Source organism: Bradyrhizobium sp. A11, assembly GCF_042077125.1.
Taxonomy (GTDB): domain Bacteria; phylum Pseudomonadota; class Alphaproteobacteria; order Rhizobiales; family Xanthobacteraceae; genus Bradyrhizobium; species Bradyrhizobium japonicum_B.
In genome coordinates this window covers 4,087,479-4,145,149 of the sequence record NZ_CP149509.1, presented here as the reverse complement: position 1 = coordinate 4,145,149, position 57,671 = coordinate 4,087,479, and the positions used below count along the sequence as shown (strand labels likewise).

At 60.9% G+C, this 57,671-nt stretch carries 47 protein-coding genes and 1 pseudogene (1 of these 48 only partly in view); 37 read left to right on the top strand and 11 right to left on the bottom strand.

Features of this window, described 5'->3' with window-relative positions:
* Positions 1-105: 105 nt before the first annotated feature.
* Both WI560_RS19395 and WI560_RS19390 read left to right on the top strand, forming a co-directional pair.
* A complete protein-coding gene (locus tag WI560_RS19395) occupies positions 106-324 on the top strand; it encodes a hypothetical protein (protein ID WP_375304445.1) in 219 nt (72 codons plus the stop codon).
* Positions 321-737, top strand: coding sequence for a hypothetical protein (locus tag WI560_RS19390; protein WP_375304444.1), 417 nt, complete (start codon positions 321-323; stop codon positions 735-737). The genes WI560_RS19395 and WI560_RS19390 overlap by 4 nt, the downstream gene beginning before the upstream one ends.
* Positions 738-825: 88 nt before the next feature.
* Here the strand turns inward: WI560_RS19390 and WI560_RS19385 are convergent, their stop codons facing one another.
* Complete coding sequence (locus tag WI560_RS19385; protein WP_375304443.1) at positions 826-1,263, bottom strand: hypothetical protein; 438 nt, start codon at positions 1,261-1,263, stop codon at positions 826-828.
* A 55-nt stretch (positions 1,264-1,318) separates the two neighbouring features.
* On the opposite strand from WI560_RS19385, the gene WI560_RS19380 reads away from it, so the two are divergent.
* From WI560_RS19380 to rlxS, 14 genes are all read left to right on the top strand, one after another.
* Complete coding sequence (locus WI560_RS19380) at positions 1,319-2,143, top strand: ribonuclease HII (RefSeq protein ID WP_375304442.1); 825 nt, start codon at positions 1,319-1,321, stop codon at positions 2,141-2,143.
* Between the two features lie 317 nt (positions 2,144-2,460).
* Entirely contained in the window at positions 2,461-3,501 is a 1,041-nt protein-coding gene (locus tag WI560_RS19375) for an IS110 family transposase (protein WP_375304441.1), read from the top strand.
* A 722-nt stretch (positions 3,502-4,223) separates the two neighbouring features.
* Positions 4,224-5,171: an ArdC family protein gene (locus WI560_RS19370; RefSeq protein ID WP_375304440.1), complete on the top strand. Its 948-nt coding sequence runs from the start codon at positions 4,224-4,226 to the stop codon at positions 5,169-5,171.
* 107 nt (positions 5,172-5,278) lie between these two features.
* Positions 5,279-7,393 (top strand): ParB/RepB/Spo0J family partition protein, encoded by a 2,115-nt coding sequence (locus tag WI560_RS19365; RefSeq protein ID WP_375304439.1) that lies wholly within the window; start codon positions 5,279-5,281, stop codon positions 7,391-7,393.
* 185 nt (positions 7,394-7,578) lie between these two features.
* Positions 7,579-11,901: a strawberry notch-like NTP hydrolase domain-containing protein gene (locus tag WI560_RS19360; protein ID WP_375304438.1), complete on the top strand. Its 4,323-nt coding sequence runs from the start codon at positions 7,579-7,581 to the stop codon at positions 11,899-11,901.
* Positions 11,901-12,977, top strand: a complete 1,077-nt coding sequence (locus WI560_RS19355; protein WP_375304437.1) for a toprim domain-containing protein — start codon at positions 11,901-11,903, stop codon at positions 12,975-12,977. Before WI560_RS19360 ends, WI560_RS19355 begins: the two co-directional genes overlap by 1 nt.
* 317 nt (positions 12,978-13,294) lie before the next feature.
* Entirely contained in the window at positions 13,295-14,218 is a 924-nt protein-coding gene (locus tag WI560_RS19350) for a DUF2493 domain-containing protein (RefSeq protein ID WP_375308869.1), read from the top strand.
* Positions 14,219-14,361: 143 nt separating this feature from the next.
* The gene (locus WI560_RS19345) at positions 14,362-14,844 is read left to right on the top strand and encodes a hypothetical protein (RefSeq protein WP_375304436.1); all 483 of its coding nucleotides are present in this window, start codon (positions 14,362-14,364) and stop codon (positions 14,842-14,844) included.
* Between the two features lie 553 nt (positions 14,845-15,397).
* On the top strand, positions 15,398-15,718 hold the full coding sequence (locus WI560_RS19340) for a DUF736 domain-containing protein (RefSeq protein WP_375304435.1): 321 nt from the start codon (positions 15,398-15,400) through the stop codon (positions 15,716-15,718).
* Between the two features lie 1,084 nt (positions 15,719-16,802).
* A complete protein-coding gene (locus tag WI560_RS19335; RefSeq protein WP_375304434.1) occupies positions 16,803-17,030 on the top strand; it encodes a hypothetical protein in 228 nt (75 codons plus the stop codon).
* A gap of 348 nt (positions 17,031-17,378) precedes the next feature.
* The gene (locus tag WI560_RS19330) at positions 17,379-18,245 is read left to right on the top strand and encodes a DNA -binding domain-containing protein (RefSeq protein WP_375304433.1); all 867 of its coding nucleotides are present in this window, start codon (positions 17,379-17,381) and stop codon (positions 18,243-18,245) included.
* A gap of 151 nt (positions 18,246-18,396) precedes the next feature.
* Positions 18,397-18,615, top strand: coding sequence for a helix-turn-helix domain-containing protein (locus tag WI560_RS19325; protein ID WP_246919381.1), 219 nt, complete (start codon positions 18,397-18,399; stop codon positions 18,613-18,615).
* Entirely contained in the window at positions 18,605-19,144 is a 540-nt protein-coding gene (locus WI560_RS19320; RefSeq protein ID WP_246919384.1) for a S26 family signal peptidase, read from the top strand. The genes WI560_RS19325 and WI560_RS19320 overlap by 11 nt, the downstream gene beginning before the upstream one ends.
* A gap of 863 nt (positions 19,145-20,007) precedes the next feature.
* The gene (rlxS, locus tag WI560_RS19315) at positions 20,008-21,978 is read left to right on the top strand and encodes a relaxase/mobilization nuclease RlxS (RefSeq protein WP_375304432.1); all 1,971 of its coding nucleotides are present in this window, start codon (positions 20,008-20,010) and stop codon (positions 21,976-21,978) included.
* A 7-nt stretch (positions 21,979-21,985) separates the two neighbouring features.
* On the opposite strand, the gene WI560_RS19310 is transcribed toward rlxS, so the two are convergent.
* Positions 21,986-23,332 carry a GSU2403 family nucleotidyltransferase fold protein gene (locus WI560_RS19310; RefSeq protein WP_375304431.1) on the bottom strand — a complete coding sequence of 449 codons (1,347 nt, stop codon included), beginning with the start codon at positions 23,330-23,332 and terminating at the stop codon, positions 21,986-21,988.
* A gap of 416 nt (positions 23,333-23,748) precedes the next feature.
* Between WI560_RS19310 and WI560_RS19305 the strand changes: the two genes are divergently transcribed.
* The 16 genes and pseudogenes from WI560_RS19305 to WI560_RS19230 all read left to right on the top strand — a co-directional run bounded on the left by WI560_RS19305 (position 23,749) and on the right by WI560_RS19230 (position 39,554).
* Positions 23,749-25,776 carry a conjugal transfer protein TraG gene (locus WI560_RS19305; RefSeq protein ID WP_375304430.1) on the top strand — a complete coding sequence of 676 codons (2,028 nt, stop codon included), beginning with the start codon at positions 23,749-23,751 and terminating at the stop codon, positions 25,774-25,776.
* A 12-nt stretch (positions 25,777-25,788) separates the two neighbouring features.
* Positions 25,789-26,340, top strand: coding sequence for a CopG family transcriptional regulator (locus WI560_RS19300; RefSeq protein WP_375304429.1), 552 nt, complete (start codon positions 25,789-25,791; stop codon positions 26,338-26,340).
* The gene (gene trbB, locus WI560_RS19295) at positions 26,333-27,316 is read left to right on the top strand and encodes a P-type conjugative transfer ATPase TrbB (protein WP_375304428.1); all 984 of its coding nucleotides are present in this window, start codon (positions 26,333-26,335) and stop codon (positions 27,314-27,316) included. Before WI560_RS19300 ends, trbB begins: the two co-directional genes overlap by 8 nt.
* A gap of 117 nt (positions 27,317-27,433) precedes the next feature.
* Positions 27,434-27,703: a TrbC/VirB2 family protein gene (locus tag WI560_RS19290; RefSeq protein WP_130229227.1), complete on the top strand. Its 270-nt coding sequence runs from the start codon at positions 27,434-27,436 to the stop codon at positions 27,701-27,703.
* Positions 27,703-27,960, top strand: coding sequence for a VirB3 family type IV secretion system protein (locus WI560_RS19285; RefSeq protein WP_375304427.1), 258 nt, complete (start codon positions 27,703-27,705; stop codon positions 27,958-27,960). The genes WI560_RS19290 and WI560_RS19285 overlap by 1 nt, the downstream gene beginning before the upstream one ends.
* Positions 27,954-30,524 (top strand): conjugal transfer protein TrbE, encoded by a 2,571-nt coding sequence (trbE, locus tag WI560_RS19280; RefSeq protein ID WP_375304426.1) that lies wholly within the window; start codon positions 27,954-27,956, stop codon positions 30,522-30,524. The genes WI560_RS19285 and trbE overlap by 7 nt, the downstream gene beginning before the upstream one ends.
* A gap of 27 nt (positions 30,525-30,551) precedes the next feature.
* Positions 30,552-31,304, top strand: a complete 753-nt coding sequence (trbJ, locus tag WI560_RS19275) for a P-type conjugative transfer protein TrbJ (RefSeq protein ID WP_375304425.1) — start codon at positions 30,552-30,554, stop codon at positions 31,302-31,304.
* 11 nt (positions 31,305-31,315) lie between these two features.
* Positions 31,316-32,479, top strand: a complete 1,164-nt coding sequence (gene trbL, locus WI560_RS19270; RefSeq protein ID WP_375304424.1) for a P-type conjugative transfer protein TrbL — start codon at positions 31,316-31,318, stop codon at positions 32,477-32,479.
* Positions 32,480-32,482: 3 nt separating this feature from the next.
* Positions 32,483-33,184: a conjugal transfer protein TrbF gene (gene trbF / locus WI560_RS19265; protein ID WP_375304423.1), complete on the top strand. Its 702-nt coding sequence runs from the start codon at positions 32,483-32,485 to the stop codon at positions 33,182-33,184.
* The gene (gene trbG / locus WI560_RS19260) at positions 33,181-34,206 is read left to right on the top strand and encodes a P-type conjugative transfer protein TrbG (protein WP_375304422.1); all 1,026 of its coding nucleotides are present in this window, start codon (positions 33,181-33,183) and stop codon (positions 34,204-34,206) included. The genes trbF and trbG overlap by 4 nt, the downstream gene beginning before the upstream one ends.
* 83 nt (positions 34,207-34,289) lie before the next feature.
* Positions 34,290-35,480: a TrbI/VirB10 family protein gene (locus WI560_RS19255; protein ID WP_375304421.1), complete on the top strand. Its 1,191-nt coding sequence runs from the start codon at positions 34,290-34,292 to the stop codon at positions 35,478-35,480.
* A gap of 3 nt (positions 35,481-35,483) precedes the next feature.
* Positions 35,484-35,768 (top strand): DUF2274 domain-containing protein, encoded by a 285-nt coding sequence (locus WI560_RS19250; protein WP_375304420.1) that lies wholly within the window; start codon positions 35,484-35,486, stop codon positions 35,766-35,768.
* Between the two features lie 347 nt (positions 35,769-36,115).
* Positions 36,116-36,463: an HGGxSTG domain-containing protein gene (locus WI560_RS19245; RefSeq protein ID WP_375304419.1), complete on the top strand. Its 348-nt coding sequence runs from the start codon at positions 36,116-36,118 to the stop codon at positions 36,461-36,463.
* A 365-nt stretch (positions 36,464-36,828) separates the two neighbouring features.
* A pseudogene (locus tag WI560_RS19240) lies at positions 36,829-37,635 on the top strand (alpha/beta hydrolase); the annotation flags it as partial.
* A gap of 222 nt (positions 37,636-37,857) precedes the next feature.
* Entirely contained in the window at positions 37,858-38,613 is a 756-nt protein-coding gene (locus tag WI560_RS19235; RefSeq protein ID WP_375308868.1) for an alpha/beta hydrolase, read from the top strand.
* 200 nt (positions 38,614-38,813) lie between these two features.
* A complete protein-coding gene (locus tag WI560_RS19230) occupies positions 38,814-39,554 on the top strand; it encodes a hypothetical protein (protein ID WP_375304418.1) in 741 nt (246 codons plus the stop codon).
* Positions 39,555-39,944: 390 nt separating this feature from the next.
* Here WI560_RS19230 and WI560_RS19225 read toward each other — a convergent pair whose 3' ends face one another.
* The 3 genes from WI560_RS19225 to WI560_RS19215 all read right to left on the bottom strand — a co-directional run bounded on the left by WI560_RS19225 (position 39,945) and on the right by WI560_RS19215 (position 47,112).
* A complete protein-coding gene (locus tag WI560_RS19225; RefSeq protein WP_375304417.1) occupies positions 39,945-43,937 on the bottom strand; it encodes a hypothetical protein in 3,993 nt (1,330 codons plus the stop codon).
* Positions 43,938-44,379: 442 nt separating this feature from the next.
* Positions 44,380-45,108, bottom strand: a complete 729-nt coding sequence (locus WI560_RS19220) for an SOS response-associated peptidase (protein WP_375304416.1) — start codon at positions 45,106-45,108, stop codon at positions 44,380-44,382.
* A 15-nt stretch (positions 45,109-45,123) separates the two neighbouring features.
* Complete coding sequence (locus WI560_RS19215; RefSeq protein WP_375304415.1) at positions 45,124-47,112, bottom strand: acyltransferase family protein; 1,989 nt, start codon at positions 47,110-47,112, stop codon at positions 45,124-45,126.
* A gap of 320 nt (positions 47,113-47,432) precedes the next feature.
* On the opposite strand from WI560_RS19215, the gene WI560_RS19210 reads away from it, so the two are divergent.
* Both WI560_RS19210 and WI560_RS19205 read left to right on the top strand, forming a co-directional pair.
* The gene (locus WI560_RS19210) at positions 47,433-47,660 is read left to right on the top strand and encodes a hypothetical protein (RefSeq protein WP_375304414.1); all 228 of its coding nucleotides are present in this window, start codon (positions 47,433-47,435) and stop codon (positions 47,658-47,660) included.
* A gap of 28 nt (positions 47,661-47,688) precedes the next feature.
* Positions 47,689-49,269: a recombinase family protein gene (locus WI560_RS19205; protein ID WP_375304413.1), complete on the top strand. Its 1,581-nt coding sequence runs from the start codon at positions 47,689-47,691 to the stop codon at positions 49,267-49,269.
* A 72-nt stretch (positions 49,270-49,341) separates the two neighbouring features.
* On the opposite strand, the gene WI560_RS19200 is transcribed toward WI560_RS19205, so the two are convergent.
* Positions 49,342-49,611: a hypothetical protein gene (locus WI560_RS19200; protein ID WP_375304412.1), complete on the bottom strand. Its 270-nt coding sequence runs from the start codon at positions 49,609-49,611 to the stop codon at positions 49,342-49,344.
* Between the two features lie 194 nt (positions 49,612-49,805).
* On the opposite strand from WI560_RS19200, the gene WI560_RS19195 reads away from it, so the two are divergent.
* From WI560_RS19195 to WI560_RS19185, 3 genes are all read left to right on the top strand, one after another.
* Entirely contained in the window at positions 49,806-51,077 is a 1,272-nt protein-coding gene (locus tag WI560_RS19195) for a hypothetical protein (protein ID WP_375304411.1), read from the top strand.
* On the top strand, positions 51,074-52,066 hold the full coding sequence (locus WI560_RS19190; protein ID WP_375304410.1) for a glycosyltransferase family 2 protein: 993 nt from the start codon (positions 51,074-51,076) through the stop codon (positions 52,064-52,066). Before WI560_RS19195 ends, WI560_RS19190 begins: the two co-directional genes overlap by 4 nt.
* 189 nt (positions 52,067-52,255) lie before the next feature.
* Positions 52,256-52,903, top strand: a complete 648-nt coding sequence (locus tag WI560_RS19185) for a hypothetical protein (protein ID WP_375304409.1) — start codon at positions 52,256-52,258, stop codon at positions 52,901-52,903.
* Positions 52,904-53,388: 485 nt separating this feature from the next.
* Here the strand turns inward: WI560_RS19185 and ribB are convergent, their stop codons facing one another.
* The 5 genes from ribB to WI560_RS19160 form a co-directional block, all read right to left on the bottom strand.
* A complete protein-coding gene (gene ribB / locus WI560_RS19180) occupies positions 53,389-54,459 on the bottom strand; it encodes a 3,4-dihydroxy-2-butanone-4-phosphate synthase (protein WP_375304408.1) in 1,071 nt (356 codons plus the stop codon).
* Positions 54,460-55,049: 590 nt separating this feature from the next.
* Positions 55,050-56,024, bottom strand: coding sequence for a tripartite tricarboxylate transporter substrate-binding protein (locus WI560_RS19175; RefSeq protein WP_375304407.1), 975 nt, complete (start codon positions 56,022-56,024; stop codon positions 55,050-55,052).
* 24 nt (positions 56,025-56,048) lie between these two features.
* Positions 56,049-56,765, bottom strand: a complete 717-nt coding sequence (locus WI560_RS19170) for a GntR family transcriptional regulator (protein ID WP_049820176.1) — start codon at positions 56,763-56,765, stop codon at positions 56,049-56,051.
* Between the two features lie 23 nt (positions 56,766-56,788).
* Entirely contained in the window at positions 56,789-57,529 is a 741-nt protein-coding gene (locus WI560_RS19165; protein WP_375304406.1) for an SDR family oxidoreductase, read from the bottom strand.
* A 24-nt stretch (positions 57,530-57,553) separates the two neighbouring features.
* Positions 57,554-57,671, bottom strand: the 3' portion of a protein-coding gene (locus tag WI560_RS19160) for an SDR family oxidoreductase (protein WP_375304405.1). The gene runs 653 nt beyond the window's last position; 118 of the gene's 771 nt are visible here — the last part of the coding sequence; its start codon lies beyond the right edge, outside the window — the gene reads right to left on this strand; it ends in the stop codon at positions 57,554-57,556.

Here is a 57,671-nt window from a genome sequence, read left to right as displayed (position 1 = left end):
TCGATCAAGATTCCGCACTGCACATGCTCCAAAGCTTAACATGTCTGAATTCCCAAGGCGGCGGAAACCGGGTTAGAGTAGGACTTTCCCTTAAGGGGGCATCTCATGTTCGACACCGCAACCACCGCGCTTTTGCGCGCGGTTCTCGATGAAGTCTGTGAAAGCGTCTCGCACCGCGAGATCGGGGCCCGTACCCACGTCGCATCGAAAATTTTGGAAGCTGCAACTAGAGGCGAAGTCTCGCTCGAGGGCCTCAGGCAGATCGGCCGCGACGCCCTCTCGTACGCGCCTACGATGTGGCGCTGTTCGCAGGTGCTGGTGTGAACTTCCAGGTCACAGTCCTGAAGATCCTGGCAGCCTATCCGGGCGGGTTTGCCGTGATGGAGGACCTGAAGAGGGATATGGCCATCCTGGCGACGAGTGGCCGCGACTGGGCGGACCGGACGAGGCGCCTCGCGGCCAAGGTGCCCGACCTCGACATCTTTTCACAAGGGCTGGTCGAACGCATGACCGGAGGATGGAAGATCACGGCCGAAGGACGGGCGGTGCTTGAATTGATGGAAGCGCGTCCAACGGCTTTGGAAACGGCGCAGGTGCCTCTGGTTGAGGACACGACCACGACGTCGCCTGCGCCAGTTCCTCCACTGCGGCAACCCGCCGACCGTGCGAAGCGGCGGCGTGAACGCCGCGAACGTCGGCGCGAGGCCCATGAACGAGCAAGGGCAAACGCCTTCTGAGGGAGGGTGAGCAAGAAAATGCCGCCAGCGATGGCGGCTTCATAGTCCCGGACCATCGGTTGCCTCACCGGCCCCAAGCGTACGGCTGTTACCTTGTTTGCGGCCATGCCACTCCGAGCTGGGGGACCTCCAGGGAATCAAGACGCTTGCGCAGAAATGCCAAGACCATGGTCTCGTCCGACGTGAGCTTGGCGTACTTGCGCTTGAACTTCTGCGCAATCTTGGCTTCGATGATATTGACGAGGTCTCCGGACATGTAGGCGTCCAGGACTTCAGGGTGCACGTAGCACTTGCGGCAGATTTCGGTCGTGTTGCCGAGCTGCTTCGAGACGCTCTCGTTGGCGGCGATGAAGTTGCACTTCGCCTCGGCGTAGCTATCGCGAGGCTCTACTACTCGTAAAGGGATGAAGATACCGGTTAGCTCCGTTCTGAATCGGTGGATACAATCCATGTAAGGTGACGGCCGGGTCGGTTCCTTCGGCGAGGCGCTGCGAGTCGTCGGGCAGCACAGCTCAGCTTCAGACAATCGCCACAAAGGTCACCGACACGCTCCCCAACAGTCAGTCTCCACGAAGGGTTCCATGTCCCGGTATCCACTCGATGTACTGCGTCAGCGCTATGTCGTCGAAAAAAGACCGCTCGAGGCCAGCGTCGAGCAGATCTTGCGGGCCGACACCCGCGCGGGAGCCCGTGCCATCCTGGCTTCAATCGACAGACGGCGCTTCGAAAACAGGTCCGAGGGGCAGCGCCTGCGCAAGATCCTCAGTTTCGAAACCTCTCTGTGGGAGAGCGGCGTTCATGCCGTAGCAGGCGTGGACGAGGCTGGAATGAGCCCGCTCGCCGGGCCAGTCTCCGCTGGCGCCGTGATTCTGAAGCCGGGTACCCGGATAGTCGGGATCGACGACTCGAAGAAGCTCGACGCTGCGGCCCGCGAGGAACTCGCGAAGGAAATTAAGGCAAAGGCAGAGAGTTGGTGTGTGGCGTTCGTCGAGGTCGAGGAGATCGACACGATCAACATCTATTGGGCCGGCATCCAGGCCATGCAGCGCGCGGTCAGGGGACTGGGATTGACGCCGCAGCACTTGCTGATCGACGCGAAGCGGTTGAAGGAGATCGACATTCCCCAGGACGCCATCATTAAGGGCGATGCCAAGTCCGCCAGCATCGCTGCTGCGTCGATCCTGGCGAAGGTCGAGCGCGATACGGTCATGCGGACGCTCGACGTCCACCACCCCGGGTACGGATTCGCGGATCACAAGGGCTATCCGGTGCAGGCTCATTATGATGCGCTCGCCAAGCTGGGGGCGTGCGCAGCTCACCGGAGGTCGTTCGGACCTGTACGCAAGGCGCTCGGGTTGCCGCCCCTGCCGCCATGGCCTTCTGCAACACAGCGCGCGGCCGATTGACCGGGTCGGACGTCTCTTCTCGGCGCCGCTATTTTCGCGACCAACTCTTTTCGCGAACGACGTCCTTGGCCTTTTTGTCGGACAATCAGAGACGGCGCCAGGGCGGGTGGCGAAGAACTAAAGAAGCGCTTTCCGATGCTTCAGGTCAGGATCTACGACGCGCGGACGCATGCGCGCGAGGAAATCTAGCCTTAGTGTCTTCTGCTTGCGCGTGCGGCTCCGCCGCATCGGGCTCTCGTGTTGGGGTGGACGGCCCCCTTCCGCCACAGTGCGTGGCAAGATGAGGTCGTCCCTGACCCCAAACGAAGGAGCCGCCCGTGGAAACGATTGTTCGCATCGGTTTGGATACGTCAAAGAGTGTATTTCAGCTGCATGGCGTTGACGGGACGGAGCAGCCGGTTTTACGGCGTAGGTTGAGGCGCGGACAGGTTTTGGAGTTCTTCAGTCGCTTGCCGCCCGTGCTTGTCGCTTTGGAGGCTTGCGGGGCGTCGCATTATTGGGCGCGGGAGCTGCAATCGCTCGGGCATGAGGTGGCGATGATTCCGCCGCAATATGTCAAACCGTATGTGCAGCGCGGAAAATCCGACGCTGCGGACGCCGAGGCGATTTGCGAGGCGGCAAGCCGGCCGAAACTGCGCAAGAACTTTGTGCCTATCAAAAGCCCCGAGCAGCAAGGCGCACAGATGCTGGCGCGCGTGCGCAACCAGTTCATCGGCAGGCGCACCCAGCTCGCCAATTCGATCCGCGGCTACGCCGCAGAGTTCGGCTTTACAGCGCCCAAAGGGCTTTCGCGGCTTCAACAATTGCTGATCGACATTCAGGCTGACGCTACAGTCCCCGAGTTGACGAAGGAATTGGTGGACGCTTTGGCAACAGAACTGACGCGGGTCGATGACCAGATCGCAAAGCTCGACAAGAAGCTCATGCAACTACACCGGAGTAACGAGATGAGCCGACGGCTGGCGGCTATCCCGGGCGTTGGCCCGATCGGCGCGACGCTGCTGTCGATCAAGGTCGTGGATGCACGCGGGTTCAAGTCGGCAAGAAATTTTGCCGCCTGGCTTGGCCTGACGCCAAAAAATCACTCGACAGCCGGAAAGAACCGGCTCGGCGTGATCACACGCGCCGGTGACGGCATGTTGAGAACCGTTTTGGTGGCCGGCGCGACTGCTGTGATCGCAGATATGCGCCGACGGGAAAGTCGCTCCTGGCCCTGGCTGAAAGATATCATCGCACGCAAGCCGCCGAAGCTGGTGGCCATAGCATTAGCAAATAAGCTGGCGCGGATCGCCTGGAAACTGATGGTCAGCGGCGAGCGGTACCGGCCTGCAAGCAGCGTCATGCCGATGCCGACATAGACTTGAACGAAATGCAGAGCTTGGCGTCAGACCGGCAGGTTTGACGCTGGGGGCGGAACTTGCAGGACAGGAAGAGGTGGTTCGTTCGGCGCAAGCTGGTCAGTGAAATGCTCCGCTCGGTTTACCGGCAGAAAATGCCGCTCTCGTGTTTGGATCTCACTGTCCGCGAAGCCCATCTTGGCCGGTGGTCGCAAGACCCGAAAACAGGCCGGACATATGAGCGCGAGCGATCCGAGCATGCTGCCCGAAACGATCCTTGCAAGTCGGGGGCCGTCCACATATGAACCGAGCCGCTTCGCGTCTCGGCCGTCCGGCTTCGATCCCTCGCCCAAGGACTTTCGGAGCTCCTTGCCGGGGGCACTCGGGAAAGGGTCCCGCCGTCATGAAGTATGCCGGCGTCGCTATCACTGCCCCGTTCCCGGGTGCCGCTGTTAACCGGTCTCGTCGCTGCACTCGGACCCGCGTGCCCTTCGGGTCGCTATGCTCACGCTCTCCGGGTGCCATTTTCCGCTGGGGCGATGCGCCGTGGCGCACGCTTGATCAGGATCTGCGGCCCTGGGCAGTCGAGGGCAAGACCCATGATGAAATGGACAGAAGGCGGGCTGCCTCGTAGATTTCGCACTCTCTCGCGGAGAGGCTGAGAGGAAGAGTTTCGCGCGCTTTTGCCGTGACGGGTTACAGGCAGCGAGAGAGGCTCGCGGCGCCCGTCGCGGAGATCCGCGATGTCCAGACATCATCCTCGGGCGCGTGCCGGTGAAGACCGGACAAGCCTTTATGACGAAATCACCAACAAGATTATCGCTGAGCTCGAGGCCGGCCGAGTGCCATGGGTGCAGCCTTGGGGCACAGCGGCGGCGGAGGCGCCTTTGGCCCTGCCGAAGAGCGCCGCGACCGGCCGTCAATATGGCGGCATCAACATTCTGATCCTCTGGGGGGCCGCCACTGAGCGCGCATTCACCGGTCAGAGCTGGCTGACATTCCGCCAGGCGCTGTCCCTCGGTGGCCATGTCCGCAAGGGCGAGCGTGGCTCGACCGTCGTCTATGCCGACCGATTTGTGCCGGTCGCCGAACAGCACCGCGCACACGCGACCGGTGAGGAGGCACAGGCTGTTCCATTCCTCAAGCGCTTTACGGTCTTCAACACTGATCAGTGCGGCGGTTTGCCTGCAGACATCGCAACAACGGCGCCGCCTCCGCCCCCATACCTGATCGAGCCGCAGGTCGAAAAGCTCATCAAGGCGACCGGCATCGATTTCCGCATCGGCGGCAACCGCGCATTCTATGCGCCGGCAGAAGATTATGTGCAGGTGCCGCCGCCACAAGCCTATTCTGAGCCGATCAATTGGCATCGAACGGCCTTGCATGAATTGGCGCATGCCAGCGGTCATCCATCACGTCTCAACCGCGACTTGTCGGGCAGCTTTGGTACCAGGAAGTATGCCTTTGAGGAGTTGGTTGCGGAGATCTCGTCTGCGTTCGGTTGCGCTTCACTCGGTATCGTGCCCACGGTGCGGCACGCTGACTATATCGGCTCGTGGCTTGAGGTCTTGCGCGAGGACAATCGTGCAATTGTCCGGGCCGCTTCCCAGGCCAGCAAGATCGCGGACTATCTGCTTGGCTTTCTCCCAGGAGCCGCTGTCGATACTCCGGCGGACCAGCAGGCGGCGTGACGTTCTGCTCGGTGGCCGCAGCATGAGAGTGAGAGGGCGGGGTCGCTTTCCACGACGGGTTGGAGGCCGAGAGAGAGGCTCCCGGCTGCCTGTCGTGGAGATTCGATATGACGAAGGCTGTCCAAAAGATCACACTGTCGCCCTCACGCGATATTCCGTTCAACAAGCTGGTGCTGAGCCAGTCCAACGTCCGGCGTGTGAAGGCGGGCGTTTCCATCGAACAACTCGCCGAAAGCATTGCGCAGCGCACACTACTGCAGAGTCTGAACGTGCGGGCGGTTGTGGATGCCGAAGGCAACGAGACCGGCATGTTCGAGGTGCCGGCCGGCGGCCGGCGCTATCGTGCGCTGGAACTTCTCGTGAAGCAGAAGCGCATGGCGAAGACGCAGGTCGTTCCTTGTGTCGTGCGTGAGGGGGGCATCGCTGAAGACGACTCGCTTGCAGAAAATGACGAGCGGGTAGGGCTTCATCCACTCGATCAGTTCCGAGCCTTCCAGACTTTGAGTGGCGCCGGCCTGTCCGACGAGGATATCGCGGCCCGGCACTTCGTGACACCGGCCGTCGTGAAGCAACGACTTCGGCTGGCGTCCGTGTCGCCAAAGCTCCACGAGGTCTATGCCGAAGACGGCATGACTCTCGAGCAGCTCATGGCCTTCACTGTTACGGCTGACCGCGCCAGGCAGGAGCAGGTCTGGGAGTACGTCAGCCGATCCGGCTATGACGAGCCCTATCAGATACGGCGAATGCTCACGGAAAATGCCGTGCGCGCGACCGATCGCCGCGTTCAGTTCATTGGGCTGGATGCTTACGAGCAGGCTGGTGGGGGCGTTATGCGGGATCTGTTCGAGCACGATGACGGCGGCTGGCTCCGGGACGTCGCTTTGCTCGATCATCTCGTGACGGAAAAGCTCAAAGCCGAAGCCGAGACGATTGCAGCCGAAGGCTGGAAGTGGATTTCGCTTGCGGTCGAATTCCCCTATGGCCACACGGATGGGCTGCGGGAAATCGAGGGCAAAGCTGTCGATCTCTCTGCAGAGGAGCAGGGCACCATCGACGCACTCAACGCGGAGCAAGTCAGGCTTGAGTCCGATTATCGGGATGCCGACGAGTTGCCTGATGAGGTCGATCAGCGTCTCGGCGAAATCGAGGCGGCACTCGCCGCGTTCGAATACCGGCCGATGATTTACGATCCGGCCGAGATCGCCCGCGCTGGCGTTTTCGTCAGCATCGATTCCGAAGGTCGCCTCTCGGTCGATCGGGGTTACGTCCGGCCGGAGGATGATGTCCCGGCAGACGATCCTGAAGTCAGACAGTCCGCCGACACACAATCGGTCGAGGGGAGGGCGGCTGGTCCTTCCGTCCAACGCGGCGTCATTGCGGTGGCTGGCGGCGCTCCTGACGCGGAAGAAGATGATGAGGACGCGACCAAACCTCTGCCGGATCGGCTGATCACCGAGTTGACCGCGCATCGCACACTGGCGTTGCGGGATGCGCTGGCAGAAAATCCTGCGATTGCGTTCCGGGCGGTGCTGCATAACTTCGTGCTGACGGCTTTTTACCGATTTGCATCGTCCGGAAGCTGCCTGGAGATCGGCCTTCGCACGCCGACCTTTCCGGCTCAAGCGCCCGGCTTGAGGGAAAGTGCGTCCGCGAAGGCCGTTGAGGCGCGGCATGAATCCTGGAAGGCACGGTTGCCGAAGGGCGAGAACGATCTCTGGGATGCGCTCACGGCCCTCGACGGCGTCGCACAGGCATCCCTGTTCGCCCACTGTGCGTCATTTGCGGTCAATGCTGTCTACGAGCCGGCCAACAGCTATAATCAGGGCCGTGTCTCCGCCCACGGCGTCCGCACCCGGCTCGATCACGCCGACGTCCTGGCACACGCCGTCGAGCTCGACATGGTTCGAGCGGGCTGGAAGCCCTCTGCCGATAATTATCTCGGCCGGGTCACCAAGCCTCGCATTCTGGAGGCGGTGCGGGAAGCCAAGGGTGAATCCTCCGCGCAACTGATCGACCACCTGAAAAAGGCCGACATGGCCAAGGAGGCCGAGCGTCTTCTCGACGGCTCAGGCTGGTTGCCGGAGCCACTGCGGCTTGTCGATCCCAATGCGGCGTCAGGGGAGCAGGAGAGTGAAGCGGGCCCGCTGCCCGAATTCCTCGCCGAGGACGAGGATCAGGACGCGAGCGACGATGATCCGCAACAACTCGAGGTAGCTGAGTGATACCCTGGAAGGGACGGCTCCTGGCCGTCTGGCAACTGCTTGGCGACCGGTGTGTCGCGCCGGTCCCCATTCTTATGCGCGAAGGCTGAGAGGGAGAGCCGGGCCGGGAAGGGTTTGAGCCGTCGGGTCTTGAGGAGAGCGCCTGATGGTTCGACCCGTTCCCGCTCTCCGAAAGAAACCCAGTTATGACCGAAACTCTCGCCGGCGGCGCTGCCGCCGCGCCGCTCTCGATGCGCGCCGCTGCAACTCTCACCTCCGCCGCCGTCAAGGCCGCGCAACAGCTCTCGACCGATCTCGAGCGCGGCCGGCGCATCGATGCCGCTGTCCTGCGTAGCGCCATGGAAGCTGCCCTCGGCTCTTCCGATGCCACTGGCGCCTGGAACTGGAAGTCCGCTTATGACGCATGCGAGGCGGCGACCGTCCTGTTCCTTCGCAAGTTTGGCCCGGCCATCCGGACCAAGGCTGGCTCAACGGCCGCGATGCTGCCTATGCTGGCGAGAATCGCCGGTCTTATGCCGACACACACGCGCCGCTCCGAGGATAGCCAGGCCCTTCAACAATTCTCGACGCCGATCCCGCTTGGGCTTGCCGCATGTACCGCGGCCGGCGTCACGCCGTCCGACCGGGTTTTGGAGCCCTCTGCGGGGACCGGCTTGCTCGCCATCTTTGCGGAGCTCGCCGGCGGCGCCCTGGTGTTGAACGAGCTCGCCGAGGCCCGCGCGGCCTTGCTCGACGAAATATTTGCCAACGTTACGGTCACCCGGTTCGACGCCGCCCAGATCGATGATCACCTCAATGCGGGTGTCGTACCGAGCGTCGTCCTGATGAACCCGCCATTCTCGGCATTGGCGGACGTCGATCGGCGGATGGCGGATGCGGCGCTCCGGCACGTCGCCTCAGCCTTGGCGCGTCTTTGCGAGGGTGGGCGTCTCGTCGCCATTACCGGCGCCAGCCTCGCGCCGGAGAATCCGGCATGGCGAGATGCTTTCGTTCGTCTCCAGGAGCGCGGGCAGGTCGTGTTTTCTGCCGCCATCGACGGCGCGGTCTACGCGAAACACGGAACGCAGACCGACACAAGGCTGCTCGTGATCGACAAGCGGCCTGCCACAGATCCGAAGGTCTTTGCGGCTTCGCTGGGCATGGCGGGGGATGTCGCTACCTTGCTCGGCTGGGTGAGCCAGCATGTGCCGCCGAGGCTGCCTGTCGCCACCCCTGTCGTGGCCGACGTCATCAGACGCCCCGCGACCTCGCGGCCGGTCGGCTCTTTTGCACCCAACCCGTCATCGCCTTCGCGAGACGGCGCGCCAGAGAGCGTCGAACTCACCTACGAAAGGGTCGAGTGGACACCTCCGGAAGGCGCTCGACTGACTGACGCGCTTTATGAGGAATACGCGCTGCAGGCGATCCGTATTCCGGATGCGCATGGGCATCCGACCAAACTCGTTCAGTCCGCCGCGATGGCCTCGGTCGCGCCGCCGAAGCCGTCTTACCGGCCACATCTGCTGGCCAAGCTTGTGGCGGATGGCATCCTGTCCGACGCCCAGCTTGAGAGCGTCATCTATGCCGGCGAGGCGCATTCCGAGTTTCTTGCGGGTTCCTGGACAGTGGATGCGACCTTTGATGTCGTGGCGGCTGCGCGCGACGATGCAGAAAATGCCGTCCGCTTCCGTCGTGGGTGGTTTCTGGGCGATGGGACCGGAGCGGGCAAGGGTCGGCAGGCCGCAGGCATCCTGCTCGACAACTGGCTGAAGGGCCGCCGCCGAGCGGTCTGGATCAGCAAATCCGACAAGCTGATCGAAGATGCCCAGCGCGATTGGTCCGCGCTCGGCATGGAGCGGTTGCTCGTGACGCCGCTGTCACGTTTCCGGCAGGGCACACCGATCCGGCTCGCGGAAGGTGTCCTATTCACCACCTACGCTACGCTGCGGACCAACGAGCGTGGCGAGAAGCTTTCGCGCGTGCGGCAGATTGTCGAATGGTTGGGCTCAGACTTCGACGGAGTCATTGTCTTCGACGAGAGCCACGCGATGCAGAACGCGGCAGGCCAGAAGGGCGAGCGCGGCGACCAGGCGGCCTCTCAGCAGGGGCGGGCCGGGCTGAGGCTCCAGCACGCCTTGCCGAATGCCCGCGTCGTCTATGTCTCGGCGACGGGTGCCACGACCGTTCACAATCTAGCCTACGCCCAGCGGCTGGGATTGTGGGGTGGCGATGATTTCCCGTTTGCGACGCGAGCCGAGTTCGTCGAGGCGATCGAGGGCGGCGGCGTTGCGGCCATGGAGGTGCTCGCGCGCGACCTCAAGGCGCTCGGCCTCTACGCGGCCCGTTCGCTCTCTTACGAGGGCGTCGCGTACGAACTCGTCGAGCACCAGCTTACGTCCGAGCAGATTCGCATCTACGACACCTATGCAGGTGCGTTCAGCATCATCCACAACAACCTCGACGCGGCAATGCGAGCCGCCAACATCACCGGCGAAACCGGAACGCTGAACGGCCAGGCGAAATCAGCGGCGCGATCTGCCTTTGAAGGCGCGAAGCAGCGCTTCTTTGGCCACCTCCTGACCTCGATGAAGACGCCATCCTTGATCCGCTCGATCGAACGCGACCTTGAGGCGGGCCATGCCGCCGTCGTCCAGATCGTCTCGACCGGCGAGGCGCTGATGGAGCGCCGGCTGGCCGAGATACCAACGGAGGACTGGGGGGACGTCCAGGTCGACATCACGCCGCGCGAGTATGTCCTCGATTTTCTCGCCCATTCCTTTCCGGTCCAACTCTACGAGCCGTTCACCGACCAGGAGGGTAATCTCTGCTCCCGGCCTGTCTATCGTGACGGCCAACCGGTCGAGAGCCGGGACGCCGTCGCCCGCCGCGACCGCCTCATCGAGAAGCTCGCCTCGCTGCCGCCGGTCCCGGGCGCGCTGGACCAGTTGATCCAGCGCTTCGGAACCGATTTGGTCGCGGAGGTGACCGGCCGCTCGCGACGCATCGTTCGCAAGGGCGACCGGCTGGTGGTCGAAAGCCGGGCCGGTTCGGCCAACCTCGCCGAGACCTCGGCCTTTATGGACGATGTCAAGCGGATCCTTGTGTTCTCCGACGCGGGCGGCACGGGCAGGAGCTACCATGCCGAGCTGTCAGCGCGGAATCGCCGCCTGCGGGTCCACTATCTGCTCGAGCCCGGCTGGAAGGCGGACGCCGCGATCCAGGGCCTCGGCCGGACGAACCGGACCAACCAGGCACAGCCGCCGCTGTTTCGTCCCATCGCGACCGACGTGAAGGCCGAAAAGCGCTTTCTCAGCACCATTGCCCGCCGGCTCGATACATTGGGCGCAATCACGCGCGGCCAGCGCCAGACCGGAGGGCAGGGCTTATTCCGGCCTGAGGACAACCTCGAAAGCCAGTACAGCCGTGATGCGTTGCGCCAGCTCTACACCCTCGTGGCGCGCGGCAAGGTCGAGGGCTGCTCGCTCGAGCGGTTCGAGGATGCGACCGGTCTGAAGCTCACGGATGCCAATGGGCTCGGGGACGACCTGCCGCCGATTACGACTTTCCTGAACAGGTTGCTAGCGCTCACGATCGATCTCCAGAACATCCTGTTTACCGTCTTCGAACAGCTGTTGACGGCTCGGATCGAAGGCGCGGTTGCCTCGGGAAGTTATGACGTTGGACTGGAAACGCTCCGCGCCGAGAGTTTTGTCGTCACCGACCGGCGCACGATTTACGTTCATCCCGGCACTGGCGCCGAGACCCGGCTTGTCACGATTGCTCAGCGCCAGCGTAATCATCCCGTGAGCTTGGATGACGCCCTCGGTCGTCTTTCCGATCCTCGCGCAATCCTGTTGATCAATGAGCGCTCGGGACGAGCTGCGGTGCAGGTGCCAGCTCCGAGCTTCATGCTTGATGACGGTGAGATCGAGCAGCGCGCCCGCCTGATCCGGCCGGTGGAGCAGCATAGCGCTCCCTTGAAGATGATGGCGGAGAGCCATTGGGTCGAGGCGGACCGTAAGCGCTTCGCCGCGGCCTGGCTGGCGGAGCTTGCCGAGATCCCAGCGTTCACGGAAAGTGCGATCCACGTCGTGGCCGGCTTGTTGCTGCCGATCTGGAAGCGGCTGCCGAACGAATCGACCCGCGTCTATCGGCTCCAGACCGACGTGGGCGAGCAGATCATCGGCCGCAAGGTCTCGGCCACCTGGGTCGCAAACGTCCTTGCGGCTGATGCGCCGGCGTTGACGCCGGACGCTGCCTTTGCCGCGCTCAAGGAGGGGCGGACCATCCTCGAGCTAACGGAGGGGCTCCAGCTTCGCCGCGTCCGTGTGATGAGCGTACACCGCATCGAGCTGTCGGGTTTCAACGACACGATGCGCGATCGCTTGCGGGCCTACGGCCTCTTTGGAGAAATCATCTCTTGGAAGCTGCGCATGTTCGTGCCTACGGATGCGAGCGGTGTCGAGGTCTTGTCGAAGGTGCTCGATCGCTATCCGGTCGAGCGTGCCAGCGAGCGGGAGGCCGCCTGATGCCTCGCGATGCTTCCGAACTGGCGGGCCGCCTCGCGCGCGAGGCGGAGACGGTTTGTCGACACTATCTCTCCAATGGCAAGCGGGCGGGGCGGTACTGGGTGGTTGGCGACGTCCACAACACCAAGGGCCGCTCACTGTTCGTGCGGCTTCAGGACTCACCGAAGGGCCCGGCCGGCAAGTGGACCGATGCTGCGACCGGCGAGCATGGTGATCTCCTCGACATCATCCGCGAGAGCCTGGGCTTGCGAGACTTCCGCGAGGTCGCCGAGGAAGCGAGGCGGTTTCTGGGGCTGCCTCGTTCAGCGCAGCAATCGGCCCCGAAGCCCATTCGTTCGCTAGTTCCGACCGGGTCGCAGAAATCCGCCGCTCGGCTCTTTGCGATATCCAGCCCGATCGAGGGGACGGTGGCTGAAACGTACTTGCAGCGCCGCGGAATAACCCACGTCCACCATGGTGGCTCCCTACGCTTCCACCCACGTTGCTACTATCGGCCGGACGACCATCTGCCGACCGAGACCTGGCCGGCGATGATTGCCTGCGTCACGGACCTCGACGGACAGATCACTGGCGTGCACCGCACCTGGCTCGATCCGGATGGCTTTGATCGCATTCGGCTCGGCAAGGCCCCGGTCGGCACACCGCGACGGGCCATGGGCGGCCTTCTCGGCAATGCCGTTCGCTTCGGCGCCGTAGACGACGTGCTCGCTGCCGGCGAGGGCATAGAGACCATGCTGTCCATACGCTGCGTGCTCCCGACCATGCCGATGGCCGCGGCGCTTTCGGCCAATCACCTCTCGGCCATCATGCTGCCGTCAAGCCTACGCCGGCTCTATATCGCCCGCGATGCCGATGCCGCCGGGGGTGCGGTGCAGGCCATTCTGACTCAGCGTGCAACGGACCTCGGCATTGAGGCGATCGCGCTGTCGCCTCGGTTGGGCGACTTCAACGAAGATCTCCATGTCTTCGGTCTCGATGCCCTCGAAGCGGCCTTGCGGTTCCAACTCGTGCCAGAGGACGTCGTTCGCTTCCTGCATTCACCCGACGGTGGCCGCGGAATAGGTCCCGGCCTTTGACCAACGTTGATAGGCCGGTCATAAGCGAGGCCAATACCGGAAGAGGACGCGACCTCGGCCTTCTAGAGGGCGATCGGACGGCAAGCGGCCCGGGCCGGCAATGGCTGCGTCCGGCTATTTTCCGCCGCGCGCCGCGATGCGAAGACACATCATGCGGTTGGCCAGCGCGCTTTGCATCGCGAAGCAAAATAGCCGGCCTCCGCCATCCTCCGCTGTCGCTTCGGCCCCCGTCGGGTGCTGGCCCGTTCCGCCTGCCGTCAGAGGATCGCCACGAAGGCCGCGATGGTCGCGGCCGATCCGGCAAAGGACCTCTTCTCATGGCCGACCATGACGATATCGAATCGCCGCACGCCTCTTCTTCAACTGACCACGTCCTCACCGAATTACAGCTCTTCGGCTATCGTCCCTTCGACGAGCAGCCCGATCCAAGACCGCTCCCGGAGGGCAAGATGATCGCCGGCGCCGTAGTCGATATCTTCGACGCCCTGGTTGCGACCTTGAACGACACGCGGCTTGAAACCGACCTTGACGATCTGCTCTGGTCGACAGTCAACCTGTTCCATCGTGCCGTCGACCGCATCGAACGCCAGCTCGACGACAACGAGCAGGCGCAGCACAAGAGCCAGCGCGAGCAGAACGGCTCGGAAGTGCGATCGGTCGAACTCGAGCGCCTGACGGCCGAAGGCATCTCACTGATCGAGCGTCGCAATTGCCTGGAATTGTTCCGGGATCAGGCCATCGAGCGATTTGAGGTCCACACCGGCTCGGCCTGGCGTCCTCGGTCGGGATCATTGGTCAATCACCGCACGCTAACCGCGGCAATGATCGACTCCCGTGACTTCATCGCAGCAAAACGCCGCGCCGAGACTGAGGTCATGTTGCCGCCGGGGCCGAAGATTGCACTCACTGGCGGGCTCGATTTCAACGATCATCACCTGATCTGGGATCGGCTCGACAAGGTTCATGCCAAGCATCCCGACATGGTCCTCCTCCATGGCGGCTCCCCGAAAGGCGCTGAACTGATCGCTGCGAAATGGGCGACCAATCGCAAGGTGCCTCAGATCGCCTTCAAGCCCGACTGGACGAAACATGCCAAGGCAGCCCCCTTCAAGCGCAACGACGCCATGCTTGAACTCCTGCCAATCGGCGTCGTGCATTTCCCGGGCACGGGAATTCAGGACAATCTCGCCGACAAAGCGAAGCGGCTCGGCATTCCCGTTTGGAGGTTCGGCGGCGCGTGAGCGCCGTCGTCTCGCCTCCGCGGTGTCCAAGCGGAGTTGCAGCTGCCCCAACTCCGCCTCGTTCCCGATTTGTATATTAAAACTCGCGCCGTGGTGGTGGTGGAAGGCGCGATTGATAAATCCATGCACATGGAGCCACCACCATGCTCGCGTTCGGGCTTGTTCTCAACATACTTGGTATCGGTCTGTTCTGCTGGGTGACCTTTGCGCTCGCAGTGCATGCCCTGCCGTTTTTCGTCGCACTCAGTGCCGGGATCTTGGCATATCGTCATGGCGCGGGCGTCTTCGGCGCACTGCTTATCGGAATTGCTTCTGGCACGCTGACGCTTGCCGCGGGTCAGCTCGCCGTCGCCCTTAGTCGGTCCTTGATCTTGCGCGTTGTGATCGGAGCCGCATTCGCCGTCCCTGCGGCAATCGCTGGCTATCATGTGGTGTTTGGCCTATCGCAAATTGGGGTGCCTTCGCTTGCTGGGCGCGAGGTCTTCGCGAGCCTAGGTGCGGTTTGCATTGGCGGCACGGCATGGACGCGTTTGACCGTGTTTGCGGAGAACCGCCCGTCGGAGTCGGCCGGGGTGGTGGAGAATGCGCCTGAACCGGTTCTCAGAGCCGCCGCGCACGAGCGGTGAGGCTTCGTCGCCATCATCCGTCGAGCAAGACGGCACGGGGCGTCACGTTGAACGAGGGATCATCGAGCTTGAGCGAGAGGTAACTGCGCTCCCGCCTCGGGGCGCTTAAGCAAGCCGTACCGGTCTCTGTCTGGCCCACATAGCTGCAGTCGAGCGGCGCGCTGCGTCCGATCATTCTTTCCGGGACGATACCGCCCTTTGCGGCAAATTATTTCTCCTTCTGCGCCGAACCGTACCAACCCCTTGTTCAGCAGAACCGAGATTCGCCAGCTTTCTCCTTGAGATTATGGTTCAGCACGCGGACCACGTGACCTCTTTGATGGCTTGATCTGGCCGAAGACCGGCTGCGCCTCGATCGTCTGAGCCGCAACGCCGTTGTTGCGACTTTCTTCCCCTGGGCTGCGCCCATTCCTCGCGAGGCAAGAAAGTCGCGCAACGACGTCCTCCGCTACGCTTCGGCCCGCGAGCGGGTGCGTCGCCGATCGTCCTCGGCCTGCAGATCGCCATCGAGGCCGCGATGGTCGCGGGCTCGAAGCACGACAGGAGAAGTGACATGGCTAACATCGGTTCTTTCAAGAAGGTCGGCAACGACTTCCAGGGCGAGATCGTCACCTTGAGCCTGCAGGCCAAGGGCGTCCGTATCGTCGCCGAGACCAACCGATCCAACGACAACGCTCCCAGCCACCGCATCTATGTGGGCCGGGCTGAGATCGGGGCAGCCTGGTCGAAGTGTTCCGAGGAGGGCCGCGACTACCTCTCGCTCAAGCTCGACGACCCCTCGTTCAACGCGCCGATCTACGCGAACCTGTTCGATGACGAAGCCGGCGAGGGCTACACCCTTCTGTGGTCGCGGCCGCGCAAGAACGGCGACTGAGAGCGCCGCTCCAGGCCCCGTCCGGTCCGCCGGGCGGGGCTTCCTCCTCCGGAGCAAGCGCTCCAGTCTCGGGCCGAGGCTGGAGCAAAGGCGCCCATCAGACGATATCGTCCACGTTTCGGCTCACCCGGTGCCCTTCGAGCAGGAGCAGGAGTGTCTGCTTCGGCATTTCTTGTGACAGGGCGGCGCACTGTAGCGGCCATAGCTGCCGCTGAATCAGGATCGGCCCGGCCGGTGGCTCAAAGTCCTGCGGCTACAGAACTGGACGTAGATGGCGACGACCGCCGCGCCGCCCCATCCGTCAAGTCGACCGTCCGCCATGCCAGTGATCTGCGGCATGACTGAATGCGCCTTGTGAGAATACTGAGGGGGGACCTTGCGACCAGGCCTGACATGATGCGGTGGTATGATTCACTTTCCGCGAAGTCGCGCGCGCCTCCTTAAGGAGCGCCCCGCCTCTACGCGCGGCTGCCGAATTCGCGGGTGCGTAGAAGGTTGGTATCGGATATTGGGCGCTCTCGCCGCGCAATTACATCACCCAACCTCGAAATCGCCTATATCAGCAGAGCTATTAACGTTTTGTTTACCAGATCTTGGCGGTCTCGATTCGGTGCGCGAAGGCCACTTCGCACACCGATTTGGCGCGTGCCGAGTCGTCTCGGGTCAATCGGACTGGCCGTAAATTTAGCCGGATAAGGGGGCCCCGACTCATCCTATAGGTCTGCCTTGTGCAAACGCGCGCGCATTATGGAGCCGATGATGGCGGACCCGTTCAGAGCATTTCCCGAACCGCAGGCGGTGGCGCTGAGGCGTATTTGTCTCGCCCGAGCCGCTGTTTGCCTGTCGGCGCTGTCCTCGACGGCGGTGCTATTGTCCAAGGTAATGCCCTCCGTGATCGGCGGGCTCAACTGAGGCGAAGGGCGCAATTCGTAGGCAGGCTTGCGCGTCCCGCATCGAAGCATCCCCAAATGAAAAGCCGGACCGATTGCGCAAAACCACGCACGTAGTCCGGCTTTAATCATCGGCGTTGAACGCCTCCGCCAAAGCGACGGGATGCGATTACGAGTGAGGTTGAAGAATCGCGGTGGACGCCCTGGTTGGAGGCGAGGCAGGTCAGGAAAAGACCTACTTCTTTTTCTTCGTGGCTTTTTTCGCTGTCGTCTTCTTCGCTTTTTTCGCGGTGGTCTTCTTCGCCTTCTTCGCTTTCTTGGCCATGAGCCCTCCGTCAATCCATGAAGCAAAATCAATCAATGTGCAGACCTTGGAATCGGCAAGCACGGTCGAGACTGTAACATCGAATTTGCCGGATTGACATTGAGACGCGAAGCTCGCGCTGGTTCAGGTTGTCAAATCGCTTCTCCCGTTGTTTGGAAGCCGAGCTCGCGCATGGGTAAGCGCATGGTCCTCACGACTAACCTTCCGATGTCCGCATGTCTCTCGTTGGAGTTCGTGACCGGGCAAGCACGCGATGAACCGTCGTCTGTTGCGCCGCTGCGATCGGGTCGGGCCGGAATCGCCGAGGCGCCCAAGCATCTTTTCAGCCTGTCCCCTCTCGGTTGCCTGGCCAGCCATAGCGCCAATCGTCTTTGCCCTGATCCGGAAGTCCGGTGGAGCGGCGTCAGACGGTCTGTGAGAGCGGCTAGCCGGGAGGGCCGCGCTCTTGCCTCATTTGGCCGGAACGATCTGGAAAAGCACTTTGCTGGGGCGCAATTTGAATCCTTCGGTGAGTTCGACGCCTGGTCGCTCCGACGATCGGGCCGCTTCCTGCGGTCGCGCCGATTATGGTGGCTGCGATTGGGCATGGGAGTTCTTGCGACGGAATGCGGACTACATCGCTGACTGGCGAAGCTCCGTACCCCAGCAATTACCCTGCATCACACTGCGCGACGGGACCAAGCTATTGCGGCTCAGGCGACGGTTCCCGCGAGCCGAGAAGTGGGGACTACACGCGTTTGCCGATCCAAAACTCTGCGCTCACAAGGCAAACGTGTTCTGGCATGCCAAGGCCTTGAAGCAGGTGGTAAGGTTGAATGCGAAGGGGCCGACCGAAGGCGAGGAGGCGAGAGTGCGTCGGCTCGCCGACTTCAACGCAGATCGGCAGGCGGTCATCAATGCCGACGGCGTCCCGCTGGTCATGATGAAGCGCAGTGGCATTTGCGTTCCCGTCGAAATCAGCGGCCTTTCCAACCTGACAGCGCCGTTTGTCCCGGTCATTGAACTGCATGACCTCGACGATCTCTCAGCTCAGACCGAACTCCTGAAGCGACTGCAACGCTTCACCGAGGCCGATTTTAGAGCGATTCAAAAGCCTTTTGCGAGCGACGAACGACTTCATCACGCCCTCGTCGCGCTCGATGAGTGCCTGAAGGGCAAGACATATCGACAGATCGCAATTGCGATCTTCGGAGAGAAGAAAGTTACTGAGGATTGGCATGGACATAGTCAATTCTTGCGTGATCGCACCCGGCGCCTCGTTGCCAAGGGCACCGAATTGATGAAGGGCGGCTATCGCGATCTTCTGGGCTGATCGAATTTTCCGTTTTCTTTTTGACGAATTTTGCTCGCGCGGGATGGCGAAACAGAAGCTTCCATCTTCGCCACTCCCCAAAACGCCTGCGATCTGACGACGCTTCTTCTCGCATTCTCTGGGTGTGCTGAGTGCGGGAAGGAAAAGTTGGATGACGAAAACTGACGACAAGGAGCCGGACAAGCCGTTCCTCAACACGGTGGAGGCGGCCGCCTGGCTGCGGCTGACCAAGAACACGCTTGAGAAGATGCGGGTACAGGGCCGGGGACCCGCCTACCGCAAGCACGGACGCTATGTCCGCTATCACATCGAAGACCTCGTCGAATGGTCGCATGCGAACAAGAGGAGGTCGACCTCCGATGCGGATTGATCGCACGAGACTGTGGCGGCAGGCCACCACTCTGTCGGCCATGTGCGCCGGCATCGTCACCCTTCTGATGTCATCCGCGCCCGCGGTGCCGCTGCTGATCTACAATGCCACCGGCAGCGCGCCACTCGGCTTCTACTATCTGGAGCAGCGACTGCCGGCGCGCGGTGAGCTCGCGGTCTTCAAGCCGCCCCCTGGGATCGAACTCCTCATCATCGCGCACGAGATCTTGCCCGTCCCTGTGCCCCTTTTGAAGCGGGTGGAGGCAATCGGCGGAGACGAGATCTGCCGGGCCAAGGCGCCGATCGGCACGATCTCCATCAATGGCAAGGTCACCGCCGAGGTGCTCGAGAAGGACCGGGAAGGGCGGCCGCTGCCGGCCTGGGAGGGCTGTATGAGGCTGGTGGAGGGAGAATATTTCCTGCTGCAGCCGCATCCGCATTCGTTCGATTCGCGGTATTTCGGCCCGGTGCTGCGGTGCGATATCCTGGGTGTCGCGCGGCCGATCTGGACGTGGAATCCGGATCTTTGACATCAAGAACCACAGGCTCGTGCGCGTCCGAAAAGGGCGCGCACGAGCTTTGCGCGCGCCCGCCACATCTGTCAGCAGGGAGTCGCGGCGCGCACGAAGCAAGCTCATTCATCGAGATCAACGGCCGGAAGGAAAGTAAGCGTCGGCCGGCTGCACACCGGTCAGCTCGTGATATCAGCCGTCAGTTTCCAGGTTCGCTGGCGCCCCGTGACGGACATACATGCAGTTTGCATTCGAAACGCTGCAACACGATCGTGACGCTAAGACTTTCGGGTTTGCTACTAAAGGACCCTCGCTCACGCGGGCAAGAGTTCGAGAGGAGTGCGATATTAACGTGCTCATAGCATTTGGGCGATGCCTTCGGCCCGCGCTCTACTCGTCGCTTCGCTCCTCACCGGGCCACCCTACGGGTGTCTCGGCCCTTCGGGTAACGATCGCTATCGCAAACGCTCGCAAACAGTGGTGGCTTCGCAATTCAACTGCCAAGTCGCGACGGCTCTTTCGCAATGAATCGGCCACCAGCCGACGTGTTCGGGGCAGGCACTTTTGAAGGATCTACCGCAATGACCCGAGCTGCATTTTGTCGCAAATCGCCGCGAGTACTGAAAGTCTGTTGGCTTGGAAGTTGGACCTTGGCACCAGCGACCGGACCACGACGAGGGAAGGCGGGAGGGCAAGATAAAAGCATTGGCGCTTGAGGGCACTTAAGCCGTTGTCTGCACATCCAAGTGTTGGCGACACGGCTAACCGCGATGTCGCCAAGCGAGTTCTAAAGCAACGATCGCGCTCATGGATTGCGTCTGCGACTTGGCAGCCGAGCGCTGGGTTCACATATCCGCGCTCTTGCAACGGGGACTTGCGTCATGGCCGGCATCGACGACGACGAATTCGAAGTGAAGCCTGGGCGGATCGGCAATCGCAGGCCTGGGAAAGCGACCAGCTATCTTCGACGTATCAGGCAGGAAGCGAGCAAGGCCGGCGCCAGTGCGCGGGCCGGTTCGTCGTTCACAGGCGGCCGCATCGGCCGCGGCCGCGCGCAAGGGACGGTATTCGCGCAGCGCGGACGAAGCCGAGGCCAACGCCGTGTCGTGGTCAAGGCCCGGATCGTGCGGATCAAGTCCGGTGACCTGGGTGCCGTGCGGGCTCACCTGCGGTACGTCCAGCGCGACGGCGTCACACGCGAGGGCGAGCCGGGGGAGCTCTACGACGCCGGCAATGACCGCGCCGATGGCAAGAGTTTTGCGGAGCGCAGCGCCGGTGATCGCCACCAGTTCCGGTTTATCGTGGCGCCGGAGGACAGCGCTGAGCTGGCGGACCTGAAACCCTTCGTCCGCGACCTCATGCGGCAGATGGAGCAGGATCTAGGCACCAAGCTCGACTGGGTTGCCGCCGATCATTTCAACACCGGCCATCCCCATACCCACATCGTCCTGCGCGGCCAGGATGGCGAAGGAAACGACCTCGTCATCGCACGCGACTATATCGCTCACGGCTTTCGGTCACGGGCTGCGGAACTCATCACGCGAGAGTTCGGCCCTGAAACGGAGATCGAGATCGCGCGCAAGCTTCAGCAGGAGATCACGGCCGAGCGGCTCACGCGGCTTGACCGGAGTATCCTGCGAGATGCGCCTGGCGGAGCTTTTGAGGTGGGCGCTCTGTCTGGACGGGAGCCCGCCTGGCAAACGGCGCGGATCGGACGGCTTCGAACCTTGGAGCGGATGGGGTTGGCAGAAGAGACTGGGCCGGGGCGTTGGCGGATCGACGCTGAGCTCGAGCCAAAGCTCAGACGCATGGGCGAACGCGGCGACATCATCAAGACCATGCACCGAGAGATGGCCGCCGCAGGAATTACGCGGGCGGCCGGCGACTACGCGATCTTCGACCCGGAAGGCGGCGCTCATCGCCTGGTTGGGCGGGTCATTGGCGAGGGATTTGCGGACGAACTGAGGGAGCGCCGCTATGTCGTGATCGATGGAGTGGACGGGCGGACGCACTATGCCGAGATCGGTAGCCTTCGGGCGAACGAAGAGGCACCCGTCCGGAACACGATCCTGGAACTCCGGGCGCGCGGCGCGGAGCCGCGCGCAATCGATCGCACGATCGCTAGCGTCGCGGCCCGCCATGGCGGCATCTACAGCGACCGCTTGCATTGGGGATTCGATCCGCAAGCATCCGGCGAATTTGTCGGATCCCACGTACGTCGCCTGGAGGCGATGCGGCGCGAAGAAATGGTCAGCCGGCTTGCCGATGGCAGCTGGAGCGTAGGACGGGATTATCTGGACCGGGCGCTTGAATACGAGAAACTCCAGCAAACGCGCAATCCGGTGCGGGCCGCGGTGCTGTCATGGCAACGGCTCGAGGATCTGCCGCAGGCGCTGGGCGCCACCTGGCTCGACCGCAAGCTTGTTAGGAAGGAGCCCGATGGGCTCGCATCGACCGGCTTTGGGGCGGAGGTGGAGACGGCGCTTCGAACAAGACGGCAATGGCTGATCGAGCAGGGGCTGGCGCGAGAGGAAGGCGGCCAGATGCGTTTTGCCCGGAACATGCTCGAGACGCTCGAGGCGCGGGAGCTGGCGAGGACTGCGGCCGAGATATCCGCGCGCACCGGCCTTGAACATGTCGACGTCACGGCCGGTGACAAGATCGAGGGCGTCTACCGGCGCATGCTGACGCTGAACAGTGGGCGGTTCGCGCTGATCGAGCGATCCCATGAGTTCACGCTGGTGCCGTGGCGGCCGGTGCTGGAGCGAGCGCGCGGGCAATTGGTCACCGGTCAGGCCGGCGGGGAGGGTATATCGTGGTCGATCGGCATCAAGCGTGGGATCGGACGATGACGGGGACTTACTTTCGCTTGGGGGCTCGTCTCGCAAAACTCTCGACGTCGGAGGTTTTGACCAGGACGGCACCGGGCTCGTCCACCGGAGCGGAGAGGTATTTGGCACGCGCGATCTCCTCGATCTTCGATCTATTCTTGAGGAACGCTTCCACCCGACCCTCTTGCCCGAGACCATCGGCCCCGAAATGGTCGTCCAGAGCTTCGCGGCTGACTGCGCAGTTGACCGCGCCGCCGAGCGCCTGTCCTTGGAACGTCACGACGTCGCGGCTGAAGTCATAGCGCGCAGGAGGATTGTCGAACGAAAGATCTATACTTGGAATAATCGAGCGAGGCGCGCCAATGGTCTTGAGCACCTCGTCCCGAACGGTGGTCGAGAGCAAGGCAAGCCCCTCTAGCATCAACTGGCGCCATTTGGGGCCGCGGCCATGCGCTTCGTCCCATGCCGATTTCAGCTCATGGGGTCGCTTTTCAGCCAGGGCCGAAAGCAAGGCCTCGGACTGCTGCAGATCCTTGTCGCGCTTTGCAAACCCTTCCGGGCGCCTGCGGGAGATGATGAGCTTGTGGACGGCATAGCGCGCCGGAGCCGGCACGTGCACGTAGATGCCGGGGCCGTGCAGGATGACCGCGGGCTCGGGATCGCGGATCAGGAAATCCAGGAAGCGCAGCGGCTGGGCATCCGTGTTCAGGGCGGGCAGCTTTTGGGGGCGGCCGGTCTCCTTGCCCTCGTGGGGCGTGAGAAAGTCGACGCGCAAGCCCCCTTTGGCGGCATAGCTGGTCACGCGCCGGCCATCAGATATGTGAGGGACGGCACGAAAGGATTTGTCGACTTCCTTCAGCACGTCCAGAACAGGGGGCGTCGAGTCCTCGACAGCCACCGAGACATTCTTGAACTGGGCAATGTCGACGTCGCCGGTTTGGAGTGAGCCTGCGGAGAGGCGAACGCCAAGCATGGCGCCGTAGGCCTGGTAGGCGATCGTTCCAACGAGCACGCCGCGAAGACGAAAGACGCCGGCCTTTGCAAGCGCCGCGATGATGTCGCCGATCTCGGGAAGGGGGCGAGGAAAACTGAACGAGCGGACCAGGGTGGACACGAGCGCCCGGCGCTCGCGCTCGTCTTCGCGAACTTCCTGATGGTGAGCAATACGCTCCAGCAGCTCCGGCGTCTCAGGCCCGACATAGCGCTGCGACCGTTCGGCGCCAGTGCCGGTCTGGAAGTACCAATATTTGCGGCCATTGATGCTCTTGGCCGTGAACGAGCCGTTGTCCGCGAAGGCGTCCTGGAAGGCGGCGTTCGCGGTGCGCTCCAGGAGTTCGGCATAAGTCGTCTGGCTCACCAGGGAAGGGGCCGGCATGGTCGATTCCAGGTTTATACTCAGGTTGCGGTTTGAGTATAAACGGGTTGGAACCCGACGTCCAGCGCTTTATACTCACTTTGCGGGATGAGTATAAGAGCGGTTAACCGTTGTTCGAGCGTCGAATCGGCAGGCCGGCCTTGCGACGGTCCGCGTTCCGTGCCGGTTCATTCGTAGTCTGCCTCCCTGGCGCTCTTGTCCCCATCAAGAGTCATCCAGCTTGAGCAGGTCACTCACCTTCTGTTGAGGCGTTGGATCATCCTCGCCGAGACTGGACCGAGATCTTTCTCGCCTTCGTGCGTCTGACCGACCCTGCTCTTGCTTCCCGGGCGCGATTTTTATTTCGATTGAATGCAAAGCGCATTGGTCCCTTTCATCACGCCGCTCACGTGGGGTGAGTGAGTGGGGCGAGCGGAATGTTTCCAGCAAAAATCTACGTTGGTCAGATTACGGTAGTGCTCGGCATCGTCGTTGCGTCAACCTGGGGAGCAACTCAATGGACCGCTGCAGCCCTTGGCTATCAGCAGCGGTTGGGCGAGCCCTGGTTCTTGGTCGTCAGCTACCCCGTCTATCTGCCCTGGCGGTTGTTCGAATGGTGGTTCGCCTACGAGGCCTATGCGCCCGAGGTGTTCGAGGAGGGTGGAGCAATTGCTGCAGCTGGCGGCATCGCAGGCGCGCTTTTTGCGATCGTCAATTCGGTGTGGCGCGCGCGCCAAAGCCAGTTGGTGACGACTTACGGTTCGGCACGCTGGGCAACGCCGAAGGAAATCAAGACGGCCGGTCTGTTCGCGTCCAAGGGCGTTTTTCTGGGTCGTCTCGAGAACAACTATCTGCGCCACGACGGACCGGAACACGTCATGTGTTTTGCGCCGACCCGGTCGGGCAAGGGCGTTGGACTGGTGTTGCCTACATTGCTTTCGTGGACGTCATCTGCGGTGGTGCACGACATCAAGGGCGAAAACTGGGAGTTGACCTCCGGCTGGCGCTCGACATTCTCGCATTGCCTCCTGTTCAATCCCACGGACTCGCGGAGCGCCCGCTACAATCCGCTGCTCGAAGTGCGTAAAGGGGCGGCCGAAGTCCGCGACGTCCAGAACATCGCCGACATCCTGGTCGACCCCGAAGGGGCGCTCGAACGCCGAACCCATTGGGAAAAGACCAGTCATTCGCTGCTGGTCGGCGTCATTCTTCACGTCCTTTACGCGGAAGAGAAGAAGACGCTCACCCGCGTCACCGAGATCCTAGCCGACCCTGCGCAGTCCTTTGAAAAGACGCTTCGGATCATGCTGGCAACCAATCATCTCGGCACCGAGGCGGAGCCGAAGGTGCATCCCGTCGTCGCCGCGACCGCGCGAGAGCTGCTCAACAAGTCTGAAAACGAACGCTCAGGCGTTCTGTCGACCGCCGTGAGCTTTCTCGGCCTGTACCGCGATCCCGTCGTCAGCCGAAACACCGAATCTTGTGATTGGCGCATCGCCGACCTCGTCAGCGCCGACAAGCCGGTCACGCTCTATCTCGTCGTTCCGCCGTCGGACATCAGCCGCACGAAACCGCTGATCAGGCTGATCCTCAACCAGATCGGTCGCCGGCTGACCGAGACGCTGAATACCAAGGCAGGCGACCGTACGCACCGCCAGCTCCTGATGATGCTGGATGAGTTTCCTGCCCTTGGGCGGCTCGACTTCTTCGAAAGCGCGCTCGCGTTCATGGCCGGCTATGGCATCCGCGCTTATCTGATCGCGCAGTCGCTCAACCAGATCGCAAAGGCGTATGGCGAGAACAACGCGATCCTGGACAATTGTCACGTCCGCATCGCCTTTGCCGCCAATGACGAGCGCACCGCCAAGCGTATCTCGGACGCCCTCGGCACAGCGACCGAGCTCCGGGCCCAGCGCAACTATGCCGGTCATCGGCTGGCGCCCTGGCTTGGCCACGTCATGGTCAGCCGTCAGGAAACCGCGCGCCCTTTGCTGACGCCCGGCGAAGTGATGCAACTGCCGCCCGACCAGGCCATCGTGCTGGTTTCCGGCCTTGCGCCAGTCCGGGCGATCAAGCTGCGGCACTATGAGGACGCAAACTTCGTCAGTCGTCTGCGCAAGCCACCATCCTTGGCAGGCGATGCGTACGCCGATCGGCCGCCAGCCCGCAGCGACGATTGGCGGGGCGAAGTGCGCACGACCGACCTTCGCCTTGCGACGCTGCCGTATCGCGAGCTCATGCAGGGAGGCGGCGAGGAGGGTGGGCTCAGGCAGCAATTGCCGTTGTTCGACGAGGCCGCACCCGCCGTGAACGAGCCGCGAGCTTTCGAAGAGCGATTGCTCGACGACGAGACCGACGTCGCCGCCGACCGCAGCCAGATGCAGCAGGCCGCAAGCGCGTCAAGCACCGTACGCCGCGCCCACGCCGTCACCCGTGACGATGACGATCTTCTCCCCTCATTCTGAAGAGTATCCCCGATGAAACCGAAACTGTCAGCCTATGTCAGCGATAGCGTGGCGCAGCGGCTTGAGCTCGCAGCCAAACGTCCCGGAGCCAACAAGTCAGCCATTGTCGATGCTGCGCTGGATCGCTTCCTCAATCCCGAGCGGGACACGAGCGGCGATGCGGCGCTGATCCGAAGGCTGGACCGGATGAGCCGGCAACTGGAACGAGCCGACCGCGACGTGAGCGTCCTGGCGGAGACCATTGCGCTCTTCATCCGCTACTACCTGACCATCACCCCGCCATTGCCTTCCCAAGACCAGGATGCAGCTCGCGCGCTCGGACGCGAGCGGTTCGAGATGTTTGTCGCCCAGGTCGGCAAACGCGTCGCCTCAGGTGGCCGCCTTGTCGCCGACGTCATGGACCGCGTCAGCGCCTCGAAGCCGGATCTGTTCATGCGGAACATCGAGGAGGGCGCCCCTCTGGGCGCTGCCCAACACAGCGATATCGGATCCCGCGCGCAGAAAGCGGCGGGCGAGCCGCCGGAGCATTCTCCGGCAGGGCGAGAGGAGGCCGGCAATGTCTGATCTCCTCTCGCCAGAAACTCGCGAACGACGCCGGGGAATGCTGCGGACCGCGATGGGACCTGCAATCGCGCTCGCTCTGGAAGAGCCTGATGTCGTCGAGGTCATGGTCAATCCTGATGGAAGACTTTGGCTTGATCGGCACGGGACGGGCCGCGCTGATACCAGTGTCGTTCTGACACCGCAGGAGTCCGAGCGGATCATCCGTCTAGTCGCCAGCCATGTGCGGGCGGAAGCGAGCGGTTCCTCTCCCATCGTCTCGGCTGAACTGCCCGAAACCGGCGAGCGCTTTGAAGGCATCTTGCCGCCGGTCTCGCTCGCGCCGTGCTTTGCGATCCGCAAGCCCGCAACGACCACGTTCCGTCTGTCCGATTACGTCAAGGCGCAGATTGCATCGCCATTGATGGCAAAGGTGCTGACCGCTGCGGTCACCGAGGCGCGCAGCATCCTGATCGCCGGCGGCACAGGCTCGGGCAAGACGACGCTTGCCAATGCGCTTCTTGCCGAGATCGCCGGCCTCGAAGAGCGGGTGGTGATCATCGAGGATACCCGTGAGCTGCGCTGCGATGCCAAGGATGCCGTGACGCTCCGGACCAAGCCGGGAGTGGCGAGCCTTGCCGATCTTGTTCGTTCCACGCTGCGCTTGCGGCCAGACCGCATCATCGTCGGTGAGGTCAGAGGGGCCGAAGCCCTCGATATGCTGAAGGCCTGGAATACGGGGCACCCCGGCGGGATCGCCACGGTCCATGCCAACTCTGCCCGCGCTGCACTCTACCGGATCGAGCAGCTCATCCAGGAAGCGGTCGCAACAGTGCCGCGCCGGCTGATAGCCGAGGCAATCGACCTGATCGTCTTCATCAAAGGGCGGGGCCCGGCACGGCGCGTCGAGGCCGTCGCCGAGCTCAAGGGCCTCGATCCGTCAGGCGACTATTTGCTCGAAACCCCGCCCGGACTTCCAAACACCTCCCACCGCCCCTGACCTGAAGGAGACTGCAATATGTCCATTCGACTGCGTCTAGACGTGCGTTCGCGCCTGCGTGGCTTCTGTTCCGTCAGCGGCTTGCCTCTGTTCGAGCTCGGCGCGGCCTCGGCCTGCATGCTGCTCAGCGTCACGGCGGCACACGCCGCTGGTTCCGGCATGCCATGGGAGGCACCGCTCGAACGCGTCCTGGAATCCGTGCAGGGGCCCGTCGCCAAGATCGTCGCCGTCATCATCATCACGGTGACCGGCATATCGCTGGCCTTCGGCGACACCTCCGGCGGATTCCGCAAGATGGTCCAGGTCGTGTTCGGCCTCTCGATCGCTTTCGCCGCGAGCTCCTTCTTCCTGTCGTTCTTCTCGTTCGGTGGCGGAGCACTGATCTGATGCGTGCGGAAGGTTTTGAACTCGTGCTTCACCGCTCGCTGACCGAGCCCATCCTGATCGGCGGCGCCCCGCGTGCCGCCGCCATCCTGATCGGGACCTTGTCGGCCGTGCTGGCGCTCGGCCTGCGGCTTTGGCTCGCAGGCCTCGTGCTCTGGGTCATCGGCCACAGCGCAGCCGTTTGGCTCGCCAATCGCGACCCGGCCTTCGTCGAAGTCGCCATCCGTCACACCAAGCACAAAGGGCGGCTCGCATGCTGAACTTGAGAGAATTCCGCGGCAATGCCCATCGGCTGGCGGATTGGTTGCCATGGGCCTGCCTGGTCGCTCCAGGCGTCATCCTCAATAAGGATGGCAGTTTTCAGCGGACGATACGCTACCGCGGGCCGGACCTCGACAGTGCCACCGAGGCCGAACTGATGAGCGTCACTTCACGCGTCAACAACGTCTTGAAGCGTTTCGGGTCGGGCTGGGCTCTCTTCTTCGATGCCACGCGCATTCCAACTGGCGAGTATCCGCGGTCGGAATTCCCTGATGCGGTGTCCTGGCTGGTGGATGAAGAGCGGCGGGCCGCGTTCTCCGGCGCCGCTGGGGTGGCGTGGGAGGATCCGTCGCGCCCCGGTGGGCAGCATTTCGAGAGCTTGCTGCATCTGACCTTGATGTACCTGCCGCCTGCCGAAACGGTCTCGCGCCTCGAAGGCCTATTTCTCGAGCGGCCCAAGGAGAGGCATAGCACGGGCGGGAAGGGGAAGCGCGTTCGTCGCGGCCAATCGGTCGAGCGCCCTCCGCAAGGCGACATCCAGGACGGCGAGATTGACGAGCAGCAGAGATTTGACAGCAACGAGAAAGGCTATCTCGATCATCTTCAGAGGTTCGTCCAGGAAACCGACCGGGCGATCGATCTGCTCTCGTCGGTCTTGCCCGAGATCTGGCCTCTGAACGACGCGGACGCGCTCACCTATCTTCATAGCTGCGTCTCGACCAAGCGTCACCCGGTCAGCGTTCCCAAGATACCAGCCTATCTCGATTGCTTCCTGAGCGATGAGCCGTTGACCGGTGGATTGTCCCCGGCGATCGGGCGGAGCCATCTGCGCGTACTGACTGTCCTTGGCTTTCCGCATGTCACGTTTCCTGGCCTGCTTGATGAACTGAACCGGCTTGGCGTTGCCTACCGCTGGGCTACGCGGTTTATTCCACTTGATCGCACCCAGGCCAACGCGACGCTGTCGCGCTACCGGCGGCAATGGTTTGCCAAGCGGAAGTCGCTTGCTGCGATCCTCAAAGAAGTTATGTTCAACGAGCAGGCCGCGCTGCTCGACACCGACGCGAGCAACAAGGCACTCGACGCCGACGCGGCGCTTTCCGAGCTTGGCGACGATCTGGTTGTCTTCGGCTATATCACCACGACCGTCACCGTCAGTGACGAGGACGCGCATCAAGCAGACGAGAGGATCCGCGCGGTCGAGCGGGTGATCAATAGCCGTGGTTTCACCGCGATCCGCGAGAGCGTCAATGCGGTGGAGGCCTGGCTCGGAGGCCTGCCGGGTCAAGCCTATGCCAACATCCGCCAGCCGATCGTTCACACGCTGAACCTCGCCCATATGTGCCCATTGTCGGCGGTATGGGCTGGACCCGAGCGGTGCGAGCACCTTGATGGCCCGCCGCTCCTGATCGCCAAGACCAAGGGGGCGACCCCGTTCCGGTTATCGCTTCACGCCGGCGATGTCGGGCACACCATCATTGTCGGTCCAACGGGCGCGGGCAAGTCGGTGCTACTTTCGATGCTCGCGCTGCAATTCCGTCGCTACCCGAATGCTCAATTGATCACGTTTGACAAGGGCCGGTCGGCACGGGCCACCACGCTGGCGCTGTCGGGCGCCTGGTACGAGCTAGGTGCCAAGGGTGGCATCGCCTTTCAGCCGCTCAAGGATGTCGCTGAGGAGGGCGCTCGGCTCTGGGCGCTCGACTGGCTATGCGGCGTGCTCGCCCACGAGCGCGTGACCGTGACGCCCGAGGTCAAGGAGACGCTCTGGTCGGCACTGAGGAGCCTTGGGTCTGCGCCCGTCTCACAGCGGACGATGACCGGCCTCGTGGCGCTGCTTGCTCGCGACGCCCTGCGGCAGGCGCTGCAGCCTTACACGCTGGAAGGGCCCTACGGCCGCTTCCTGGACGCAGACGCCGACCGCCTTTCCGGTGCGGACGTGCTCACCTTCGAAATGGAAGAGCTGATGGCGTTGCCTGGCCTAATGGCGCCCGTCCTGACCTATCTTTTCCATACGCTTGAAGACCGCTTCGACGGCCGGCCCGCGCTGCTTGTGCTGGATGAGGCTTGGGTATTTCTGGACGACCCACTGTTCGCAAGCCGGATTCGCGAATGGCTGAAGACGCTGCGCAAGAAGAACGTGGCTGTCATTTTCGCGACCCAGTCGCTTGCCGATATCGTCGACAGTCAGATTGCGCCCGCAATCATCGAATCCTGTCCAAGCAGGATATTCCTGCCAAACCCACGAGCCCTGGAGCCGACCCAGACCGAGACCTATCGCCGGTTTGGATTGAATGACACCCAGGTGCGCCTGATCGCGGAAGCCTTCCCCAAGCGCGACTACTATCTGCAGTCCCGCGCCGGCAATCGCCTATTCGAACTCGGCCTCGGACCGGTGGCGCTCGCCCTGGTCGCGGCATCCTCGCCCGAGGATCAGCGAGCGATCGACGCCGTCCTGGCCCGCTCCGGTCCCCATCACTTTGCCAAGCGCTATCTCGCCGAGCGAGACATGCACTGGGCCGCGAACCTGATCAGCACCTTCGAACAAGCCCACGAGATCTGACCTCAACCTCTATCCCTGGAGTCTTCCATGCTCGAACGTATCGGCCGCGCGCTTACGGGTACAACCTCAAGAGTTGTCATCACGACGCTACTATCTTTCGTCATTGCCGTGAACGGGTCGCGACGGCTCGGAGCGTTCGATATCGTCTTCGATCCGACGAACTACAGTCAAAATCTACTGACTGCCGCACGTGCTCTTGAACAGATCAACAATCAGATCAGGAGCCGCGAAAACCAGGCGCAGTCGCTGCTCAATCAAGCCAAGAACCTCGCGAGCCTGCCCACAAGCGTCGTCGGTCAGCTCACGTCGACGATCAATCAGATGAACAGCCTGATCGCTCAGGCGAAAAACCTCTCGTTTGATGTTCAGAAGACGCAGCAGGACTTTGAGCGGCTTTATCCCCGCCAATATGCGGCAGCCGTTTCGTCCGACAAGATGGTTCTGGATGCGACGTCGCGCTGGGACAACAGCTACGACGGACTGAAGCAGGCGCTCACCATCCAGTCGGCCATCGTCGGTTCTCTGGATCAAGATGGCCAGACGCTTCGAACGCTGATGGCGAATTCGTCCGCTGCGGTCGGCTCGTTGCAGGCGCAACAGTCCGGCAACGAACTGCTCGGCCTACAGATCAAGCAGTCGTTGCAGACTCAGGCACTGCTGGCAACCCAGGCGCGCGCGGACACGTTGCGGGCGGCCGAACAGCAGGCGTCGTCTGCCGCTGCGAAGGAGCGCTTTAACCGCTTCATCGGCGATGGCCATGCCTACACCGGCGGAAAGTAGGTGAGGGCGCCATGGCTGATCTCTCCGTCATTGACCGCTTCACCGAGACATTCTCGCGCTACATCGATTCCGGCTTCGGGCTCCTGTCGGGCGATGTCTCATTCCTGAGCTCCACATTGATCGGCATCGACCTGACGCTTGCCGGACTTGCCTGGAGCATGCGCGCCGACGACCACATCATGGTCACGCTCGCCAAGAAGGTGCTTTATGTCGGCGCATTCGCGTTCATTATCGGCAACTTCAAGAGCCTTGCCGATATCGTCTTTGCATCGTTCTCCGGGATTGGACTGAAGGCGTCTGGCGGGAGCTTAAGCGCCGCTGATCTGGCGCGGCCAGGCTTTGTCGCCTCTGCCGGGTTCACGGCCGCCCATCCTCTCCTGGAGGAGACCGGACAATTCTCGGGCTTTGATGTCCTGACCAACCTGCCGACGATCCTGATCCTGCTGTTCTGCTGGATCCTGATCGTGCTCGCGTTCTTCGTTCTGTCGGTGCAACTCTTCGTCACGCTGATCGAGTTCAAGCTGACGACGCTCGCAAGCTTCATTCTCGTGCCGTTCGCGCTGTGGGGAAAGACCGCGTTCCTTGCGGAAAAGACGCTCGGCAACGTCGTCGCTTCCGGGGTGAAAGTGATGGTTCTTGCGATCATCATCGGCATTGGCTCGACCATCTTCGGTCAGCTCGCGAGCACGTTGACGCGCCCGGTGGATATCGTGTCGGCCATGAGCCTGTTGCTGGCGGCCCTCTCGCTGTTTGGCCTTGGCGTCTTCGGCCCAGGAATCGCGGCCGGATTGGTCTCAGGTGCGCCCCAGTTAGGGGCCGGTGCAGCCGCTGGAACGGTGGCAGGCGCGGCTGCTGTCGTGATTGGCGGCGGAGCGGCCGCCGCCGGAGGCTTGCGACTTGCGGCGGGCGGCTCAATGGCCGCCGTCCGCTCTGCGGCGTCGCTCACGGGGACGTCTTCTTCTGCGGGCACAGCGGCCCGCGCCTTGGCGGTGGATCAAGTCTCGAGTGCCGGCGCGGGCGGCATAGCGAGTGGCGGAGCCACCGCAGGCGCGGGTCGGGCAACCGCCTCGTCAGTACGGGGACACGCGAGAGAAGCAGCACAAGTCGCCGCTCACACCCTGAAGGAGGGGGACAAGGGCGGGCATTCGTCGGGCCCGAAGCTGGGGGAGGAGTAAGATATGGCTCACCCCTTTCAGCGCGTGTCCGTCCGCTATGGCGAGACGCCCGAGCCGGTCACCCCCTATCAGAAGGCAGCCCAGGTCTGGGACGAGCGATTAGGGTCTGCCCGTGTGCAAGCCAGCAACTGGCGGCTGGTAGCTCTGGCAGCTATCGGTCTGTCCGGTGTGCTCGGATTGACAATCTTCACCCAGATCGCCCGCTCAGGCGTCACTCCCTACGTGGTCGAGGTCGATCGGCTCGGCGAAGTCCGAGCAGTCGGGCCGGCGCTCGAGGCCTACCAGCCGTCGGACGCGCAGATCGCGCATTTCCTTGCGCGCTTCATCGAGAACGTCCGCTCACTGTCGATCGATCCGGTCATCGTCCGTGCGAACTGGCTGCGTGCCTACGACTTTGTCACAGACCGCGGAGCGCAAGCCTTAAACGATTACGCGCGCGAAGCCGATCCGTTCACAAAGATCGGCTCCAAGACCGTGACGGCCGAGGTCACGTCCGTAGTCCGCGCGTCCGGCGACAGCTTCGAGATCCGCTGGAAAGAAAACACCTTCGAGAACGGGTCGATCGCAAAGACGGAGCGCTTCACGGGTCTCGTCACCACCGTTCTCAAACCACCTGCGGATGCTGAAACGCTGCGGAAGAACCCGCTCGGCCTCTACGTCCATTCCCTCAACTGGTCGCGCGACCTCATTGGAGACGCCAAATGAATTCCAAAGCCCTCACCAAGCTCGCGTCGGCCAGTGTCCTTGCCTTGTCGGTTGGGCTTGGCGGATGCGCCACCAAGCTCAATCTCGAAGCGCCCTATGATGAGATGACATTCGAGAAGGCCCTTCCAGAGAGCGATCCGCCGGCGCCGGTGCAAGTCGTCGAAACGCCCAAGGTCTTGCCTTTGCCGGGCCAGTTGAAGCCTTTTCCGACGAAGGGAGCCAAGGAGGAAAAGCTGCCGCCGGAACAGGCGATCGCCAAGGCCAACAAGGCGGCGAGGATGGAGCCGACACGCGCCGGATATATCAACGCCATCCAGGTCTACCCCTGGACGGAAGGTGCGCTCTACCGGCTCTACGCAAGCCCGGAGAAGGTTTCGACCATTGCGCTTCAACCGGGCGAGGAACTGATCGATGTCTCCACCGGAGATACGGTTCGCTGGGTAGTCGGCGATACGTCGAGCGGGCAGGGCAACTCCCGCCGCGTGCACATCCTGGTGAAACCGACGCTGCCGGATATTCAGACCAACCTCGTGGTCCTGACTGACCGGCGCGCCTATCACCTCGAGCTCGTCTCGACCAAGCAGACCTATATGGCGTCTATCTCCTGGACGTATCCGACCGATACGCTCGTCGCGCTCCATAAGCAGAACGTCGCTGCCCAGGAAAACGAAGAGCGCGTCGCCGATCGCGGCGTCCGGCTCGATAGCCTGAACTTCCGCTACCGGATTGAAGGAGACGATCCGCCGTGGCGACCGGTGCGTGCCTTCGACGACGGCCGCAAGGTCTACATCCAGATGCCGTCCGGCCTGTCGCAAGGGGAGGCGCCGCCCTTGTTCGTTGCCGGAGCCGACGGCCGGCCGAACCTGGTCAACTACCGGGTCCGCGGTTCCTACTACATCGTCGATCGGATGTTCGGCGCCGCCGAGCTTCGCCTTGGTGAAGATCCGCAGCGCATCGTCCGGATCATCCGCATCGATGCGCGACCGGTGTCGCAGGTCTTCAGCACCGGGAGCGCCTCATGACAACGGGATTGGACCAGGATCCGGAGCCGCTTGAACTGCGAGCCCGTCCGCGGCCCGTTCGGCGCCTCAACAGGCGCGCCCTCATGATCGGCTGCGCGGTCGCGGCGCTGTTTGTTGGTGGAGCGATACTCATTGCGCTCCGACCGCACTCCTTCAGGCCGTTGGAGCGGACGGAGCTTTACAATACCGACCGCAAGCAGACGGCCGAGGGCTTGAGCAAGCTGCCTAAGTCCTATGAGGAACTGCCGCCATCGACGCCGCGGCTTGGACCGCCGTCGCCCGGGGACATTGGCCGGGCCTTTGCCGAAAACGAAAAGAAGGCCGGTGTGGCATCGGAAGTTGGTTTCCGGGCTAGTCCGGAGGAAGATGCCGAGCGGGCCGAGCGGATTCGGCAGACGCGTGTTGCTCAGCAGGCAAAGGAGTCGGGCTTGTTCGTCCGCCTGTCGGAAAAGCAGGACAAGCGCAAGCAGGCGAGTACGACCGAAGCACCGAATGCTGTCCCATCCGCATTCCGGCCTTCAACGCCTGATACCGGGCCGTCCGCTGCGGAGCTCGCAAAGACGGCACAGGCTATGATCGACCGCTCCAGCGAAATCATTCCCTCGTCGCAGGCGCGAAAGCTGGCATTCGTGGGAGCGAAAGCCGACACGGAGACCACCAACCCCCATGCGCTCAAACCAGCACCATCCACCTATGCGGTGATGGCGGGGTCGATCATTCCGGCGAGTCTAGTGACGGGCCTGAATTCGGACTTGCCTGGGGCGACCATCGGCCAGGTAACCGAGAACGTGTACGATACGGTAACCGGCGAGCACCTCTTGATCCCGCAGGGGACAAGGATCTTGGGCAAGTACGACAGCGTCGTCGCCTTTGGCCAGAAGCGGGCGCTGGTCATCTGGAGCCGGCTTATCCTGCCGAACGGAAATTCAATCGTGATCGAGAACCTTCCGGCGACGGACGTCGCCGGCTACGCCGGCCTTGAGGACCAGGTGGATTTCCATACCTGGCAGTTGCTTAAGGGCGTGGCCTTGGCGACCCTGATCGGGGTGGGAACCCAGCTATCGATCGGCAACGACGAGAGCGATCTCGTGAAGGCGCTGCGGGAAAGCACGCAGCAAACGACTAATCGTGCGGGACAGCGCCTGGTGGAGCGCGCGCTCGACGTGCAGCCGACGATCACGGTACGGCCCGGATGGCCGCTGCGGGTGATTGTTTCAAAGGATCTGGTTCTGAAGCCGTACCAGGATGTTCAAACAGCGGCGAAGGGAAGGTGAGGAATGAAGCTTGCGAGGCTACCCGATCGGATGCCGGTGAAGATGAGCGTTGTACTCACGCCGGGTCTCGCACAGCGGCTGCGAGAGTATGCTGACTTCTACGCCGAGACCTACGGGACCAAGGAGGAAGTGGGTGAGCTGATTCCGTTCATGCTGGAGGCGTTTCTTGATGGCGACGCGGATTTCAAACGAGCCAGCCGGGCAGGCGGCGCGAAGGACTCGACGATTGGTACGCCCCGACGTCTCATTAATCCGTCTACCCACAAAGAGCCGGGAGAGAGCCCCTAGCAAGAGCAAAGAAACGTCTTATCCGCCCGCTACCAGGGAGGAACCGAGCCAGAGATTTCCGTCATCTAGACCGGAGTGATCGGTTCGCTTGATATCCGGCTGATTGCATCCTTCACTAGGCTGATAGAACACTCAAGTCGCTGCAGAAGCGAATTTAGGTCTGAAACAGTTGCTTCCTCCATCCGAAAGCAGAAGTTGCGGGGGATACTTATCGATATGGATACCGCGCAAAGGCCAGCAAAAGGTCACAGTCGAGCACGTGCACGTCCACGCCGGCGGCCAGGCGGTAGTTGGTGTTGTGGAGACCCAGGGGCCCGGGGGGCTCAAGAAATTGGAGGAACAACCCCATGCGATGCGGAGCGAAAACCCGGAGCGGGAAGCCAGGCCAGTCCCTCGCAATGCCTAACGGCCGCTGCCGGATGCACGGGGGACCGTCACCCGGAGCTCCAAAGGGCAACAAGCACAATCTCAAGCAGGGGCACTACTCTGCTGAGAGCATTGCTCGTCGTCGGGAAATATCAGCCCTGGTACGGGCCGCTAGAGATCTACTCCGAATGCGATCGGGAGGAGATTTGGTCCCGACTGTCCTGGCGGGCCTTGGTCAGACTGTCGGGCCCACTATCAGCGCCCGCCAGGCAAGCCCTGGAGAAACGCCTCCTGGCCGGCGAGCGCATCGGAGTGTCCCAGATCGTTGAAGCCGGCAGGCAAAGCGACCGGTACTGAAGCAATCGGTGGGGTCGGTTTTCTGGCGTCGCATCACAGCATCCCAAACGGTTTGTCCTGAACTGACGGCGCAAAGTTGCCCCTCCACGCCGGAATCGTGGGGCTCCCACGCAGCCATCAGTTCCAGAAACTCAATCGACCTTCTCGCGCGGGAGTTGCGTCCTCCTCGGTAAACGGTACATTGTTTGGGGGGAAGAACGCAGGTGGAAATTGAGCAGTGCGCTTTAGCGGGCTGCGGAAATACGGGGAGCTTGCGGATTATTCAATTGAGGGCTCCAGCGGCGAATTTTTCCGGACCCTCAGATTTTTGATACGATTTATCGCCTGAGGTACCGCCATGAAGCGTGGAATTACGGTTCTAATTGCACTCTCAGCCCTGGCCGTTGCTGCATATTTTACGGCCAGCGAATGGGCCATCAGGCGTGAGACCATCACTTTCTACGACGCCTCGCGCGACAACCGCCCGGTGCCCGTCCAGATCGCGGTGCGGCGCGACAAGGAAATGCAGGCCAATGCCGGCATGATCACGCTGCCGGTCGCGGTGATCAACCACGGCAATACCGTCAAGAACACCGAGTACGGCTTCCTCGCCAACATCTTCGCTGCGCGCGGCTACATGGTCGTGAGCCCGCAGCACGATCTGCCGACCGATCCTCCGATGGCCACCAAGCCCGGCGAGCTCTATGTCGACCGCGTACGGCAAATCCTACGCGGCGTTGCCAATATCCATCACGCCATGCAGGAGTTGAAGAAGGTTCAGCCCAACGCCGACTACGCCAAGGTGACGATGGTCGGCGATTCCGAGGCGCCCAACATCGCGATGTATTTCGCCAAGCAGTATCCGGAGGAGGTCAAGAAGGTCATCACGCTCGACGACATGCTAGTCCCATTCACCGCTGGCAAGTTCAAGATCCTGTCATTTCGCTCCCGCGATCCGCAATCCAAGACCGACCCTGGGGTGCTCCCAAGCGACGAGGAGATGGAAAAAGCGGGCATCCAGGTCGTGAAGACCGAATTCCAGCACAACGACATGAGCGGCAGGGGTTCGGAGGCTTCCAAGAAATCCGTTCAAGATATGCTGGACAAATTCTTGGAAACCACCGACAGCGAGTTGGCGCTCAGAGATACCAAAGCCTTGCAACCGGTGCATTTCGCGACCAACCGCGAAATAGTCGAAAAACCGACCTTGGAGTTGAGTGCGATAACGGACGGACGGAGCGAGAAATTAAAGTACGGTCTCGCTGTGGTCAGTGTTCCGAAGAATCATCAAATAGGAAAAGTTGAGCGACCGAAATTCAAATATTTGACGTGGAAGTTTGAAGCAGAGAGGGATGAGGATCATTTCCGTCTCAAACTGCTCAAACTGATGGGACGCGATTCGTTCGTTACCGATCTGCGGGAGGGGGCGGACAGCGTCCTTCTATTCATTCACGGATATAATGTTCCTTTCCAGGATGCCATCTTTAAGGCGGCGCAGATTGCGTATGATGCAAATTTCGCTGGATCGACCTTGGTATTTTCCTGGCCCTCCGCCGGCGATTGGAAGAAGTACGATTACGATCGAGAAAGCGCGGAGTATTCGATTGGCGACTTACTTCAAATTTTGCGACTTCTCAATGGCGAGATAGGGCAAAAGCGCCTCTACATCGTGGCGCATAGCTTAGGCAACCACGTCCTTGTCGGAGCTCTCCAGCAAGCTGCTCTAAGCAAAGTGACACTCAACATCTCGGAGTTGGTGCTCGCCGCTCCCGATGTGGACAAGCACGTATTCATCAAGAAAGCGAACGACATTAGGACCATCGCAAAGAATATGACCATGTATGTTTCCTCAGCAGACAAGGCATTGCTGGTCAGCGACAAGAAGTCATGGGGTATTCGAGTCGGGTACGTCGGAGACACTGGACCTAATCTAGTTGAGGGGATCGAGACGATCGACGTAACCGCGGTCGGTGATGACATGTTTAGTCTCGATCATAGTACATTCTCTAACAGCAGGGCCGTTTTAGACGATTTGGGGCGCATCATCAGTTCAAGCGAGCATCTTCGGCCCGAAGTGCGCACTCCAACGCTTAAATTGATGCCAAACAAGGAGCAGCTAAAATATTGGCTGTATCCGCATTGATCCTTGCCAGAGCGCGATAGCCGCTTTTTTGCTTCTTCTTTTTTGTCGCAGCTTGGCTTGAGATGGCGTGGTCGGTGTTCTCGAACATTGCTCTCTTGCTTCGGCCAACGACATTCAAGAAGATCCGAGTAGCTCGAAGCAAATAGAACTGCAGATCGGAAGGACAAGGCGTTCCTTTCAACCGAAGGATATTTGACCAATTGGAAAAGACCTACAGATTATCTCGGCCCGAGCGATCCGACGTCGCTAGAGCCCGCATTGCCTTCGAGGCAAACAAGCAGAAGATGCCCGCGACAGAGGCAAGATGGCTCGCCAATTGGGGACGAAGTAGAATCGGCTTGAGCCTCACAGCGGTTGCCGCTCTAGTAGCAAGCTTGGCGGCGTTCTCGGAATCAACGGACAAAATCGCGATCTGGGTAGGTTTGAAGCCTGATAGCCTTCAGATAGCTCAAGACGGCGAGCGAGCGAAATTCTCTCGCGATTTGGCCCGATCAATGTGGTTCAGATTATTCTTGAGCCGGAAAGTTCTGCTGGCCGCAGAGGGGGAATTAACTTCTCTTGAACGCAACAAGCTCTTCGAGCAGTACGACCAGATGCTTTCGGATTGGAATCGCGATCTAATGGTCAATATCATGTCGCTTGCGCAATATTACGACAAAGAAAAGGCGCGCCAATTTGAACGGCAAGTGCAGCCCAGTTTTGTGTGGCTTAATAAATGCCTCGACGATATCAAGCGATCGAAGACCCTGCGGGATGAATGCGAATTTACCGCCGATCCTGGCACCCGAAAAGTCGCAGCCTTTATAGATGATTTGAATGCAAAGCTATATTGCTTCATGACTGGACTTCCGCAGTCTGGAAGAGAATGCTTTCGTCGTGGTGCTGGAATATTTCGTCCCCAGTTAAATGAACGTGACGCAGATGGGGAGGGTGTCCCCTGAGCCCCAAGCGTTCCGAGACTTTTAGTTCGCTGCCGCGTTGAAGGGCGCGCTCGATAGCACCGCTGCGACCCTTGGGCAGAAGAGTCCATTTCTATCCCGGATTGAGAGTTGCCGAGAGCGAGGCTTTCTTGGCGATAAACACTTCAATCTTGGTTAGCCCAGAGAGCCTGCAATCTAGGTCAAGCACGGCCTGGACTACCTCATTGTCATCGAGCACGGCAAGTAGGGCGTCGATTGTTGCCTTTTCATCGAGCCCGCCCGGTTCAACGTGCTGCGCGAGAATGTTCTGGGCGCTTTGGAGCGCAAGCAGAACTCGATTCTCTAAGCGAAACGTTGGTGCCGGTATGCATCATAGAACCGCAAGGAGCGTATGAAGGAAGAAGAGATCAGCTAGGCCTCGATTGGGCTTGAGGGAGAAGGAAACCCGGGCAAAATATACTTCGGCTTTGAGGGCTCCGGCGGTGGCGGAATGTCTAGGGGCTTCTCAAGCATTTCGCCGATGACGTCGCGGGTTCTCGTCTGTTCAGATGGTGACATCAGCGAAAAATCAGGAATCTGGGAACAAATCTCGTCTATGGTCTCGCGCTTTTTCCTAGCCAGCCTTTGACCGGGAGATTCGTCACTCTCGAGGTCGAGCACCATTGATCCAAAAAAGCCGCCTGGTAGTTCGCTGAGGATTGCACCAAGCGCGCTCTCCAACGCGAGATTTCCAAGAGTTTTCATAATTGAGTCCGAGCGCATCACATAAAGAATCCCGCTTGCAGCGGCGAATATGAGGAATGTTCCTTCGAGGGTCGCCGAACCGGCGAGTCCGACCACACGGCGGACGCCCTTCTGTATTTGACCAAAGGCGGTCTCCCAGGTCGCATAGCTCGTAAAAACTTGGCCGAGTCTTAGATCGTACGCGTGGAGGCCTGCATCAAACAGCCTCTTTGTGAAAGTCTTGTCCGATCCGGCCCAAGCATTCGATACCACTTTCCGAAATTGATTGTTTCGAATGAGCTGCGCTGCCTCAAGCGCTCGAGAGTGCCTGCATTCGGTCTCCAGCCACGTCAGAACTGCATCCCTGTTTTGGTTGAAGTTCGTCGTTAGCGAACTCGCGCCGCTGATGCCACGCATCTGCGCCTTATTGTCAATCAGCCACACTTCAAGTGTTGCAGACCGGGCATCCAGCGCGACGAGATCGATCCCTGGGGTCGCAACATGCTTTGTCACATCAGTGAAGAGGATGAGGCCATCTCGTTCGAGGGCTCTGGCCATGAGCACCTCTCCCACGAGCCCAATAAGCTGATTTTTTGTCCAGGCCGGACGAACATAGGTATCGCCAACCTGTTGAAGGTCTAGTGCGCTTTTTGTCAACTCTTGATAAGCAGCCTGCGTTTGCGCGGGGTTCAAAAGACCTTCCTTTTGGGCTCTCCTGAGTACGTCTTGCCAGTCGTGAAGATCTCTTGTCGTTTGCGAAGGCTGCACCGGAGTTGCGCGGGGGCCGCCGATGCCGCCGGCGGCATGGGTTTGTCCGAGTAGATTGCTCGCAATCGTGCCGCCTGAGGCGCTGTCGCCGTATTTAGACTGGATTTGGCGTGCAATATTTGCTGCCTGCGCTATGGAAATGGAATTGTCGGAAAGACGCTTCAGGAGATCAGCAACCGCAACTTGTCCAGACATGTCCCTGAACAGATTGGGCGTTCCAAGAACGGACATTGCCGCGGCAAGGCCAGTTGGGTCGGGCGCGGGGGGTGGATTGACGATGTTGACGAGCGATTGTGGGAAGGGGCTGGGTGTTAGCCCTTCTGGTTGCACGGGGTGCGGGGTTACGGGTGTGGCCCGCCCGATCTCGGGTGCGAAGTGAGGAATGGGCGACTGCTGCCAATCCCAGAAGCGAGTATTGTCGATCACCTCAGAAGAATTGCAATGACCGAGCTTGGCTTCGGCGAAAACGCCTCGCGCCGGCACGGTCACGAGCCGCTCGTCGGCAATCTCACCGAACGGGACGTTATGCAATGCCCGCTCTATCCGAGTGCTCCAATCCAAGTCGGTGCAAGGGAATGCAAGATAATCGCCGATAATCTCGACAGGGCGGTTCTCTACTCGCTCAAGCACGCCAACTGCCGACAACCATAACGCTCTTTCCGACGAGTTCTCGGAGATCAGAATTGCGCGGCTGTAGTGTAGCTTGTGGAAGCGCAAATGATCGAGAAGGAGGGCCTGCAGTGCTTCGTCCTGGATTTCGCTTTCAGGTCGGGCGGGCATGGGCGGCGGTGCCGGAGGTCGCTTCGTCGGCAGATCAATACTCGCGTTGCTTCCGAGGATCAGATGACCGTCGGCATAGTCTTTGTCGACGAGGACGATCTCGTTGCCGCCCGTATCGATACCCGTCACCTTGATCCGAGAGAAGGCGATTATCGAGTCATCGTCATCGGCGTTTTCAAATTTGATGATGGTTGAAACGAGGTCAATGTCTGCCCACGGAACGGAGGCCGTTCCGGACGGCAACTGACCCACAAAGGAGTTGTTCGCGTCCTTCTGCGAGAAAAGGCCAGGAGGGTTGAAGTCGACGCCATTGTTCAGTTGGAGATTTTTGGGGCGCAAGGTCGCGGAGATCCCGATGCCGTCTTTTGGGATCAGCCCACCGCATCTGAGGTCAAACACGAAATAACGGATGTCTACGCCAGGAGAAGGCGTAGTTGGAGGCGCCGGCACCTGCTTGCTTCTGGCGATCCGCTCGACGGCGTCGAAAGCGTCAGCTAAACTCGGATCAAGGAGAGCCGCCTTGAGCGGGACGCGCCGCTCCCGCACGGTCTGGATCGCGTCTGCACCATCGAACCAATCGGTCTTCATCTTGAGCAAAACGGCCGGACGCCGTCGGACGCAACCGGTGACAACCCTAAAATGCCGGAGGACCTCGTAGTAGAGGATCGTGAGAGCGTGCGAATGGTTGTAGTTAACAATCGTTCGAGTCTCGATCGCTTCTTTCTCAGCTTGATTTGAATGAACAACAACTGTGCTGTTAAGCTCCCGCGATGCAGCGCTCGCCTGACTGATGCTGTCACTCAGGTTTTGTACAGTTGTCGCTATGAGGTCCCGGGTTCCGCTGCTGTTTGAGGTGCTGCCGCCCAGGGATCCCGCAAGCCCAGCAGCGAGACCGAAGCCGCCCAGCGTGCCGCTTGCGCCTGCGGACGAAGCAAGCCCCCCGAGGAAACTACTGCCGGCTTGATATTCCTTCACCGCAGCGTTCACAGTTTCGCTCACAACGCGATCGCGATGTTCTTGATGGACGATTTGCTCGTCGATATTCGTATTCTCTTTGCGCAGTGCATTGTCTCGACGCGTCCAGTCGACGACGGCAAGATTGATCGATTCGCCTGGAGCAAGGGGGAGGCTGTATTGAATTGCGCCCAACGAGTGCCCGAGAGGGTACCATGAGATCTTGAAGTCATGAATGACGCCCACTTGCACAGACTCAGAAAGGGCCGATGGCACAATCTCGACGGAATCGCTCAGAGCGGTCACTTGGTAGAAGGAATATTCCTGAAGAGCCGAATTGGCGGGCAAGATAGATTCGCATCCGGGTTCGTTCCCGACCAAAGCAGAAGGTGAGGATGCGAAAGACGCTGGAGATAGCCGCCAGTCTGTTAGACTAGGTAACTGGAGGCTTGGATAGCCACTCGGAGCAACCAGGGAGGCAAGCTCAGTCGAATTGAGCTCAAGCTTCGTGACGATAGCATCGTCCGCGAAACGACACTGCTCAAGCGCATCAAAGATGAGGTCGTCCCGGCCATAAATTGCGAAGCGAGCGGAGGTGCGCGTTGAAGCATCGGGCTGCAATGCGCGTTGTTGCATTGCTTGGATGAGCGCCTTGTAGAGGTCGTCCGGTAGTCTAGAAAGATCAAATGAGAGATATCCAACATGATCGCTTGCGAGGAAGCCCAGCGGAAAAGAGCTGCCGAAGTGAAGCGTTGGCGCTAGGTCGAGTTCGAGTTGCCGTGCCACGATGGGAATTTGGGCCTTGATCGCATCTAATAATGCTGTCCGCGGCACATTCTTGAGCGACGTAACTCCCAGCGCAGCAAAAACGCCATGAATGACGCCTGAGAAGAAGCGCTTTGCGAGATCGGCATCTGTTGCGAGGCGGTCTCTCGCTGTTTTCGTCAAAAGAGCTGCGACGTTTCCGCTGAAGGCGAGCACCGTGTTCGCTAGCCCAAGGCCATCGCTGGCTAAGCTCGGATCAGCTTCACTTAATAAGTTTGTTATCTGCTCATCAAACCGCTGGTCGCGCGCCAAAGACTCAGCAGCCGTTCGGACCTCGGCATAGACAGGAACATTCGCTAGAGGCTTTCCAGTTTTGTCGAGCAAGAAAAGGGAAAGATGCTTTGGTAAGTACATTGAGCCTCCGCTCTGAAACGATTGGCAAGGCACTTAGGTCAACGCAATATGCGCCAGGAGCCGTACGCGGACCGCGTAGCGCTGCCGGTGGAATAGACAGAGTTCGAAAGATCGCACGGGAAGTCACCGTGATCCTCATTACTGTCACATGCAAAGTCAACATCAAACCGCAACCAAGGGGCGAGCGATCATCCTCAGGTGTGGGGTCTATGATCGGACGCATTTGGCCACGCTCTCTGCGCGAAACGATTATGGAACAGTATTTTAGATCCGGGTGAGCTGAGATATGTCCCGAAAGGCTTGCCGCTACGCTGCGGACTCCGGTTGTAGGTTACTCAGGCACAGTTTTCTCGTTCCCACCTTCTGCGCTGAGGCCTTCCCGCGCCATCAGAGCTTGACGGTGCTCCGCGCTCTCGACGAATGCGTGGTCGCAGGGGACCCGTTACGAGCTAAGTTCAGACGATGGATCCTCCTTCACGCCGCGGGCGACGATCCGGAGTGTTCCGTCCGGAAGGGGCCGCTGTAGCTTGAGAGCTTCTTCGGCAGGTGCGTTCATCCAGGTCTCGACCTCCTCGGGCGTGGTCAGGATCACGGGCATCGCCTTCGGGTGGATGGCGCCGACCTCGGCGTTCGGCTCCGTGGTCAAGAAGGCGTAGAGGTCGTTGGTTGTCTGGCCTTCCTTCACCTTCCGAACGGACGTCCAGTTGGTCCAGATGCCGGCGAAGCAGAGGAGCGGCCGGCGCTCGTCGATTGCGAACCAGATGTCGCCGCCCTCGGCCTTGTTGAACTCGCTAAACGAGTTGAACGGCACCACGCAGCGGCTCTCGACACCAAGCCAGCGCGTCCAATGCTTCGACTTCACGTTCCGGATGTTGGTCGTTCCGGAATCCGGCTCCATCCGGAGCAATTCCTTGAAGTCCACCATCTTGCCCTTGGCCTGCAGCTTCTCGGCACGCTTCTTGGTCGCGTCCATCAGCGCCTTCGAGGACGACGGCATGCCCCAGCGCGCGGTCGCGAGCTCGCGGCCGTCGGGACCGTTCCGAACGATCGGCGCCTTATAGTCCGGAAAAACGCCGGGAATGGGCGCAAGATTGCCGATGTATTGATTGACCACGCGAAATAGCGCGCTAATCGCAGCTTGATTGGTCGTGATTGAGTACAGATTGCACATAAAGACGATTGCACTTCAGTCGGAGATGACTTCGCTGGGCGTTCTGGGGAGCGGTGGGGCAGCCTGTTTGCCGCGGATAAACTCAAGGAGTTGGTTTGCGGCTCCCTCGCCAACAAGCTGCGCACCTGCAACGGTGAGGTGATCGACGTCCCAGTAGAGCCAGAGTCCATCCACGGTGGTGGGGCATTCGGCTTCTCGGCACAGATACTGGTCCGGATGTAGCACAGAAACTTGGTCTGGATAGCGGCTCCGCAATTCTTCCAGCATAACATTGAACTCGCGGTTGTCGAGTTTCACCCGATCGAGAGGCACAGATGGACAGGCTTTGCTTGGCGCATGCCAGAGTGGCCCTGGTGCGAAGCGCGACATCGAGCTGCGGCAACCCGGCTCGACCGAGGGCGCGATGATCAAGAAGCGTCGCCCGCTGCTGCCGAGGTCACGGATCGTATTCTCGATACCGTCCCGCCATATCTGCAGCGCTGGAGCTTTGACTTCTGGCGCGAACTCGTTGCGGATCGAACTACCGTAGGTCATCCAGGATTGACTGAGCACGACGGCGGCCCGGCTCTGTCTGATCGCGGCGAGGTAGCTATTACGCTTGCGTTTGCAGTCATCAGAGCCGTCGAAATCGGTCCGCACGAGGCCGGCGAGTAAGGGACAGCCTTCCGCCGTGAACGCTTCTCCCCGCACGCCGGCACGCTTTGCCAACGGGTTCAACGCTGCGACATAATGCTCGGCAAAGGAATCGCCGAGCAGTTGCAAGCCGACAGGATCGCCCAAGGAACCGAACGCGCAATTCGATTGTACGCTCTTAGCACATGGCCAAAATCCAAACCGCTGTAGATCTGCGATCTCGCGCGCCTCCGCCGAAAGCCGCCATGGCCAACCATCCTGACGATTGGCCATGAAGGCAATAGCGGCCAGCGAGACGACCATCGCAGCGGCAGGGCCGGCAACCCGCAGTAGCGACGAGCGACCTTCGCGATAAGGCTGTTCGATCCGCCGATACATCAACTCGGCAAGGGTCATCGCCAGGATGAAGATCAGGGCTTTCGCCGGGACCGACCTGGCGTCATCGCCTGCGATGTAGTTTGCGTAGACGATCAACGGCCAGTGCACGAGGTACAGTGAATAGGAAACCAGCCCGACGCGGACAGCCAGCGGATTAGTCAGAAGAGGCGAGAGGGCGTTGCGATCGCCGGCCAAGATCACGCAGGCTGCGCCCAGACAAGGGATCAGGGCATTCGCGCCGGGGAAGGGGGTTGTACCATCAAAGCTAACGATCGCGTAACCGATCAATGTGAGTCCAGCGGCTGCCAGCAGCGAGCGCAACAGGGCCGAGAGAATCAGCCTCTGCTCCGCAAATATAACTAGCGTTCCGATCGCAAATTCGAAGGCGCGGCAGGTTGGCAGGTAGAATGCGCCCGAATTGTCGGTCGCGAGTGTCGCCTGCGCTATGCCGAGCGAAAGGACTGCAGTGCCCAGAATGAGCAGAGGCAGCGCGCGACCGAGCAATCTGCGCCCCAACAGAAGAATCACGGGCCAGAGGAGATAGAATTGCTCCTCGACGGCCAGCGACCAGAAATGCAGAACCGGGCTTGGATCAGCCGAGCTGGCAAAATACCCGTGGGCGCTGCGCCAGAAATAGAAGTTCGAGACTGATCCCAGCGTCGCCACGACGTCTTGAGCTAAGCCCTTGAAAAGTTCCGGAGAGAACCAAAGGGCACCGATCACCAGGGTGCCGATGGTCGTAACGATTGCTGCAGGAAAGAGCCGCCGGATGCGGCGCTCGTAGAAACGTTGAACCGAAAACTCACCGCGCTCAGCTTCGCTGAGGATGATCCGCGAGATCAGATAGCCCGACACGACGAAAAACAAGTCGACGCCGACAAAGCCACCGCCGAACGGGGGAACCTCCAAATGGTAGAAGACAACGCTCAGGACCGCGATCGCCCGGAGCCCGTCGATATCGCGCCGATGGGAGATTTGTGTGACCAATTGCATGCTGGATCCGTTAACGCCAGATCGTAGCGATCCGCAGATCCGTGCGCACCCGATTTGCATTTAACCTTTCAACATGTTTCACTCAACTAAAGAATGTGCTCACAAGCCATCGAAAACAAAGCGCGGCACGAAGCCTGGAGTCATTGAAGCTTCCGCCGCCCGAAAGCCGATTGAGCTTCTATGGCTCGCAACGAGGGAGGGGCGGGTCGGAGCGTGCGCAGCCGAGTCGAAATGATTTTGATTTGCCGAATTTCGCTTGCTCCGTCGGGCAAAACAGGAGTTTATAGGGCGCTGGCTTCAATCAAGAGAGGACCAGCGCAATGGCCGACGAAGTTGAGAACTCCGATCTTTCCAGGATAGCCAAGCTAAACGGAGATTTCCGAAAGAACTACGGGCCTCTCCTTGGCGCCTTGTTGTATCTGCGCTCGATCAGCGCTGCGCGCGGCCGATCCTGGCTTTGGTCTGCCTTGGCGTCAATCTTAGGTTCGCTTGCGCTGCGCTGGATCGGAAAGCATGGTTCATCTTGGCTTTCAAGTTGGCTGGAATAGGCTCAAGGCACAACGGTAGGGGCGTTCCATGGGAACTGCGCTCACTGTCCAGAATGTCAAGCTGCCTCGACGACGGGAGAATGAGCTCCGGGCGGCACAATACATCCGCATGTCGACTGATCGGCAACAGTACTCAATCGCAAATCAGATGGCTTTGATCGCGGCCTACGCGGCCGAGCATCGGCTCGAGATCGTGCGCACGTATATGGATGAGGGCATTAGCGGGCTGAGGATCAATAATCGGAAGGGGCTGATCGATCTACTCAATGACGTGCAATCGGGAGCCGCTGACTTCGCCACCGTGCTGGTGCGGGACGTCAGCCGCTGGGGGCGGTTTCAGGACACGGATGAAAGCGCCTACTATGAGTTCCTCTGCAAGTTGGCCGGCGTAAAGGTGGTCTATTGCGCTGAAATCTTCGAGAACGATGGAAGCCCGATGTCCGGCCTCTGGAAAAGCATGAAGCGCCTGATGGCGGCCGAGGACAGCCGCGACAAGTCGGCGAAGGTTTTTGCTGGGCATTGCCGAATCGTCGGGCTCGGCTATCGGGTGGGTGGTCGACCAGGCTTTGCACTGCGCAGAGAACTGATCGACGCAACAGGCAAATCGAGGGGCTTTCTACAGCCTGGCGAGCAGAAGGCATTGCACACCGACAGAGTGTTGCTCCGGGCCGGATCTTCCGATGATATCGCAATCGTGCGGTGGATATTCGAAAGCTTCGTTGGCGGAAAGGGGGAAACAGACATCGCCCGCGAGCTGAACGCGAAGGGTGTTCCTAACCATCGCGGTGTGCGGTGGAATCTGCAGATGATTGGCCGCATCCTGCGCAATGAAAACTACATCGGCAACACCGTCTATTATCGGACGTCGAGCTATCTGCGACAGCGTCGCGTCATCAACGGCAAGGTCAAATGGATCCGCAAAGAGGGCGCCCTGGAGCCAATTTTACCGCGCAACGTATTCGATGACGCTCAGCGGATTATCGAGCGTCGGGTGCGGCAGCAGCTGTCGTCCGATATGTTGCTCAAGAAGTTGCGCGTTCTCCAACTCCGGCTAGGCACTTTGTCTGCCGACGCGATCAATCGGACCAAGGGCGTACCCTGCGCGTCTATATATGAACGCCGGTTCGGTAGCCTTCGCAAGGCGTATGCGTTGATCGGTTTCACTCCTCTAGCAGACTACAGCTATCTCGATACGCGTGGCGACCGCATGAGCCTGATCCAGCAACTCGCCGCAGAAATTAGTGCTGGCCTGCCCAACCTCGGCTCCAATCTCATTGCTGAGCGGACTGGAGGCTGCTTGGCAGTCAAAGGGGGATCCTTCATATCATTGCGCGTCGCCCGCTGCTGGCAGCATCCCCAACGGCGCTGTCGGGTCTGGACGTTAAGGCGTAGTGCCAAGCAGCGTCCGGGTATCGTCGTCGTGGTCAGGCTCGACGAGCAGAATAAGCAGCCGCTCGACTATATCCTGGCGCCCATGACCAGTCTTCCAAAACGTCCGCTGATAATGACTCAGGCGGTCGTGCAAAAGAAGTTTCGACATAGATTCAAGGATGCGTCGGGATTGATCAGGGCGTTGAAGGGAAAGCTTAGCAGGAAGGCTTGGAGCTGACGAGCGCTTCAGAACTAAGGCGGTCTACCACATTCCACATGTCGCGATCGCCGCTCATCCCAATGTGGACAGCTATCGTTCGGGTTTCAGGAGTTGCCGCGGAAGCACGAGCACGACATTGATCTCGCGATCCAGAATCTTTGAGGCAATAATAGAAATGTGCAGAGCGAACTCGTCCTCCATCTCGGCGGCGGCGTCCTCGTCGCGAGCGTAGACATAGAGAATATCGCCGTCCAATTCGTCGAACCGTACAGCTCGGAAGAGCTGATCGAACCGGTCCGCACCTACGATAAGCGCCATTCGCGCGGCAATCGCCTGATCCTGTATTTCAGTTAATCTCATCAGACGTCGACTTCCTTTTAAGATGCGATCGGAAAGACTTGCTAGGTTTGCTCTGGTGACGCCTGCGTGAATACAATCCCCAATGCGACGATCTCCCTATATCGCTGGATTTGGTCGCAGAGAGTGGCGCAGCATCTTGCGCCATCGCTAGTTGTAGTGGTAACGTCGCGCGCTTTCTGGGCAAGGGGGCGAAGTTGAAGCGATATTTTCCGGCCATACTCTTGGCCGGACTGTTGGTTGCTGCGTTGCAACCTGTTTACTTTTTGCTGATGTCGAACTTGGACCGCGTGATCTCCCACCACAGGACTTGGGAGCACATCCGGGATGCTTTCGATTCAGGTGTTCTTGAGACGAGTTTTCACTCCAAGAATTTCTGGATCACCGGCGGAGACCGCTTCACGGACTGCTATTCGCTCGGGATCGGGCTCCAGCCAGCCGTCGGCCCGGCCGCCGCTGGAATCACGGCTTCCAGACCCGTTTCTGAGCGGCATTCCTGTGATGACCTTAAGGCGGCGGCTACTGACCCAACGTCCGTCACATGGCAACGGTACTCTCGCTATTGGCATGGCTACCGGGCCTACGCTGCACCGCTGGCGTCGGTTCTTCCGATCCTGGTGCTCAAGCTTCTAAATCTGATGGTTCTGGTGGTTTTGGCTGTCCTCTTCTGTTCTGAAGCGGCCAAGCTGATCGGCGTTGCCGCGACGATTGGGCTATGTGCACCAGTGTTATTCATGTCGGACTTCGTGCGCATCTGGCAAATCACGCCACATGCCATTAGTACGGCCATCATCCTTGGCGGCGCCGCCATCTTCGCCGCGGCGGTCAGGAAGCGGGCGACGGACCAGGTCTTGATTGTGATAGCGGCCGCCTTCGGCTCGCTCTTCAATTTCGTCGACTTCTTGGTCAACCCGCCGTGGATGCCGATGCTATTGGCGTTCTTTCTTGTCGTGGCTGGTCGAGGCGCTCCGATCGCTTTGATCTGTGTTGGAATCTGGTTTTCGGCCTATGGAGCTACCTGGGCAGCAAAATGGGTGGCAGCCTTTGTCGTCGAGCCATCGTTCGATATTAAGGCTGACGTCATCGATACCGTCCTGTTTAGGATTGGTGGTGACAACGTCAAGGTGTGGCATTTCCCGCTTGCGGCGACGGCAAAGGTCTTCACCAATGCATTCTTTAGTTGGGGAATGCTGATACTTCTGCCGGTGCTGTTGACCTTCCGCATACCACTGCGGCGACCTTCACTGGCGTTGGCTTGGCCGGCTCTGATCCCTGTGGTGTGGTTTGAGATTTTGAGCAATCATAGCCAGATCCATGCGTTCTTTGTATCGAGAAGCGCAGCAGCAGCGATCGGCGTTATAGCGGCCGCGGCCCTGATGGCGGCCCGCGTGACGGACGCCAGACAGGTCTTCGTGGCGGCGCGCCGATGGTCGTCGCGAGAAGGCTTTCGAGCGCGAGAAATTCAATGAACCTCTCGCAGTTCAGAATCGCCGTCCTGGTGCCTTGCTACAATGAGGAGGCGACCGTCGGCACAGTCGTGAGAGATTTCCGTAACACTCTGCCCGGTGCCGAAGTCTACGTCTACGAGAACAACTGTGTGGATCGCACTGCAGAGATGGCGGCGGAGAGCGGAGCGGTGGTGCGCAGCGAACGCGCGCAGGGAAAGGGGCATGTGGTCCGACGGATGTTCGCCGCCATTGAGGCCGACATCTACGTCCTTGTCGACGGCGATGCTACCTATGACGCATCCAGCGCACCGCGCCTCATTCATAAGCTCATCGCGGAACAGTTGGATATGGTCGTTGGCGTTCGTGTGGATCAATCCGAGGCAGCGTATCGGCGGGGCCATCGGACTGGGAACCGGATGCTGACAGGCCTTCTGTCGCTGATCTTCGGTCGAGCGTTCAAAGATATTCTATCGGGCTATCGCATCTTTTCGCGTCGATTCGTGAAGTCCTTTCCGGCGCTGTCGAACGGATTCGAGATCGAGACTGAGTTGGCCGTGCATGCGTTGGAATTGTCGCTGCCAGTTGGAGAACTCGAGACGCTCTATTTTGCGAGGCCTGTCGGGTCGAGTTCTAAGCTCAACACCTGGAAAGACGGGCTCCGTATCGTTGCAACGATGCTGAAGCTGTACCGGTCGGAGAGGCCCCTTCATTTTTTTGCCTGCATCGCCGCAGGGCTCGCAGCATTGTCTATTGGCCTTGCCGTACCGATCATCATCACGTTCCTGGAAACCGGGTTGGTGCCGCGGCTCCCGACGGCGGTATTGTCGATGGGACTGATGATCATGGGCATGCTGTCGGTTTCTTCGGGCCTGATCTTGGACACCGTTACCCGCGGTCGTCGCGAGATGAAGATGCTCGCATATTTGGCCCTTGACGTACCGGTGTCTTCACGTGCCGCCAGGCCGACTAGTTTGGAGAGGCCAGACGAAATGGTCTGCCTGCGGTCTTGAAAACCTTCCTCCTTCAGGATGCGGCGCTCTCCTGCATTCTCCGCCAAGCTTTAGGCGAGCCTCCCACAGAGGATGTAGGGCAGGCGAAAGTTTTTGACCGGGACATAGCCCATCGGAAATTTCCAACCCATTTGGTATTGCCCATTCCGTCGATGCGGGGAAACATGTTGGCCCATCAGGGACGGTCACATGGGGCTTTCAATCCGTTTTTACCTCTTCGCCGAAGACGGGCTTCAGGCGATGTCGCAGCGAGTGAGGATGGGCCTGATCCGCGGCAAAGACGCCATGCCGCAGTACGCCGGCACCAAGCAGAGGGTCGCAGACGTCATTCTCGAAAGCGAAGGAAAGAAGCCGGTTCGCATCCAGCGAACACAAGGAAGCTATCTGACGTTCGACGAGAAGGGGCAGGTGCACAAGGATCTTGCGGCATCTGGATTCGCTGCGCTCGAGACAGGAATGGCGCTTGAAAGGGCCCTGAAGCAGCCGCAGACGACAATCGTCGACCTCACGCCTAAGCTTAACCGCGAGAAGTGGGAGCGAGAAAACCGATGGACGCTATCCAAGGACGAATTGGACGCGATTGCAGACGACATCTGGCGGCGGAAGAAAGCCGGCCAGCCTAAGATCGAGAGGGCAAGGGACGCAGCGCCCAAGCCTCCCAAGGTGACGTATGAAGCGAAGGAAGCCATACAGGAGGTGCAGGGCCGGATCACAAGCATAGCTTGGAGCTGCCGTCCGCACAATTCGCCTTTGCGATTCCTCGCCGCAATTGGTGGACACAGCCAGGTTCGCCGAGCAGGCCTACGAGGGAGCCATCGAAATCGTCGGGCGAATTGAGCGACTGCGCGCATGCACCTTGACTGGCATCAAGGTCAAGCTTGAAGCAATTCGCTTCTACCGTTCAGGTGACCTGTGCGATGACCAAGATGAAGGAGAAGCTACGGACATTCGTCTGGCTCAAGCCGTGCTTACTGAGTTAGCGAGTATGACCCGTAGCTGCCTTTCCAGATGGTCCCCGTAGCTCGGCTTGTTTGGGAGATCGAACAGACTGGCGGCCAAATCCGGTATTGCCAATCTCGCCTGTGCGCCGAACTCGACAACTGAGCGCGGTGCGAAGGGGAGGCGCTCGGCTACGCGTCGGTGAAGCGTTCATCACCATGTTCAAGAAGGCGCTTGGCAAGTCGCCGGCGCGCTACTTCTCCGAGCGCGAGGCCGGCCAGGCTGGGCCGGGGGAGATCTGTCGCGAAACGGACTGCAAGCTTAGTCGGATGCGTGAGGTTCGGGACGCACTCAATAGACTTTCGCAACGCAGATGGCTGGAGTTAGAGCGCTTCGTTTCGGACGATCTCGATGCCAAAGCCTGACAGTCCCTTGAAGTGATGCGTCGACGACGTGAGGTGACGGATGGAACTGATCTTGAGATCCCGCAGGATCTGGGCGCCGACGCCGATCTCTCGCCATTGCCGATTGCGGTCGTCTTCGCGCGAACCGGTCGGGCCTAACGGCGCAGGCGGAACACCCGCCGCGCCGTCGCGGAGATAGACGAGCACGCCGCTGCCGTTATCCTTGAAGCGTTGCAGAATGACGTTCATCTTGGCGTGTTCCTGACCCGAGAACAAATCGCGCAGGATGTTAGGTTTGTAGAAGCGCGTGAGGACGTTGGTGCCGTCGCCCAGTTCTCCGTAGATATAGGCGACGTGATGAATGGGGTCGAACGGCGAGCGATACGAATAGCCCTGGAGCGGGCCGATCGGGCTCTCCGTCGTGACGCTCGAGACGCGCTCGATCAGCGTCTCGCGGGCCTGCCGGAAGCTGATGAGGTCAGCGATGGCGACCTGTTTCAGCTTGTGCTTGTCGGCGAACGCCGCGACTTGCGGACCCTTCATCACTGAGCCATCGTCGTTCATCAGTTCGCTGATGACACCGACCGGCTCGACACCTGCCAGTCTGCACAGGTCGACGGCGGCCTCGGTGTGACCCGAGCGCATGAGTACGCCCCCCTCCTTTGCGATCAGAGGGAAGACGTGTCCCGGCCGGCAAAAATCGCCGGCGCCGGCGTTGGGGTTGGCGAGTGCTCGGCAGCACGAGGCCCGTTCTTCGGCCGAGATGCCCGTTCCGTTATCCGGCCGGTAGTCCACCGACACGGTGAACGCCGTGGTGTGAGCCGAGTCGTTGTTGAGAACCATCGGGTCAAGCCGCAGGCGTCTCGCGTCTTCGAGGGTAATCGGAGCGCAAACGATTCCCGATGTATGGCGGATGATGAAGGCCATCTTCTCAGCCGTGCACTGCGAGGCGGCGACGACGAGGTCGCCTTCACCCTCGCGATCGTCGTCGTCGGTGACCACGACGATTTCGCCGACAATCTTGAAACTGCGACGAAATCTAAAGCCCATCGGCAATAACGAATGGCAAACGGTGAAAGTAGTACCTGGCTATCTTATCGCGCATAGATCGAAAATTACAACTGTGAGGGGCCGTCGGCCCGCGCGTATACAGCCGAGCAGGCCCCTTCTGCCGGTTTGGTCTGATGGTCGGCCCGAATGGATCCGAGCATCGGCCAGGTCGAGCGTTCACTTCTGAAATCGAAAAGAGCAAAGAGGCAGTCCGAGCACCTTGCCGCCAGTAGACAGCCAACTCGAACATCATTCCGACAAAAGCAAATTCTGTAGTGATCTCAATGAGCAAAAAGGCTGCGAATTGTCGGAATGGGGCTTGAAAACACTGCGGAAATTCGAAGACTTCCAAGCTGAATACGAGGGTTCGATTCCCTTCACCCGCTCCAATATTTTCAATAACTTAGCGCGTCAGGCCGTTTCATTCTGTCAAGACGCGCATTCCCATTCTGACAAACGTTCACCTTCCTTTTGCTTGTTTCGCTCGGCGCTTGATGCGTTCATTTGCGCATCCTGCTTTGCTTCGTCGTCGTACAGATGGTGCGCTATCGCAGCATGTAGAGAGGCATCGGCCTCTCCGCCGCTAGCGTCTACTGTGGATCGATACCGGCGGCTTTGATGATCCGTTTCCATTTGCCGATCTCGGCTTTCAAGAACGCTTCGAGCGCTTCCGGCGTCGCACGCTCGGATTCGACGGGAGTCATGCTGAGCTCGGCAAAGCGGCTGATCAGTGCCGGGTCCCTCAGCGCCGCCTGCAGCGCGGCGACGAGGTGGTCGATCACCGGTTTCGGCGTCCCCTTCGGCGCGTACAGACCATACCAAGTCGTCACGTCGAATTCGGGAACGCCGGATTCCGTCGAGGTCGGCACCTCAGGCAGCGTCGCAACGCGCGTCTTGCTGGTGATCGCGTAGCCCTTGATCGTGTTCGACTGGATGTAGGGCGTCGGTCCGGTCGCGGGATCGCAATAGACGTCGATGTGGCCGGCGATGACGTCGTTCAGCGCCGGTCCGCCGCCCTTGTAGTAGATCGGGGTGAGCTTGGTATCCGTGGCGCTCATGAACATCAGGCCGCAGAGCTGCGATGCCGAGCCGAGACCGACATTACCGAAAGTAACCTTGTCGCCGGCCTTGCGAATCTGCGTGATGAGCTCGCCGAGGTCCTTGGCGGGATAGTTCGGCCGCGCCACCAGGATCATCGGGACGTCGGTGACGAGCCCGATCGGGGCGAAGTCGCCGACTGGGTCGAACGGCAGCTTGGCGTAAAGGGCAGGTGCCGTGGCTTGGCCGACATGCATCAGCAGCAACGTATAGCCGTCAGGGGCCGCCTTGGCGACGCGGTTGGTGCCGAGCGTGCCGCCGGCGCCGACGACATTTTCGATGACGATGGATTGTTTCAGCGTCGCGCTCATGGCGCTGCCGAGGATGCGCGCGATGACGTCGCCGGGCCCGCCGGCGGAGAACGGCACGATGACCGTGATCGGGCGGGCGGGGTAGTCGTCCGCGATCGCCGCGCCGCAGGGATAGAGCAGGAGGAACAGGATCAGCGATCGTACGAGAAACGTCATCGAACACTCCCTGGCGGCATTGTTCTAGTCGTCGGTAGGCGCCGCCTCCTTGGCCGCCGACGATTTTTCGATCATGTCGAGCGCTGCCACCGCAGCCGCATTGATGTGGTCGACGCAGCAGCGTTCGGCGAGATCCGGGTCGCCGTTCTGGATCGCTCGCCAGATCGCAGTGACTTCGCGCAGGCTCTTGTTGATCCGCTTCGGCTGCGACATCGAGGTGATCCGCAGCAGCTGGATGCGATCGTGCAGCGGCTTGAGCATGCGCTCGATGAACGCATTGCGGCAGCCGCCGATCAGCGCTGCGTAGAAATCGGTCTTGGCTTCGAGGCTGCCGACGAGATCCTGCTTGGCGGCGGCGGCCTTCAGCCGCGTCAGGGCGTCGCCGATCCGGCGTGCCACCTCGGGATCGTGCAGCCGCGCGCATTCGCGTCCGGCGAAGCCTTCGAGCACCGCGCGTGCGGCGTAGAGCTGCCGTGCCTCTTCCAGGCTGATCGTGGACACCACGGGGCCGCGGTGCGGGACCGTGTTGACCAGCCCGTCGGCCTCGAGCGCCCGCAGCGCCTCGCGGATCGAGGGACGGCTGACACCCATCATCTCGCAGAGCTCGCGCTCGACCAGGCGCTGGCCCGGCTTCAGCGTTCCCGACATGATCGCCGCACGCAGCTTCTGCGCCACCATCGCCCGGACGGTCGGGACGTCCTCGATGCGGAGTGTCGACTGCAATTCGCGGCGTCTTTCCATGTTCTGGTCCTGTTCGGGAAAACTCAGTACCGGTTTACAGGCAGAATCATCATTTCGGCAATTTGAACGTGGGCGGGCTGGTCGAGGGCGAACACGATCGACCGCGCGATATCGGCGGGATCGAGCGCCATCCTGAACTGATCGAAATACTCCTTTTCCTTCTGCTGATCGCCGCGGTAGCGGGTTAGGATGATGTTGGTGCGGGTCAGCCCGGGCTGCAGCTCGGTGACCCGGATCGCGGTGTCCGCGAGCTCGCCGCGGAGGGTCTCGGTGAACATGTGCACGCCCGCCTTGCTGGTGCTGTAGGCGGCCATGTCGGGCACGATCCGCACCGCGTTGATGGAGCTGATGTTGACGATATGGCCGGCGTTGCGCTGGACCATCGCGGGCAGGATCGCGCGGGTGACGCGCATCAGGCCGATCAGATTGGTCTGGATGATGTTGGACCAGTCGTCGGCAGAACCGATGTCGAAGCGCGTCCGGCCGCCGATGTCGTGGCCGGCATTGTTGATGAGGATATCGACCGGCTTGAAATGAGCGGGAATGGCATCGGGCAGGCGATCGACAGCCTTGGCATCGCTGACGTCAAGCTGGATCGGGACCACCGCATCGCCTGCCGTCGCCGCCAGTTGTTCAAGCGCCTTGGCGTCGCGGTCGACCAGCACGACGCGGCGGCCGCTGTCCAGCAGCGCCTTGGTAATGGCGCGCCCCATGCCGCCGGCGGCGCCCGTGAGCACGGCGGTCTGGCCTGATCGTTCAGTCATCGCAAAACTCCCGTTCCCATGTGCTCATGCCACGGACCAGCCCCCGTCGATCGGCAGGCTGGCGCCGGTGACGTCGTTTGCGGCGGGGCCGCAGAGGAAGACGACCATGGCCGCGACGGCGTCCATCTCGATGAAGCGCTGA

Bases quoted from the DNA above. Each gene is read 5' to 3' on its own strand.
- WI560_RS19320 (WP_246919384.1), top strand. From the start codon at position 18,605: ATGCGGATTGATCGCACGAGACTGTGGCGGCAGGCCACCACTCTGTCG.
- WI560_RS19255 (WP_375304421.1), top strand. From the start codon at position 34,290: ATGATCGGCTGCGCGGTCGCGGCGCTGTTTGTTGGTGGAGCGATACTC.
- trbF (WP_375304423.1), top strand. From the start codon at position 32,483: ATGGCTCACCCCTTTCAGCGCGTGTCCGTCCGCTATGGCGAGACGCCC.
- WI560_RS19190 (WP_375304410.1), top strand. From the start codon at position 51,074: ATGAACCTCTCGCAGTTCAGAATCGCCGTCCTGGTGCCTTGCTACAAT.
- WI560_RS19285 (WP_375304427.1), top strand. From the start codon at position 27,703: ATGCGTGCGGAAGGTTTTGAACTCGTGCTTCACCGCTCGCTGACCGAG.
- WI560_RS19365 (WP_375304439.1), top strand. From the start codon at position 5,279: ATGACGAAGGCTGTCCAAAAGATCACACTGTCGCCCTCACGCGATATT.
- WI560_RS19310 (WP_375304431.1), bottom strand. From the start codon at position 23,332: ATGCCGGCCCCTTCCCTGGTGAGCCAGACGACTTATGCCGAACTCCTG.
- rlxS (WP_375304432.1), top strand. From the start codon at position 20,008: ATGGCCGGCATCGACGACGACGAATTCGAAGTGAAGCCTGGGCGGATC.
- WI560_RS19395 (WP_375304445.1), top strand. From the start codon at position 106: ATGTTCGACACCGCAACCACCGCGCTTTTGCGCGCGGTTCTCGATGAA.
- WI560_RS19250 (WP_375304420.1), top strand. From the start codon at position 35,484: ATGAAGCTTGCGAGGCTACCCGATCGGATGCCGGTGAAGATGAGCGTT.
- WI560_RS19200 (WP_375304412.1), bottom strand. From the start codon at position 49,611: ATGAGATTAACTGAAATACAGGATCAGGCGATTGCCGCGCGAATGGCG.
- WI560_RS19245 (WP_375304419.1), top strand. From the start codon at position 36,116: ATGCGATGCGGAGCGAAAACCCGGAGCGGGAAGCCAGGCCAGTCCCTC.
- WI560_RS19370 (WP_375304440.1), top strand. From the start codon at position 4,224: ATGTCCAGACATCATCCTCGGGCGCGTGCCGGTGAAGACCGGACAAGC.
- trbG (WP_375304422.1), top strand. From the start codon at position 33,181: ATGAATTCCAAAGCCCTCACCAAGCTCGCGTCGGCCAGTGTCCTTGCC.
- WI560_RS19205 (WP_375304413.1), top strand. From the start codon at position 47,689: ATGGGAACTGCGCTCACTGTCCAGAATGTCAAGCTGCCTCGACGACGG.
- WI560_RS19235 (WP_375308868.1), top strand. From the start codon at position 37,858: ATGGGACGCGATTCGTTCGTTACCGATCTGCGGGAGGGGGCGGACAGC.
- WI560_RS19225 (WP_375304417.1), bottom strand. From the start codon at position 43,937: ATGTACTTACCAAAGCATCTTTCCCTTTTCTTGCTCGACAAAACTGGA.
- WI560_RS19380 (WP_375304442.1), top strand. From the start codon at position 1,319: ATGTCCCGGTATCCACTCGATGTACTGCGTCAGCGCTATGTCGTCGAA.
- WI560_RS19170 (WP_049820176.1), bottom strand. From the start codon at position 56,765: ATGGAAAGACGCCGCGAATTGCAGTCGACACTCCGCATCGAGGACGTC.
- WI560_RS19220 (WP_375304416.1), bottom strand. From the start codon at position 45,108: ATGTGCAATCTGTACTCAATCACGACCAATCAAGCTGCGATTAGCGCG.
- WI560_RS19325 (WP_246919381.1), top strand. From the start codon at position 18,397: ATGACGAAAACTGACGACAAGGAGCCGGACAAGCCGTTCCTCAACACG.
- WI560_RS19355 (WP_375304437.1), top strand. From the start codon at position 11,901: ATGCCTCGCGATGCTTCCGAACTGGCGGGCCGCCTCGCGCGCGAGGCG.
- WI560_RS19185 (WP_375304409.1), top strand. From the start codon at position 52,256: ATGGGGCTTTCAATCCGTTTTTACCTCTTCGCCGAAGACGGGCTTCAG.
- WI560_RS19305 (WP_375304430.1), top strand. From the start codon at position 23,749: ATGTTTCCAGCAAAAATCTACGTTGGTCAGATTACGGTAGTGCTCGGC.
- ribB (WP_375304408.1), bottom strand. From the start codon at position 54,459: ATGGGCTTTAGATTTCGTCGCAGTTTCAAGATTGTCGGCGAAATCGTC.
- trbJ (WP_375304425.1), top strand. From the start codon at position 30,552: ATGCTCGAACGTATCGGCCGCGCGCTTACGGGTACAACCTCAAGAGTT.
- WI560_RS19345 (WP_375304436.1), top strand. From the start codon at position 14,362: ATGCTCGCGTTCGGGCTTGTTCTCAACATACTTGGTATCGGTCTGTTC.
- WI560_RS19350 (WP_375308869.1), top strand. From the start codon at position 13,295: ATGGCCGACCATGACGATATCGAATCGCCGCACGCCTCTTCTTCAACT.
- trbL (WP_375304424.1), top strand. From the start codon at position 31,316: ATGGCTGATCTCTCCGTCATTGACCGCTTCACCGAGACATTCTCGCGC.
- WI560_RS19175 (WP_375304407.1), bottom strand. From the start codon at position 56,024: ATGACGTTTCTCGTACGATCGCTGATCCTGTTCCTCCTGCTCTATCCC.
- WI560_RS19360 (WP_375304438.1), top strand. From the start codon at position 7,579: ATGACCGAAACTCTCGCCGGCGGCGCTGCCGCCGCGCCGCTCTCGATG.
- WI560_RS19215 (WP_375304415.1), bottom strand. From the start codon at position 47,112: ATGCAATTGGTCACACAAATCTCCCATCGGCGCGATATCGACGGGCTC.
- trbB (WP_375304428.1), top strand. From the start codon at position 26,333: ATGTCTGATCTCCTCTCGCCAGAAACTCGCGAACGACGCCGGGGAATG.
- WI560_RS19290 (WP_130229227.1), top strand. From the start codon at position 27,434: ATGCTGCTCAGCGTCACGGCGGCACACGCCGCTGGTTCCGGCATGCCA.
- WI560_RS19340 (WP_375304435.1), top strand. From the start codon at position 15,398: ATGGCTAACATCGGTTCTTTCAAGAAGGTCGGCAACGACTTCCAGGGC.
- WI560_RS19210 (WP_375304414.1), top strand. From the start codon at position 47,433: ATGGCCGACGAAGTTGAGAACTCCGATCTTTCCAGGATAGCCAAGCTA.
- WI560_RS19165 (WP_375304406.1), bottom strand. From the start codon at position 57,529: ATGACTGAACGATCAGGCCAGACCGCCGTGCTCACGGGCGCCGCCGGC.
- WI560_RS19300 (WP_375304429.1), top strand. From the start codon at position 25,789: ATGAAACCGAAACTGTCAGCCTATGTCAGCGATAGCGTGGCGCAGCGG.
- trbE (WP_375304426.1), top strand. From the start codon at position 27,954: ATGCTGAACTTGAGAGAATTCCGCGGCAATGCCCATCGGCTGGCGGAT.